Origin of the sequence: Desulfobulbus sp., from assembly GCF_030824455.1 — a bacterium.
GTDB lineage: Bacteria > Desulfobacterota > Desulfobulbia > Desulfobulbales > Desulfobulbaceae > Desulfobulbus.
In genome coordinates this window covers 1-42,391 of record NZ_JAVBXR010000119.1, presented here as the reverse complement: position 1 = coordinate 42,391, position 42,391 = coordinate 1, and the positions used below count along the sequence as shown (strand labels likewise).

Here is a 42,391-nt window from a genome sequence, read left to right as displayed (position 1 = left end):
GAAACGGAATTCAGTTTTGTTTCCCTGGCGCTGGGGCTGGTTGCCGGCGGACTGATCGGACTGCTTCCCATTCCGGTCCCGGGCATCGGCAGCGTCAAGCTGGGATCCGCCGGAGGGCCGCTGGTCATGTCCCTGGCGCTCGGCTATATCGGTTGTCTTGGCCCGTTCAATTGGCGAATGCCGGTGGTGGCCAACATCGTGCTGCGCAATCTTGGCCTGACCATCTTTCTCGCCGGAGTCGGCATGTCTTCCGGGGCGCCGTTCGTCCAGAACATCGGCGGCGCCGGCCTCAACATGCTGTTCGCCGGCATGGTCGTCCTGCTGACTGTTATCCTGATGGTGCTGCTGCTCGGTTATTACGTGCTGGGGATGAACTTTGACGACGTGCTTGGCGTGGCCAGCGGCGCCACCGGCAACCCGGCGATTCTCGCCTATGCCAATCAACTGGCGCCAACCGGCAAACCCGACATCGGCTACGCGATGATCTTTCCCGGCGTGGGAACCGTGCTGAAAATCATCATCGTCCAGGTGATGCTGGCCATGTCCAGCGGCGCCGTCCCCACACCTTAACCCCATCAATGCGGAGACCGTCGGCTGCAGTGATGGACAAAAGGCAGGGAAAAAGGGGTCCGACCCCTTTTCTCCACCGATTGCCATCACACCCAACCACGCTCCGCGTGATTCAACATTCAAGATCTGACCCTGGTAATCCTGTCGCCGAGTTTGTCAAAGCTATTGAAGAGAAAGGAAGCAGGGTCAGTGGGATAGGCTCGTGGTCTGGTGGGACAATGTTATTGTTGAACGATTATGGAAATCCATGAAGGATGCGCTGGTGTATTGGTTACCTGTGACCCGATTGCGGTGGCAAGAACCTCGATTATGGAGTATCTGGACTGGCAAACAAATCTCGGCCCCATTCACAATTAGAAAAAAACACTGGACGAAGCACATACCATGATGCTTCCGGCGGTTGAACAGGCCGCCTAACAGCAGGCAGAGTTTTCATTAAAAATAAAAAAATACCGAAATATCGAAGCTAACTCCAAACATAGTGCATGGAACCATCAATTTCAACACCACAAACAGAGGTACAAATATGTATAGTAGACAAATATCATTAAAAAAAATAATTATTTTTTTAACAATTGCCACGACAGTATCCTTTTCAGCATGTGCGAAAGAAAAGAAATCAAAAGATGTTACCGCACAAGCAGCAGAACAAAATACTGCGATTGAAACGCAGCAGAGAAATCCAATTGTACAAATTCAAAATCCATCAAAAATTACAGTTGCCGCAGTAAAGTCTGGCGTTCAATCCTGTGCACCGAGAATTGATCAAGTATCGAAATTCTTAACATCTCAATCGGAATCCACAAATGCTCTTGTCTTTCTTCCACCAAATAATCCAAACCAAAGTCTAGTATCAGTATCCATGGAAGTGCCTCTGCCCGGTATGGCCACCTCCGCATATGCAAGCGAAAGTTTTGCACCAAATCAGGCAAATGGATGCGGAGGTATGTATGAAACAGTGACTTACTGGAAAAATAGGTGTGCCGATGTGGCTTCTAAATCTTTCGGTAACCTGAAGCGGATCAATGCGTTTTCGAAAACGATCATTGCGCTTGATGGTGGCATTTCTACAAAAATTTTTTTGATGCCGGCTGATAATAATGGCTGTATTTCGATTAAAAAAGAGGTCGTTCAATAAACAATGGCCTCGTAAAGGGTATTTTTGACAACCGGTTAATTTTCAGATTTCTCCCGCCACCTGCCTTACATTTTATTAAAAAATTGCGCAATATTAATTAAATGCGAGACAAAATAAGGTTTCACGCGAAAAACCACAACCAGTTCAACATGCTTGATCAATGCACCCATTTGGGACCCAAGTGACGCACCCTTCCGGTCAACTCTTGGGCAGGTCTTTTCCAGCAGTATATCTTACCCAAACTCCCATTGGAGTCCCTACGCCAATATTACCATAACTGCAATGGTCGGCCCACCAAGGAACTATACGCCCCATGATGGGCTTGATCATCCTTCAGCAAATAATGATTGTACCGACCAGGAGGCGGTTGAGCAAATGGCAGCTTTATAAACCAACTGCCATTTGCTTTTCCTTAGGCGTAACAGATAGATACGTTACTGAACCTCTCTGATTCGTTACCAAGAATAGCCAAAACCAGCGTTAACCGAGGCATCTCCATTACTAATCGCGACACCCGTTTTAATCACTGCGTTGTCAGACACCCTGACACTTCCACCAACCGCGAGGGCGCTTTGGCTGTTGTAATATCCATAACCGGTACCAAGAGAAAACTTTTTATTTGTATCAACCTGTGGAATTCCAGAGAACGCACTGCTCATTGCAATACCTCCTGAAAGTTTATCCTCTGTACTCCGTAGCTGTCCAAGATTTACTGCATCGTATGTTGATGTACCATCAGCAACGCCATGTACCTGCGATGGTCCACCAGATGTTGTGCTAAAAGTTGCTCCAGAATCATCAAGCGTCATTGACGTAGAATGGGTTCCACCGCTAAGCGTTGTGGCACTTTCAGTGACGACTAACCCATGCGTATTTCCAAGTCCGTTTGTCAACGTTACAGACGTTGATGACTCAGTCGCTACCCCGGATGACATTGTGATAACACCGTTAGAATCAACAACTGCATGAGTTGTAGATTCTCCATTATTGACAGCAATGATACTCTCAGATGTCGTTCCATTGGTTACAAGAACACTAGTTCCGTCAGATACGCTAGTTGTTGCAGATGAATTTGACGAATACGTCAAAGTTCCATTGACGTACAAGTTGCCATTAACGAGCGTATTTCCATCAATACGGTTCAGGTAAGTTGCACCTGCGATAACTGATTGGCTCGATGCCGTGCCAACACCGTTGAGCTCAGTGCTTAATGTTGAAGCATCCGTTGAAAGTGTCTGGGTTGTCCCATATACACTAATACTACCTCCTCCCGTGACGTTTAAATTAGCCAGACCAGACGATAGATTCATATTTGCGTCTGATCCAGTGACAGTTGTTGCCGTAGTACCAGAAATTGTATTCGTTGCTCCATTTATTGTGTTGGTTGAAACAGCAGCAACTCCGATAGTATTTGTTGCCCCATTCGCAGAAAGATTGCCAGTTATTGTTGATGATCCGGAAACAGTCTGATTCCCACCGACAGTGACGTCGCCGGTTGTTGATAGCGTTCCTGTTGAAACGGAACCAGATGAGACCACCCCTGAAGCTGTGATATCTGCAACACCAGAAATATTGTTGTTGTTCATGTTCAGATCGCCACCGGTCACGTTGACCCCAGTCCCATCTATATCCACCGTGCCATCGAAATTAATTGTCAGCGTGCTGGTTCCGCTCTGCAGTTGCGTGGATGTTCCACCGATTGCAGTCATAACAGTCTCGCCACCATCGACAATTTGGAAATATTCACCCGTAGTAGCGTCTGGATTACTGTTGATGATGATGCCGCGATCTGTTTCTATAGCACCACTGTCTGAACTCGTAATGCCAGAGCTCGAAATGACAGTTGCTGGACTACTCTGTCCCCCCGATAAGGTTGCATCAGAACCATCTGTACTGGGTGTACTTGAACCATCATTAATTAAGTCTGCGGCGAACGATCCACAAGGTATCGCAAAACCACTTAGTAAGACTGCAATCATCGTTCTTTTAAATGTTTTCTTCATTGCAACAAAACCTCCTTAAAAAGAATTAGTCATTTACCACCGGCAGAGCCGATGATCTGAGTTCTGAACCGCTCAAAGCGGTTGGAAATCACGCGTCCCTAGTGGTACTGGTTTTTCAAATAACTTGAGTTGGCCTATCAACTGGCCATTGGCGATGATGCCCATAATGGTGTCGACATTGAAAGCTGAGCGCATTTTGGTTTCACTCAACGTTTGCTTTTCCCGGTGGTTGCGATAAAGGATGCTCTTGAGGGTCAGCATGGGTGCTTTAGTTTTCAATTAATTGATATTAAATTAATTATTTTTTATCCTGGGATTTCATGCGATAAATAGGGCAGTCTTGATACCGCCCCATGCAATACATGACTATATTGGGCACAGTTTGACCGGTGATGTTATGGCAATAACATTCGGGAAAGGGTGCCCTGGAATAGACGCAAAGGTAGGGGATATCTTGAGGAAAAGGTTCCCTGTTTGACGTTTTCATGATGTCGTGTAAAGCATAAGGCGTGCCCAACATGAATCATCTTGAATTTGCGTAATTTGTTTTAATTTCGTGCGGTTGTTTTAAGATATTAGGTATGCGGAAAGGCTAGTAGGTATCCAAAAAAGATATCTATTGCAAATAGCGCAGAGCTAGCGGTGTATTGCGAATGGATAAGGAGGTAAAATTCGGGGTCGTTTCGGTTTCGATGCAGACAGGGGGGAGGAGCAGAGTTATGACGAGAGCAGAATTATTCTTCTTCGGTAGCAAGCCCATGTTTCACTAGCCGTCGGCGGAAAGTGTAATAATTCATACCAAGCATGGTGGCTGTTTTCATCCGCTTACCGCCACAGAAACGAAGAGCATGTTCGAGAGACCATTTTTCAAGGGAATTCATACTGCAAGGAAAAGGAGGAGGGGCGTAGGGCGAGATATCGAAGGCTTCCGAAGAGGCCGCCGACCTTGGTAGATCCATATGCTCGACAAGATCGTTGCGCGTAACAACATGACCGGCGTTGAGTGCAACTCGGCGGATAACACTTTTTAACTGACGGATGTTTCCTGTCCAGGATATCTCAGTGAGCGCGCAGCGGGCAGTATCATCAAATACGGGTAAATCGCGCCCCAACTCATCACAGGTTTCTTGCAGAAACTTCAGTGCAAGGGGAACTAGGGCAGCCTCGATGTCGCGGAGCGGCGGTAGCTGGATAGTGACATCAGCCAGTCGGTAGTACAGATCCTCGCGAAAACGACCGCACCTTATTTCTTCTCGCAGGTCGCGGTTCGTGCTGGCGACAATGCGCAGGTCTACCATTTTTTCTGTAGTCCCGCCGACAGGAACGAAACGCTTTAACTCAACAAAACGCAGCAGCTTAGCCTGCATGGCTAGCGAGCATGTATCGATATCATCCAAAAAAAGTGTCCCCCCTTGAGCTGTCTCAACCACTCCAACGCGGTGCCTGTCGGCTCCGGTGAAAGCGCCCTTGAGGTGACCAAACAGTTCACTTTCTGCTAGATGTAGCGGCATTGCCCCCAGTTGTACGGTGATAAAAGGTGCGTCACGGCGTGGGCTAAAGTTGTGGATTATGCCGGCCAGTCGAGATTTCCCGCTGCCGGTCTCCCCCTGCAAAAGGATATTAAATGAGGTGCGGGCTACCCGCAGTGCTTGCTCTGCCACCGCCAACTGGCGTGGCGTGTTGCCGATCTGCGCAGTCAACGATGCAGCCAGTTCGCCTGAAATGTTCTCGATCTCACGACGTTGCAGCAGCGGAACCGCTGCTTTGTCAATGGCAGCCAGAAGCTCATCGGTATCCACCGGTTTACGGACAAAAGCAGCAACTCCAAGCTCGATAGCCTTGAGTAGGTAGGGTGTTTCCGTAAAGGCTGTGCAAAAAATCATCGGAGTAGCTGGGTAATTCTTTTTCAATAGAAGTGCCAGTTCCAAACCATCCATAACCGGCATGCGGATATCGCTGATAACCAAATCAGGGCAGTGTGTTGTAAAAATTTGAAGTGCCTGCTTTCCGTTTATCGCCTGCAATATTTTATCATAATACAACTCAAGAAAGGCGGCTGTTTCACGACGCAGCTCATCTTCATCTTCTACCAACAGGATGGTCAATCGTTTCAATTCATGCATGTTTCTTTATCCAATGGCAGTTCAATTCTAAACACTGCTCCTTCAAAATTTTCCAAGAGGCTAAGTCGGCCTTCAAGGCTATCTTCTATAATCATACGTGACATATACAGACCTATGCCTGTGCCACCATTTTCATTTTTTGTAGTGAAATACGGATCAAAAATTCTTGGCGCAATATCGGCTGGTACGCCACAACCATTATCTCTGATGTCAATCAAAATGTAGCTATCATCGCTGAGCGACATACCAATAGCAATTATTCCTTCTTTGGGACTGTCATGGTTAAGTTGTCTGCTTTCTAAAATGGCATCTCGGGCATTTGCCAATAAGTTGAGAATAACTTGCTTGAATTCGTTTGGGTGCCCATGGGTTTGTTGTTCGGCGCAATTATTGACGGATATTTTAATCTCTATACCACTGCTGGTAAGTTGGTGTTCAAAGAGTCGGATCGAAGCTACAATGCAGTTGTAGGGCGAAAAAAGTATTTTTTGCTTTTCAATTCGGTAAAAACCACGAAACTCTTCTATAGTATCAGACATGTACTTGATTTGACGCATGGCATTTGCCTTGAATTCATCCATGTATGCGGGAGTTAGCGGATTAATGGCAGCCATGGCGTATGTTCGCTGTACAATCATCCCCAATGTGGCTAGTGGCTGACGCCATTGATGTGCTATGGCTCCAATCATTTCGCCCATAGCAGCCAGGCGGGAGTGGTTAGACAGGAGTCGTTCTTGGGCCACGCGTCGTTTGGTTTCTTCTTCTACCTTCATGAGCAGCGAGTTGTTCAATGTTTCCAGTTGCTTTTTTGATTCAAGCACTGTTTTTTCAATACGTTTCAACTCCGTTATATCGTGAAGCAAAACAAGATAGCCTTGCAATTTTTTGGTTGATGTTATCGTCGAAATGGAAACACGCCAGAAACGATTCTCTTCTACGGTGTCCTCAAGATAGGTTTCACAGGGAGCATCGGTTCCTAGTTTCAGTTGACTTTTCATCTGTGGAATTCGGGCGAGAATAGCTTGATACACTTCATCTAACCTAGGGGTTAGCGTGTTGCCCGCTAACTGGCGAGCTGATTGGTTACAATCTACCAGTTCACCGCTAGTATCCATCACGAGCACCGGCTCGCTGATCTGGCCGAATAGCGCTGCTCGGGCCAGCGGTACCACATCTAGCAAATGATGCCTGAATATTGCCAAAGCATAGAGAACGCCTGACACTAAAAGGCAGGAGGTTGTCATGGAAAACCCCTTGACTGGTGATGGCTGCAGTATTTCAACCATAACGGGTAAAATCGTCGCAAAAATGAGCAGGATGCAACGAGGCCATTGCTTGCGTCGCTGAGTCCAGAATATACTGGACAGAATCCCAACAGAAATTAAATTTGACGATATTACATAAAGAGCATGAATTTTGTAATATGGCCCTGGCTTGAACCCCAACACTAATAATTTGCTGATCTGATTAATATAGAAATCAGATCGAAATAATGAGTGCATGTCATTTGTCCATACAAGAAAAAATGATACGCTAGGAATAATGCTAATTATTGCTAGACGTCGATTAGTTAACCAGTTTCCGTGCCCTATCGATTCGAGAGATAGTGCTATAATTGAAGGAGGAATGAGGCATACGAATGTCACTCCTGTTTTAAAAAAATAAATTTTCAATGAAAGGCTAGTTGCCGCAGTATTGAGAGCATAGGAGCACGACCAACCAGCCATCCCCACCATAAGCCAGAAAAGAGGGATTGCCGATGGATAAACCTTGCGTTGATTCCAGGAATAAATCGCTATCCCAGTATTGACCAAGGTTGATAGTAAGGGTGAAATGCAATAAGGCGTATAATAAAAAGGCATTGCAAATTAGCGGGTATTATAATTTGTAGTCATATACTACCGGCAGAGCCGGTGGCTCGCATCCTGAACCGCTCAAAGCGGTTGAAAACCTAGGACCATCTATTCAAATAACTTTAGTTGATCTAATCGCTTGTCTTCTTTTCCCTGATGTTGGAGTATGCCCTTACTGCCTCTTCGTCCTTACCAACTGTAGATACGTAATAACCTCGTGCCCCAAAATTTTGGCCGACGAAATCCTTCTTTCTTCCCTGAAAATTTTTGAGCAATTTGGATGGCGCTTTTTCCTTTGATAAAACCCACGACCTGGGTAACTGAGTATTTGACTGGAATCACATCGCAAGCATAATGTGGATATGATCCGCCATGAGATGCCCTTCGATCACTTGCATTCCTACTGTCGTGCCAATTCTCGGAATATCTCACCCAAATATTTCCGCAAGTCACCGAAGATCCTTTCTTCCAATACTTCGGTATCCATATGACATGGTACTTGCAATCCCATTTAGTGTGGCTTAGGATTTGTTCGTCGTACATGGGAAGTCTCTTCTTCGTGAACTTTGAGCGGTTCAGAAGTGGCAGACTTCCCATTTCTCCCGTAACTGTCAAACATTGGGAGTCCACCGACAGAGCCGGTGGTTTACCCTTTTATTATTACCATCAAGCCCCCGCTGATTTTTTTTCTGGAGGTTGATTCTCCACAAAGACTGCTTTGGAAAAATTTACGAGACAGCAGTGATTGCCCTGCTCCTTTGTTTGGTTCTTTATTGGGCATTACTGGTAGCAGATTTTCCACTTAAAGGCCTGTCAATTTTTTTCATAACAACTTCTAGTGGTGATTTCTTCCGTTCTTCGGACTTATCATTCAGACTGAGTAATTTCACCCACACTTCCCCATTGCATCGATTAGTTTAGTAAACACTCAAACTTTGCGCCTCAATTTCCCCTCCTAACCACAAAGGCCAAGCAATCCATGACCATCACACATCCAATTGTGTATGCAGCCTTCATCAGCCTTTTCCTCACCTCTTCCTCTCTGGCTGCGCCGGTAACCTGCCAGCAGATCACCGAACAGGCCGAGCAGCAGCAGGCCTTGTTCAATCCCCCATCGAGCTATGCGGTCATCGGCAAGGGACGCTTGTATTTCCACACCGCGCCCGACAACAGTTGCCGCTCCCGCGAGGTGTTCGTTATTACCGGCGATGAACTCATCGCCTACACCGAATACCAGGGTTGGTATTCGGTGATGTACATCAATCCCCGATCCGGGCAGGACTTCCATGGTTGGGTGCGGCCCGAACGGTTGACCATGCGCGGCACCATTCGACCCGCATATTGATCGCCAAGGGATGCGGCCACAACCCCACCATCAATCACACCGGGAGAACCGAGATGGATCTTGATACCGCTGAAAGAGTCATCGCTTTTCTGGAGTCGCACAAGATGAGCCTGGACTGGTGGAACTACCTGCTGATTGCCCTGTTTTCCATCGCCGGAGGCTACATTGGCGCCGATCAGATCAAAAAAGGGGAGCTGAAGGCCATCAACGAGGAGTACGAAAACATCTTGGTGGGCAGTTTCGGGGACAGGGTAAACAACACCCCGCTACATTTTCTATTTCGCGCCAAAAAGGAGGCGGATATCGAAGACGAACGGATTTTTCAGACGTTCGGCTTTCGCTCCAAAAAAGCGGCGCGCATGGTCTGCAAGGATCTCGAATCACTGCGCAACAATCTCGCGCCCGCGCAGGACATCGCCTTCCACGCCTTTACCCAGGCGGCAAGAATGCCCCGCGCATTGCATCGGTGCACCGCAATCAAACAGGAGGCGCACGCCTTCCCGGCCTTCGCCAAACGAGGCCCGCAGCGTTGATCTCTTTCGTCACCCTCTTTTCGGGAATGCCCTTTCCGGCATAATGCCGCAACGCTTCCGTCCTTTACAGGAGAACCGTCATGTAACTCACGCAGATGAGCATTGAACAGGCCGCTCAGGGATCACTGGCGGATGTCATGGAATGCGCACTCCGGCATCAGCGCGGAGGATGTCGCCGCCTTCTTTGCCCAAGGCACAAAAGGGTTGGCTGTTTCTATCGATATTACCGCCCGGTCCATTTGACTGAATAGAGGTCGTGACGACGATCTTTCAGGTTTTGCACCGTGCCGTTAGCACGCGCCATTTGCAGGGCATCAATATTCAGATCCGCCAATAAAACGGTTTCGGTGTTCGGGTTGGAATCCGCAGCAATGCCGTCGCGGGAAAAGGGGAAATCACTCGGGGTCAAGATGCAACTCTGCGCATATTGAATATGCATATTCTTAACGTGCGGCAGGTTGCCCACGTTACCCGACAGAACCACGTATATCTGGTTTTCGACAGCACGAGCCTGACAGCAATAGCGAACCCGCAGATAGCCTGCCCGTTCATCTGTGCAGAAGGGAACAAAAAGCATCATCGCTCCCAAGTCAGTTAAACGACGCGCTAATTCTGGAAATTCCGAGTCATAACAAATCAAAACCCCTATGAGGCCGCAATCGGTTTCGATGGGGCGTAAAATATCACCGCCTTCCACATTCCACCAGGTTTCTTCATTGGCGGTTGGATGGATTTTGGGTTGTTCATGCACTTGTCCATCACGCAAAAAGATATATGCAATATTTAAAATGCGTCCGTCTTCTTTGCGCGTTGGATGAGAGCCGCCAATGATATTGATGTTGTACCGTAAGGAGAGTTCACGCATGGCGTGAATAAATTGAGGCGTTTGCCGTGTTATTTCTTCAATGGCGTCAGCAGGACTTAAGGTCTGCTCCTGCATAGAGAGCAACTGCAAGGTGAACATTTCTGGAAACACAACAAAATCAGCTTTATATCCAGCGCAAACATCAACAAAATATTCAACGATCGACATGAATTCATCAAACGAGTTGACACGTCTTTGCAAGTATTGCACAGCAGCGACACGAACGGTTGCCGGCAATCGGCCCCGATCACCCGCCCATTTCGGTTTGGCACTGCCATCAGGCGCCAAAAGCGGATTTCGCCACATCAAATGTGTGCCCCATCCCATGGAGTCCACATCCTCTTTCAGATAACCCGGCATCAGGCCAATGACTTCAAACCCGTTACGTAATTGAAAATTAAGGACATAATCCCGAATTTTTCCGGCTTTGGCCAACTCAATATAATTTTCCGCTGTTTTTACTTCCTTGATCCTCTTACGCAATCCCGGTAATCGGCCACCAAAAACAATGCCTTTGATCTCGAGCTTTTGCACGAACCGTTTCCGCTGATTATAAAACCGCTGCCCTATTCTATAACCTCGATAAGCTGGATCGACACATACATCCATGCCATACATCCAGTCTCCATTCTCATCATGCCTCGACCCATAGCCGTCACCTGTAATGGCTTCCCAGGTATGCGCCTTCAGGGCAAACTTACCGGAAATCCGAAAACTGGCGCTATAACCAACCACGACATCGTCTACTGTCGCCACCCACTGTCCCTCAGGAAACTTGCGTATATGGGTACGAATCATGTCGGGGGTGTAATTCGGCATGTCTTTGTCATATACCCGGTGCGTCAACGCACTTATCTCTTCCGCTTCTTCAATTTTGGCAAGGCGGATAGTTAACCGATGTTTTTCGGGAATATTTTTACGATTTGTCATGATCTCTCTAGGTTATAAAATGATACGATGAATGAATATGTTTATTGAAGAATAGATATGGCTCAGTTCATTTGGACACTTTTTCCTTTTTACCCGATATTCTACTTGTTCATACTGCCGCCTGTTCAATCGTCACAAACATCACTATACACGATTTACTTGATTGAATACCTGGCATATAAAAACGGTTGAAATATCAGATTGATTTTTCCAGGATCAATACCCGCGCACTTATCCTTAATTGCAACCTGACAAGCGCTTATCACGAACTTCTAAATGAAATTAAAAAAAGAGATACCTCGAAGGCAAAGCAGACAAGTTGCCATTACCGATGGGTTCTACTCCCGCAACTGGAAAAATGACCGCAATGAGGGGGCAGACTAAAGAAACTACACTCTGGAGAAACGAGAAATAACTAGAGGATGGGAGTCGACTGACCGTACGCGATGCGTATAGTAGCCGAAACTGTTGAATATTGAAACAATAACTTCCAATTGATCTTCCACATCGGCTGCAGTTAGGCCATTGAGTGAGAGTTAGATCAATAATCATTCGCAAACCTCTCCTTGAGCCGAAAACGTCTCCACGCCTACCTATTTGACAAACGTGCCGTTGCTGTATTCCTCAAAAGCTACACGCAACTCCTCCTGGGTATTCATGACTATCGGACCGTACCAGGCCACCGGTTCCTTGAGCGGTTTTCCTGAAACGAGCAGAAAACGAACAGATTGTTCAGTCGTTGTCACTTGTACGGTGTCGCCACTCCGTTCAAACAGCACCACCGTCTCACGCTCACAGATACATCGGCGCTCCACGTCAGTCCAGCCATGGCCCACCACTTCATACGCGTAGGCATCACGGCAGTCGTCAAAATAGCTTGCGCCTTCGAGCACATACACAAAAAGAGTATGATCGATTGGTGAGGTATGGGAGAAAACCGTCCCTGGCGGCACGGTGATGTCAAGCATTGCCGGTTCGATGACAATATCACGCACCGGCCCCAGCACACCGGCGACCTCACCGGCCACCACCTTGACCTGTACGCCGTTTTCCAAGGCAACTTCCGGTATGTCAGTTGCCTTGACCTCCCGGTACCGGGGCGACATCATCTTTTGGCTGGCCGGAAGATTGGCCCAGAACTGGAACCCCCACATAGTGCCCGTAGGACTTTCTTTGGGCATTTCCTGATGGATAATGCCACTGCCGGCGGTCATCCACTGAACGTCCCCGGCGCCGATGACGCCCGCATTGCCCATACTGTCGCCATGCTCGACCAGCCCCTCCAGCACATAGGTGATTGTCTCAATACCTCTGTGCGGATGCCATGGAAAACCCGCGAGGTATTCGTCGGGATTGCTGGTATGGAAGTCGTCCAGCATTAAAAACGGGTCGAACTGCGGCACCTCGGAATACCCGAAGGCGCGTTTGAGATGCACACCGGCGCCTTCGATGGTGGGGCGGCTTTTGAAAACCTTGGCGATACGGCGAATGGTCATAGGTATTCTCCATGGTCGAAATGGATTAGGGGAAGACAACCGCGGGCGTGATCCGAAGAAACTCTTATTTTTTTCGTGCCACCGCGAACAGCTCCACACTTACTGTATCATGCACCAAATGCATGCCAAGACGCTCGAAATATTTGCACGATCCGTAAAGGACATCCCAGAGGGTACGATCAATATCAAACGCCGCGTGGATCTTGATGCTGCCTTCCGGCTGCCGAGGCCGGGCAAAGATTGGCAAAAATGTAAAATTGACATTGTCGCGAGCTGCTATGCGTTGCGCGCCTGCCGCAGAGAGCGCCCTACCCTATTTTTTGTTCCATTCGCCTGCTTTTCTCCGTAAAAATTGGTCGTTAATTTATCCATCCTCGTTTATAAACCTGATGCAATCTCGCCTGCGGCCGGTTGTATTTTGTGCAGCCGCCGCTGGGCACGATAGAGCGGTCGGAACCTTGCGGTTTCCGCGCCATCGAACCCCTTACAGACTCCTCTCCCGTTATTGCCCATGGCTTCGAATGTGACGACCAGTAATCAGCGCCGGCCCAGTGTGGTCGCCTGTCCCGACTGCGACCTGCTGAACCGCTTTCCGGAGGATTACCGGTCCACGCTGCTTTGCGCGCGCTGCGGGGCGGTTTTGTATAGGCGGCGTCCGAACAGCATCGACCGTTCGCTGGCGCTGGCGCTCGCCGCGCTCTTCCTCTTTCTGCTTTCCAACAGCTTTCCCTTTCTTGCCATGAAAAGCGGCGGCTTCGTCCAGGAAACCACGCTGTTGACCGGCATTCGCGAATTGTGGAAACAAGGATTGCAAGGGCTGTCGTTGCTCGTCTTACTCACCTGCGTGGTGGCGCCGTTGGCGCAAATGCTTGGCTTGCTCTATATTCTGGCTCCGCTGAAGTGGGGCCGCCGGCCGGCCGTCGGCGCCGCCCGCGTTTTCCGCCTGGTGCAGGAAATCGCCCCCTGGGGCATGATGGAGGTCTTTATGATGGGCGTTCTGGTGGCCTTGGTCAAACTGGGCCACATGGCGACCATTGTTCCCGGCGTTTCAGTCTATTCCTTCGGGGCCTTAATCTTTGTCATGGCCGCCGCCTTTTCCTGCCTTGATCCCCACCTGCTGTGGGACCGCCTGGACCTGCGCCGATGAAGGAATGCGCCACCGCCCGTCAACTCGGCCTGGTCAACTGTCACGACTGCCGCCTGCTGGTCGAGACGCCGCAGCATGCCCATGGCCGCTGCCCGCGTTGCGGCGCTCGTCTCCACCAGCGCAAACCCAACAGCCTGGCGCGCACCTGGGCGCTGGTGTGCGCGGCGATTATTTTCATTATCCCGGCCAACCTTCTGCCCATGACCATCACCACCACCCTGGGGGCCAAGCAGGCCGACACCATCCTCAGCGGCGTCGTCTATTTCATGCAGAGCGGGTCCTGGGAGATTGCGATGGTGATTTTTATCGCCAGCGTCTTTGTGCCGTTTGCCAAGCTGAGCATCCTGATTACGCTTCTGCTCAGCGTGCAATTTCGGTCCGCCTGGAGGCCCAAGGACCGGACCACCCTGTACCGTTTGACCGAGCTGGTTGGCCGCTGGTCGATGGTCGACATCTACGTCGTGACCATCCTGGTGGCCCTGGTGAAACTCGGCGCCGTTGCCGCGATTGAGGCCGGGCCGGCCGCCGTCTACTTCGCGGCGGTGGTTGTTGTTACCATGTTTGCTGCTGAAAGTTTCGACCCGCGTCTTATTTGGGATGCCATTGAGGAGGATGTATGACCGACAGCTCACAAGCCGAGCACCATGCCGCAACCGCCAAAATTCAGGCCAGACGAGGCTTTTCCATTGTCTGGATTGTGCCGATTGTGGCGCTGGTGATTGGCGGCTGGCTGGCCTTCAAGGCCATCAGCGAAAAAGGACCGACCATTGCCATCACCTTTTCCAGCGCCGAGGGGCTGGAGGCCGGCAAGACCAAAATCAAATTTAAGGATGTCGAGATTGGCCAGGTTGAAACCATCGTCTTGAGCGGCGACGCCTCCCACGTGGTGGTCTCCGCCAAAATGATCAAGGGCAGCGAACCGTATCTGACCGACCAAACCAAGTTCTGGGTGGTCCGTCCCCGGATCAACGGCGGCTCGGTTTCCGGCCTGGGCACAATGTTTTCGGGCGCCTACATCGGCATCGACGGCAGCAAAAAGGGCAATCCCGCCTTTTCCTTCACCGGACTGGAGACCCCGCCGGTGGTGACCGTCGGCCAACCGGGACGGCATTTCATGCTCCATGCCGAGGCCTTGGGCTCGCTGGATGTCGGGGCGCCGGTGTACTACCGGCAAATCCAGGTGGGCCAGGTGGTGAGTTACGGCTTTGACCAGGACGGCAAGGCGGTGGACGTGAAAATTTTCATCGAGGCCCCGCATCACACCCGGATTACCGAAAACACCCGTTTCTGGAACGCCAGCGGCTTCGACGTCAGCCTCAATGCCCAGGGACTCAAGGTGGACACCCAGTCGATGATCTCCATTGTCAGCGGCGGCATAGCCTTCGACGCCCCCAGAGAAGGCACGCCTGGGGAGGAAGCCAAGGAAAACGCCGTCTTCTTTCTCTACGCCGACCGGAACGCCACCCAAGAGAAAAAATACACGATGCGCAACTACTGGATGCTGCTGTTCGACGAATCGGTGCGCGGGCTGAGCATCGGCGCGCCGGTCGAACTGTACGGCATCAAGCTGGGCGAGGTCGTCGACCTCAGCCTGGAATTTGACGTCGACAAAAAGAAATTTCAGGTGCCGGTGGTTATCGCTGTGGAACCGGAACGGGTGAGCGCCGCCAAGAAAGAAGCCGCCTTGAAGATCGTCGAAACCAACCCCGAGGCCTTTATGAAGTCTCTGGTCGAACAGCAAGGCCTCCGGGCGCAGTTGCAAAGCGCCAACCTGCTGACGGGCCAACTTATGATCAATATGGTCTTCGCCCCGGACGCTCCCAAGGCCACCCTTTCCCGTCATGGAGACTTCCGGGTGATCCCGACCATTCCCGGTTCGTTTGAAAAATTGCAGGAAAGCTTGAGCAGGATCATCACCAACCTCGAAAAGGTCCAGTTCGACCAGATTGGCGCGGAGCTGCAACAGACGCTCAAGGAGACGCGCAACACCGTGAACGGGTTTGGCGGATTGGCGGGGAAACTCGACAAAGAAACGGCTCCGCAGGTGCAGGCGACGCTCGCGGAACTGCAGAAAACCCTGGTTGAATTGCAACAAAGCGTGGGCAAGGATTCGCCGCTGAATTACAACGCCCGCAAAACCCTGGAAGAACTGAACCAGACGCTCCGCTCGTTTCGCGAACTGGCGGACACCCTGGAACTTCGGCCGCAGTCGGTCATCTTCGGCAAGGAGACAAAAAAGAATGAGTAAGTCGATTTCATCCCTGCGTTGCGCCGTGCTGATTGCTTTTTTAGGCGCAGCCTTGACGGCCTGCACCGGCGCCTCGCCCCAAGTCGTCTACTACAGCCTGCTGGAGACGGACGCAGCCGCGACCGCCGCGCCGCGTCACGAGCAATTGGTTCTGAGCGTTGGCCCGATCAACATCCCCGACGTCCTGCAAAAAACCAACATCGCCACCGGCGGGACCGACGGCCGCTACCAGCTCAGCGAGTATCATCGCTGGGCGGGCGAGGTTGACCGGGAACTCGCCCGCGCCCTGGTTGAACGGCTCGCCGGCAGGCTTGGGACCGAACAGGTGTATCTGTATCCCGGTGATCAGCGCATCGAACCAACCTTTCAGGTCGCGCTGGACGTGCTTGCCATGAACGGCGAACTGGGCCAAGAGGTCACCCTGTCGGTCCGCTGGACCCTGATCGATCCCAAGGGAAAACGCGCGCCGCTCTCCCGACTCAGCCGGTTCAGCAGCCTTCCCGCAGACGCAAGCCATGACGCCTGGGTTAAGGTGCAGCGGCAGAACATAGACCGCCTCAGCGAGGAAATCGCCGCCCTGATCAAGGAGCGCACCCGATCGTAGTTGCGCCGACGCTGCAAACGCCGGCCTCATGCCATTGCTCTTTCAACCGTGACGCGCGTCTGTTTGTCGACGCGCACCGCGAGAATTCTCGCAACGACCCGAGATCTCTCCCGTGCGGTCGACAGGCTGCACGCATGGCGCTTGATTGCGGGTTGTTTGGGTTGGCGTGGGGGTGTGGAGGGACCGCGGGAAACGGGACGCTGGAGCGTGGGAACGATCATAACCAGAGACCGAGAGCTGGCCGGCGACCGTAGCCTGGATGCAGCCTGCGGAATCCGGGGTTTGCTTTGAAGTGTTCCCGGATTCCGTTGCACTTCATCCTGGCTACGAGGAAGAGTGCACAGCAGGCCTCGTTTGATTGAGAATTGGAACAAGGCACAGCGCAGCCGACCAACACCAAGGGCTATCGACATTCGATAGCCCTTGGTGTTTTGGGGCAATGGGAAAACCGGGTTTAGAGAAAGAGGTAGGTTGCCGCCAAGCCGGCCAGCGACATGGTGATGGTGTAGGGCAGGGCCAGCAGCACCATGCGGCCGTAGGAAAGGCGAATCACCGGGGCCAGGGCCGAGGTCAGCAGGAAGAGGAAGGCGGCCTGACCGTTGGGGGTGGCGACGCTGGGGATGTTGGTGCCGGTGTTGATGGCCACCGCCAGCTTGTCAAGCTGGCGCATCAAGGCGCCTGCCTGCTCGGCCGCCGCCTGCGGCAGGCCGGCCAGGACCTCCTTGCGGGCGACATGCGGGTCGGTGAGTTTGTCCATCAGCTGCTCGCCGGTCATGCCGATGTCCGGTATGGCGCCCAGCATGGCGACAAAGTGGGTCTTGGTTTCCGAGATGTAGACCGTGGCCACAAAGACGTTGTCGGAGATGGCGGAAAGCAGGCCATTGGCGATGTAGTAGGCGGCCAGCTGGGCATGGCCCTGGAGGCTGAGCACGTAGTTGATCACCGGGGCAAAGAGATGCTGGTCGTGGATGACCGCGACGATGGCGAAAAAGACCACCAGCAGGGCGGTAAAGGGCAGCGCCTCCTCAAAGGCCTTGCCGATCTGGTGTTCTTCAACCAGGCCGTTGAAAGCGGTCAAAAAGACGATCACCGAAAGGCCGATCAGGCCCACCGCCGCCAGGTGAAACGCCAGGGCGCCGATCAGCCAAAGACCGGCTATCGCCTGGATAACCAGCTTCATCTTTCCTTGAAAGCCGCGCTTGGCGTCCCTTTGGGTTTCTGTTTCCAGCAGGTGGGAACGAATGTTGCCGGGTAGTTCAAAACCGTAGGTAAACCACCGCTTTTTTTCCACGTAGTAGCACGTCCCCAACCCCACCGCCAACACCGGCAGGGAAACCGGCGCGACCTTGAGGAAAAAGGTCATGAAGGTCCAGCCCATCTCGCTGCCGATCAGCAGGTTCTGCGGCTCGCCCACCAGGGTGCAGACCCCGCCCAGGGCCGTGCCCACCGCGCCGTGCATCATCAAATTGCGCAAAAAACCCCGAAACTGCTTGAGCTCCTCCTGCTCGGTTTGTTTGAGCGCCAGATCGCTGCTCAGGTCATAGACGTCGGCGCTGCTGTCCTTGCCGGAAATGTAGCGGTGATAGATGTCGTAAAAGCCGTAGGCCACGGCGATGATCACGGCGGTGACGGTGAGGGCGTCAAGAAAGGCGGAGAGAAAGGCCCCGGCAAAGCAAAAGAGCAGGGAAATTTTGTATTTTGACTGCACCTTGACCAGGATGCGGGTGAAGGTGAAGCGGAGAAAATCCTTCATAAAAAAGATGCCGGCCACCATGAAGATCAACAGCAGGATCACCTCGAAATTGTTCAGGGCTTCATGGTAGACGGTCTCCGGCTTGGTCATGCCGATGAACACCGCCTCGATCGCCAGCAGGCCGCCAGCGGGCAGCGGATAGCACTTCAGGGCCATGGCCAGGGTGAAGATGAACTGACCAATCAGCACCCAACCGGCGATGAACGGCCCGTATTTGCTGAGCAAAATGGGGTTGACCGCCAAAAACAGCAGGATGGTCAACTTGTACCAGAGGGGCGCATTGCCGAGAAAATTGCGGGCAAAGGCGTGGGGATAGGATCGGGGCATGGTGTGTTCTCCTGGGTTGAAACAACAGGGACGGACCGTTTGGCTGCGAGGCGCAAACAGCCCGCGTGCGTGGATGCGTCGCTGGCGCCCGGAAGAGAGGCGCGCAAACGACGAATTCAAGACAGGAACGCCGAGGCGGTCAGCCGCCGGCGCGCTTGACCGTGTAGCCGAGCTTTTCCAGGGTCTCCACCAGCTGGTCGCGGTGTTCGCCCTGGATTTCGATCACCCCGTCTTTAACGGCTCCGCCGGCGCCGCACTTCTTTTTCAATTGTCCGGCCAGGTCGCGGAGCTGCTCGGCCCCAAGCAACAGGCCGCTGACCGTGGTCACGCCGCTGCCTTTGCGCCCTTTGGTTTGTCGACCCACCCGAACAATGCCGTCGCCCTGCGGGGCTTTGGCCATTGCCTTGCAGCCGCAGGAGGCAACCGGTCGATTGCAGCCGGGACAGATTCTGCCGTGTTCGCTGGAATAGACCAGGCCGGTCGCTCCTTTTTTGCTCGTCGTCTTCATGGCTTCGCTCCAATCACTCCCGACCCCGGCTGCCTTCGTCCAGGGACCAGCGCAGGGTTTGCCCGGCCAGAAACGGGCGCACCGCGCCGCACAGTTCCGGAACCCGCCAGGGCGTGCGGAGCAGTTCCACGGATTTTTGCGGCGGGGTTATCTGGTAAAACCGGGCTCCGTTGGTCGAAACAAAATCCGCCAGCCGCTCCAACCGCTCCGCCTCCTCAAACAGCTGGGCCAGCATCGGCAGGGTCACCGGCGCGGAGAAGACCCCAGCTGCACAGCCGCAGCATTCCTTTTTATGGCGGGGATGCGGGGCCGAGTCCGATCCGAAGATCAACCGGGGATGCCCCCCGAACACCGCCTGACGCAGGGCGTCGCGGTCGCGGGGCGTCTTGGCGATGGGTTTGCAGAACAGATCCGGCTGGAGCAGGCCGCCGGCAACGTCGTCCAGGGTGATCATCAGATGATGCAGGGTGACGGTGGCGGCGAGGTTGTCATACCTGTCGAGCAAGGTAACCGCCTCGGCGGTGGTGATGTGCTCCATCACAATCCTCAGGCGGGGAAAGGTCTCGGCCAGCCATTGGTAGACGCGCAGAAATTCCCGTTCCCGATCCATCACAAAGCCGTTGGTCTCGCCGTGGACCAGCAGCGGGATGCCCAGCTCTTCGAGCAGGGCCACGGTGGGGCCGATCCGGTCGAAATCGCTGACCCCGGCCTCGCTCTGGGTGGTGATCCCGGCCGGATAGAGCTTGAGCCCGATGATCTCCCCCCTGGCCTCGATCAGTTCCTCCCGACTGTATTCTCGAAAAAACAGGGTCATGTAGGGATGAAAGGACGCGCCACCGCAGGCCCGGAGAATGGCGGCTCGGTAGTCGCGCAATCGCGCCAGGGTGTCCACCGGCTGGATCAGATTGGGCATAACCACCCCGCCGGCAAACTGGGCGGCGCTGAACGGCGCCACCAGGTCGAGCATCTCCTGCTCGCGCAGGTGCAGGTGCATGTCAAGGGGGGCGTCAAGGGTCAGGCGCATGGTCGGATTCCGTTTATTTGGCCCGGCCCGTTTTCTTGGGCGGCAGGACGTCGGTGATCGAGCCTTCGACCATCTCGGCGGCAAAGGCAAAGGTTTCAGCCAGAGTGGGATGGGCGTGCACGGTTTTGCTGATGTCCGCAGCCGTGGCCCCCAACTCCAGGGCCAGGGCCGCCTCGTGGATCAGTTCGCCGGCGTTGAGGCCGCAGATGCCGGCGCCCAGGATGCGGCCGGTGGCGACGTCAAACAGCGCCTTGCTCACCCCATTGCCGGCGCCGACGCTCAGGGCTCGGCCGCTGGCGCCCCAGGGGAACTTGCCTTTGTTATACGCCACCCCCTGCTGTTCCGCCTCTTTTTCGGTCAGCCCCACCCAGGCAATCTCGGGCGAGGTGTAGGCCACGGCGGGAATGGACCGGGGGGCAAAGATCGCGTCACGGCCGGCAATCACCTCGGCGGCAACCTTGCCCTGATGGGTGGCCTTGTGGGCCAGCATCGGCTCGCCCACCACGTCGCCGACGGCGTAGAGGTGGGGAATCGCGGTCTGCTGGCGCTGGTTGACCGGGATAAAGCCGCGCTCGTCCAGCGAGAGGCCGATGGTCTCCAAACCCAAACCCTGGGTGTTGGGGCGTCGCCCGACAGCCACCAGCACTGCGTCAAAGGTTTCGGTAATCGCGGTTTTGCCCTCAAGCACCACCTCAATCCCGGCGGGTTGGGCGGCGACCGCCGCCACCCTGGTTTCGGTGCAGATCCGGAAGCGCTTCTTCAACTTCAAAAACAACGGCTGCACCAGGTCGCGGTCCGCCGGCGGGATGATCTGGCTCTGCAGCTCGACGATGGTGATCGCAGCGCCCAGCGCGCCGTAGATCTGGGCCATCTCCAGGCCGATGACGCCGCCGCCGACGATCAGCAGCCGCTCGGGCACGCGGGTCAGGGCCAGGGCGTCGGTGGAGTCCCAGATGCGGGGATCGTCCGGACACCCAGGCAAAACAAAGGGATGCGAACCGGAGGCAATGACGGCGTTGGCGCAGTGCACCCTGGTTTCGCCGTCCTTGCCGTCAACCAGCAGCATCTGCGGCTCGACAAAGGTTCCACGGCCGATCAGCCGGGTGATCTTGCGGGCCTTGCACAGTCCGTCCAGGCCGTTGGTCAATTGGCTGACAATCCTGGCCTTGTGGCTGCGCAGAGCGTCCAGGTCAATCTGCGGCGAGCCGAAACAGACCCCGAATTCGGCGGCCGCCTGCGCCTCTTCAATCACCGCAGAGGCGTGCAGCAGGGTTTTGGAAGGAATGCAGCCCACATTCAGGCAGGTCCCGCCCAGCCGACCGCCCTGCTCGATCAGGCAGACCGAAAGGCCCAGGTCGGCGGCGCGGAAGGCGGCCGCGTATCCGCCCGGCCCGCCGCCCAGCACGGCCAAATCAAGGTGTAATTCATGCGCCATGGAAAGCTCCTTTGCAAAAAAATGAGGGCCAGTATACCAGCATTGGCCGCGCATGCTCAAGCAATAGCCGCAAAACCGAACCAATCAGCCAGCGGCGCCAGCATCTCGCCGCCCCGGATCGACAAAAACGTCGCACCTTCCACCCTATTGAACAACAATCCACAAGCAGCCGTCTGCAGGCGACGCGGGCCATCTGGATCGCGCGACCACCCGCACGTCAACTCACTGAAAACACAAGACAAGATCAATCATCCCGTTCCTGGCGCGACGCTTGCTTTATCCAGGGTCAAGGGAACTGTCTTTCCCCGTTCTCAACGGAGGGCGCGACAGGAGACACAACAGATGCAAGCAACATGGGAAAAAATTTTGGAATACGCCTCCATGCCGGTGCACGGCACCTTATCGCGCAAACTGCGCAACGGCATGGCGTTACAGATCAATGAAGGCAGACAGTTTGAAAACGCCGTGCTGTTTCTCGGCGAGGGGTTTATCCGCATCACCGAGGAAGCGGACGGCAAGATGATCAACAGCTATTACGACTGGAGCGGCGTTCAGTCGATCCGAACCTACAGTCCCAAAGAGGGATCAGGCAAATAATAATTCACACGCGTCCTCCGCAAACGAGAAAAGGTTCAGACGGCCACGGGCATCGGCGGTTCCCTTGACCTTGCTCTCGTCGCCGCGGCGCGCCAAACAAGGAGAGAACCATGGCACTCCCGTACAGACCGCTGGGCGCGGTCAAGCAACTCTTGGAACAGATCGGCCTTGAAGTGACCTACGCCTACGACGACCTGGTGTTTCTGATGCACAACCCGGTGCTGCTGCAGTTTGGCGAGGTGGGGGAAATGCTCTTTTTCCACGTCAACGTCGAGACCGGCGACGACGAAGCGCAGCATCTCTTTGCCGCCATCCAGGCGGCCGCCGCCGGCCAGGGCATCACCCTGCTGCAGCGGGGCAAGTATCGGCTGTCGGCGGGCGAGGATGAAAACCTGTCGCTCGAATTTCTCGATGACGCCGCCCTGCAATAGCCGCCACCGAGGAGCTTGAAAACCATGGACCTGCTGGCCTGCCCAAAATGCGGCTCGGAACTGTTCGTCTCCACCCGCCAGGGCGAACGGATCGTTTTTCAGATGGATGCGGAGCGCAACCCGGTGATTGCCCAGCCGGACAGGATTGCGGCGGACGCGGCCCCGATCAATCCAGGCCGCCTATACTGCGGGGCCTGCGCCTGGCAGGGGGCGGCGCAGGAATTGGTGGAATCGCGGATGTAACGAACGTTATTTCTATAAGTTGGTGAAAAAATCGTAGGCCAAGGGAAAGGTTGCAAGCCAAAAGGCAAAGCCCAATGCGGTAAGAGCCGTCTCAGAAAACACCCATTTCAAGGCGCCGGCGCCTGAATACCCGTCCCACCGTGGACGATGCCATCCAAATGATGCAACAGTGAGAACAATTTCACCGGTCCAGAAGAAAAACCACCCGAGGACCACGCAGAAGACAAACCTGAGGATTTCCCTAAAAATATCCTCAACAATACTATGCACCTACCATTACCTCCGAAAGCACTCCTTCGGTGCCCGCTCCCCTGCAAGCCGCATCATTCCACCTCAAAACCCTACTGCAGCTTCTTCTCCACGCTCTGCACCTTGTCGGCCATGGTCTGTTCACGGTCGGTGCGGGTGCCGAGCTTGATGGTGGTGGTGATGCGCGGCGCGCCCATCTCATGCACCCGTTCGTGGCAGCGCTTGACCGCCGCCATCACCGCGTCCCAATCACCCTCGATGTTGGTCCCGTAGGCGTGCAGCTGGTGTTTCAACCCGGCCTCCTGCAACACCCGGTGGCACTCGGCCACATATTGGGACACTGACACGCCCACGCCCAGCGGCACAAGACATAAATCAAGAATCACCTGCATACCTTCCTCCACGTTTTCGGGGGTTCCCCGAATGTTCATCCTGCGATCACCGCAACCGGGAAATCCGCCGGTTCCCACCCACCCCGGACATTTCCCTTTGCCTCTTTTGTCGTTTTTCCACTATGCTACAGAGAATCATTGAAAACAACCTGAAATCCGCTCTGGAGCCTGCCATGCGCATTCTCGTTCTTGAAGATTCCAAACCCACCCAACACCTGCTGCGCACCCGTCTGGAAAAGGAAGGGTTTATCGTCGACACCGCCGACAACGGCCACCAGGGGTTCCAGCGGGCCACCTCAAGCGCCTACGACGTCATCCTCAGCGACATCCAAATGCCGCACTGGGACGGGTTCAAGTTCATCGAGGCCATCCAGGTGGTCAGTCCGCACCTGCCCATCCTGATCATCACCTCCACTCCCGACGACCCGAAGATGTTGGAGCGGCTGGGCGAGGCCGCCAACGTGCTGGGGGTGATCGCCAAGCCCTTTGATTTCGACGACCTGTTCAAACGGCTGGCCAGCATTCCCCGGCTGGAACACACCAGCGTCAACAAAAAGGCCAAGATCGTCTGCACCATCGGCCCGGCCAGCAACACCCCGGAGATGCTGGGCAAAATGATCCTGGCCGGCATGGACGTGGCCCGGCTCAACTTCTCGCACGGGACCTACGAGGCCCACGAGGCCACCCTGATGGCGGTGCGCGAGGCGGAAAAGGCCTGGGAAAAGCCGATTGCCGTACTCCAGGACCTGTGCGGCCCCAAAATCCGCACCGGCTTGATGCAGGACGGGGCCATCCGGTTGCTCACCGGCGAGGTGCTGGTGATTCAGGCGGAACCGATTGAAGGCACGGTGGACCGGATCTCGACCATCACCCCGATTATTCTGGCCGATCTGCGCGTGGGCGATCCGGTGCTGCTCGACGACGGGTTGCTGGAGTTGCGGGTGCTCAAGGAGGGAACGGACGAGGTGCACTGCGAGGTGATTGTCGGCGGCATGCTGAAATCGAGCAAGGGCATCAATCTGCCCTCCACCGCGCTCTCGCTGCCCAGCGTCACCGAGAAGGACTGGCAGGACCTCGACTGGGGGCTCAACCATTCCATCGATTACGTGGCGCTCTCGTTTGTGCGCAGCGCCGAGGACGTTTGGCGGATTAAGAACTACATCAAGTCCTCGGGCAAACGCAATCTCAAGGTGGTGGCCAAGATCGAGAAGCCGGAGGCGGTGCAGAACATCCGCGAGATCATCGAGGTGGCCGACGCGATCATGATCGCCCGGGGCGACATGGGGGTTGAACTGCCGGCGGCGCGGGTACCGCGCATCCAGGAGCGGATCATTCAACTCTGCTGGGAGATGAACACCCCGGTTATCACCGCCACCCAGATGCTCGACTCGATGACCGTCAACGCCCGACCAACCCGCGCCGAGGTGACTGACGTCAGCATGGCGATCAAGGAGGGAACCGACGCGGTGATGCTGTCGCAGGAGACCGCCACCGGGGTCGACCCGGTCAACGTGGTGCGGACCATGGCCTCAATCATCTGCGAGGAGGAGCGCTACTCCCGCCCCAGCGCCGAACACGTCGAGGAACTGGAAAAGGATGCGGCGGTCTACCCGGCCCTTTCGGTGGTGGCCAATCTCAGCACCACCAGCGCCACCCTGCTGATCGATCCGGACGGCACGCTCTATCCGATTCTCTCCAAGTGGAACCGCAAGGCCCCGACCCTGCTGGTGACCAAGTCGCTGCATGTGGCGCGGCACGCGGGCCTGTACAACAACATCTTTCCGCTGATCATCCGCGAGGATCTGGGGCGCACCGAAATGGTCTTTCGCTCGCTGGCCATGGCGCGGGAATGGGGATACGTCCATGCCGGCGAGATTATCGCCGTGGTCGAGGGGGCGAGGGTCACCCGCAGCGGCATCCGCCAGATGGCCGCCGTGCAGGTGATTCGGGTGGAAAGGGAGTAAAAAAAGATGCGTGATCTGCCGGGCGCCTTCGGCAGGTTGCGCGAACATCCGCCGCAACAACGAAACGACCGGGCCGGAAAGTGTTTCCGACCCGGTCGTTGGTGTTTAATGCTCTTTCCATTGCAAAAGCGAACCGTGTTTGCTTGTCCTATAAAGGCGAGATCTCTCCCTTCGGTCGAGATGACAGAAAAAGAACGTTGGCCAAGGGATAAAACAATCGTTTTTCAGGCGTTTCTTTGGGGCTGTCATCCCGACGAGCACAGCGAGGAGAAATCTCAAACCTTTGTCGGCAAGGTTTTGCGCTGCGCTTCATTATTCGCTTGATTGAGAAAGAGAACACGATTTCAGCCGCGCCTTACTGGCAGCGCAGCATCACCATCTGCATGACCAGCGGGCTTTCAAAACGGGCCTCGCTCTTGCCCCATTGGCCATAGCCGAGCGACACCCATTCCCCTTGTTTTTCCCAGAATTCGTAACCAAATCTCCAGCCGCCGCACTGATCCGAGCACAGGTATTCGTGGGTCGGGCCGAAGTACAGAAACTGCAGACCTTCGTCGTCCTCGGCTTGCCGGCTTCGGCCGATCAGCACCTGCTCGGCGCCGCGTTTCCCGGCCTCGCCGAGCACGGCGGATTCAATGTCCTTGCCCGTGGCGTTGGCGGGAAACTGCGCCAGGGCTTCGGCAAAGACCCGGCAGGATTTGCCCACCTGCGCCGGTTGAAAAGCAATGGCTATTTTGCTGGTGGCCGGATACATTGGCCCGCTGTACACGGTCCGGTCGTCGCCCTCCAAGCCGACATATTTTTGAACGCCGCATCCGGAAACGGCGGCCAGGATCATCGCAGCCGTCGTCAGCTGAACAAATTTCGACATGTGTACGCTCCGCAAGAGTTTGATTTTTTGTCCGGAAAAGGGAGGCGTGCGTCTTCTTTTCCCCTTCTCCAAACAACAACTTTTCCTCAAGGAAAACAGGACACCGGTAAGAATGCAAGGAGAAAAACACGCTACCGCCCAGGCCGATCTGCTCCTGCTCCTGGTCGCGCTCATCTGGGGCTTTGGTTTTGTCGCCCAGCGGGTCGGTATGGACCACCTCGGCCCCTACGCCTTCAACGGCATCCGTTTTATCCTCGGCGGCCTTTGCCTGTTGCCGCTGGCCCTGGGCCGAAGCTCGGTTCCCCTGGCTCCCAAACAGCAGCAAATCCCCCTGGCCAAGGCCGGGCTGCTGGCCGGGGTGGTGCTGTTCATCGCCGCCACCCTGCAGCAGGTTGGCCTGCAATACACCACCGCCGGCAAGGCTGGATTCATCACCGGGCTGTATGTGGTGCTGGTGCCGATGATCGGTCTCTTTTTCCGGCAGCGGACCAATGCCGGCACCTGGATCGGGGCCGCAGCAGCCGCTGTCGGCTTGTATCTGCTCAGCGTCACTCAGGATTTCCGGCTCGAACCCGGCGACCTGCTGGAGCTGATCGGCGCGATCTTCTGGGCCGGCCACGTGCTGGCGCTGTCCTGGCTCTCGCCCCGAACCGTGCCGGTGCGTCTGGCCATGGTCCAATTCTTCGTGTGCGGTGCGCTCAGCCTGCTGACCGCAGTGTTCCTTGAGACCATCACCCTGCAGGCCATCCGAGACGCGGCTGTGCCCATTTTCTACGGCGGCGTCTGCTCGGTGGGCGCGGGCTACACCCTGCAGGTGGTGGTGCAGCGCAAGGCCCACCCCTCGCACGCCGCCATTCTGCTGAGCCTGGAATCGCCTTTTGCCGCCCTCGGCGGTTGGCTGCTGCTGGGCGAGATGCTCTCCGGCCGGGCCCTGACCGGCTGCGGCCTGATGCTCGCCGGCATGCTGCTGTCCCAGTTGTGGCCGATGCTCACGGCGCGGGGCCAACAGGTTTAGGGCCGCACGTGTCCAGGTCCAGGTTCAGGCTCAAGCCTCGTTGAGAGGAGCGTCGCCATGCGCCAGGAACATTTTTTCACCGATCCCCGTCTGCCCTTTGTCGAATGCCGCGTCTCGCAGGCCAGCGTCCGCACCTTCAAACCCCATATCCACGGCTGCTTCAGCATCGGCGCGGTCACCCAGGGCGAGATCCTCTACCGGGTGGAAGACCGCAGCCACCGATTGCGACCCGGCGCGCTGGCCCTGATCAACCCGGAAACCCTGCACGCCTGCAATCAGGACAACGCCGCCCCGCGTAGCTATTGCATGCTCTACCTGGAAACCGACTGGTGCCTGCGGGTGCAGCAATCGCTCTGGCAGAGCGAACGGTTTGCGCCAACGCGCTCTTCCCTGCTCGACGATCCGGCCCTGTACGACCAGTACCTTGCGGCGGTGGCAATCCTGACCGAAAACAGCCCGCTGCTCGAAAAGGAACAGCATCTGATTGACCTGGCCACGGCAATCTTTCTCCGAACCTGCGAACCCGGTGAACCGATCCGATCCATCGCCCAGCGGGTCGAGCAGCTCAAGGCCCGGCTAGCCGCCGACCTCGCCGATGATCTCACCCTGGAGCATCTGGCCGCCGATCTCGGCGCCAACGCCTGCACCCTGATCCGTCAATTCAAGGAGGCCGCCGGCATCACCCCCCACGCCTACCGGATGAACTGCCGGATCAACCAGGCCCGACGCCTTCTCCAGCAGGGCCGCGACATCGGCGAGACCGCCCTGGAATGCGGTTTTTTTGATCAGAGCCATTTCCACCGCCACTTTAAGGCCATGACCACAGTCACCCCGAGGGAATACCAGGTCAATTTTATCCAATAATTGCCAGCCGCAACCGGCTATGCTCCCCCGAAAAAACGGAGGAGTTCATGGAGTTTCTACTTATTGCCTCGGCCCATTTCCTGGCCCTGCTCAGCCCAGGGCCAGATTTCTTTCTCATCCTGCAGACCGCCCTGCGCCTGCCGCTGCGGTACGCCTTCGCGGTCTGCGCCGGCATTGCCGGGGCCAATGCGGTCTACCTGCTCCTGGCGGTGCTGGGCCTGGAAACAGTGCGGCAATGGACGGAGCTGATGCTCGTCCTGCGCGCGCTCGGCGCGGCTTACCTGATCTACATCGGCGTCCTGCTGCTACGCGCGCCCATGCGGCCCCTGGACAACGGCGGCGTAGGCTCGGCGCTCCATGTTCCCAGCCTGCGGCGCCAGTTTGCCCTGGGATTCATGTCGGGGCTGCTCAACCCCAAAAACGCGGTTTTCTACCTCAGCCTGTTCACGGCCATGGTCTCGCCGCAGACCAGCCTCGGGGCGCGCGCCCTGTACGGCCTGTGGATGGCGGCGCTGGTGCTGTTCTGGGACGCAGGCCTGGCGGCGGCCCTGGGCAACAACCGCGTCAAAACCTGGCTAGGCGCGTGGATCTTCAGAATCGAAAAATGCGCCGGCGCCGTCCTGGCGGCGTTCGGCGTTTTCCTGGCCATCAATTGAATTGAGCAGCGGCCGATCAACCACGGAGCAAAACCATGGCGAGCGACGAGTATTACTTTGAAGAAGGTTGTTTCATCATTGAACTGCACAACACCCCCGAGGACCCGGCGGTGTCCGTGGCCCGCGCCCGCGTGGAAGCCGGCCGCACCACCCACTGGCACAGCCTTGCGGCCATTCGGGAACGGTATCTGATCCTCCAGGGCAACGGCCTAGTTGAGATCGGCGACCAACCGCCCAGGCCGGTCGGCCCCGGCGACGCCGTGCAGATTCCGCCTGGTTGCCGCCAGCGCATCGCCAACACCGGCGCGATTGACCTCATCTTTCTTGCGGTCTGCACCCCGCGCTTTGTCGTCGCCGCGTATCAGGATCTTGAAACCGACCCGGAAACTCTCCCGGAAACCCGACCCTAGCGCCAGAAGCGGCAACCAGCTACCGCCCTGCCGGCGGCTCCATTGCGCCATTATGTGGCCAAGAAGAATTGCCGGACCGGCCTGTTGCGGGTAAGATGGCGAGGCGCACGGCGGCAGAGGCATAAAAGGCGTGAACGCCTTGCCCAAGCCGCCGACGCACAGCGACGCCACGACAACGTCCCCGGCGCCCAACCGAGGCATTTTAACGAAATATCCGCAGAGAGGAAGCAGAGCGCATGGCCAACGAACCGAACAAGATCATCTATTCGATGATCAAAGTCAGCAAGAAATACAACCAGAAGCAGATCCTCAAAGACATCTCCCTGTCCTATTTTTATGGGGCCAAGATCGGGGTGCTGGGCCTGAACGGCTCGGGCAAGAGCACCCTGCTGCGCATCCTGGCCGGCATCGACAAGGAGCACGAGGGCAAAACCATCCTCTCCGAAGGCTTCACCATCGATTACCTGCCCCAGGAGCCGATGCTCGACCCGGAAAAAACGGTGCGCGAGATCGTTGAGGAAGGCGCCCAGGCCACGGTGGATCTGCTGGACGAGTTCAACGCCATCAACGAAAAATTCGCTGAGCCCATGGACGACGACGCCATGCAGGCCCTGTTGGATCGTCAGGCCAAGGTGCAGGACAAGCTCGACGCCACCGACGCCTGGAACCTGGACTCGCGCCTGGAGATGGCCATGGAGGCCCTGCGCTGTCCGCCCCCGGAAATGAAGACAGGGGTGCTCTCCGGCGGCGAAAAGCGGCGGGTGGCGATGTGCCGCATCCTCTTGAAAAATCCCGACATCCTCCTGTTGGACGAGCCCACCAACCATCTTGACGCCGAATCGGTCTCCTGGCTGGAGCAGCACCTCCAGCAATATGCCGGCACGGTTATCGCCGTCACCCATGACCGCTACTTCCTCGACAACGTGGCCGGCTGGATTCTGGAGCTGGATCGCGGCCAGGGCATCCCCTGGAAGGGCAATTATTCGTCCTGGCTGGAGCAGAAGCAGAAGCGACTGGCCCAGGAGGAGAAGAAAGAGAGCGAGCGTCAGCGCACCCTGGGCCGCGAGTTGGAGTGGATCCGCATGAGCCCCAAGGGCCGCCGCTCCAAATCCAAGGCCCGCATCACCGCCTACGAGAATCTGGTCAACCAGCAGAGCGAAAAGGCGTCCGGGGACCTGGAAATCTACATCCCGCCGGGACCGCGCCTGGGCAAACTGGTGATCGAGGCCGAGAACCTGTGCAAGGCCTATGACGGCCGGCTCTTGGTGGACAACCTCAACTTCTCGCTGCCGCCCGGCGGCATCGTCGGCATTGTCGGCCCCAACGGCGCCGGCAAGACCACCCTGTTTCGGATGATCACCGGTCAGGAGCAGCCGGATTCCGGCGCCATCCGCATCGGCGAGACGGTCAAGCTGGCCTATGTCGACCAGAACCGCGATTCGCTCGATCCCAAGCAGACCATCTTCGAGGTCATCTCCGAGGGCCAGGAAACCATCTGGCTGGGAACCCGCGAGGTCAACGCCCGCGCCTACGTGGCCAAGTTCAACTTCACCGGCAGCGATCAGCAGAACAAGGTGGGGGAGATCTCCGGCGGTCAGCGCAACCGGGTGCATCTGGCCCGGATGCTCAAAGAGGGCGGCAACGTGTTGCTGCTTGACGAGCCCACCAACGACCTCGACGTCAACACCATGCGCGCCCTGGAAGAGGCCCTCGAAAGCTTCGCCGGCTGCGCCGTGGTCATCAGCCATGACCGCTGGTTCCTGGACCGCATCGCCACCCACATCATGGCCTTTGAGGGCAACTCCGAGGTGGTCTGGTTTGAGGGCAACTACTCGGATTACGAGCAGGATTATAAAAAACGCAAAGGCGCCGACGCCGACCAGCCGCACCGCATCCGCTATCGGCAGTTGACGAGGGATTAGGGTTCCCCTGGTCTCGCGCGGCACGATTCCGCCGCCCGCCTTCCAGACTGACGCGCCATGCCGTCGTCTGGAGGGTGCGCGGCGCGCCTTTTGCGGTTGCCGCGCGCCCAGTGAGACGTAAGAGTGAGACGTAAGACCCAGCCCATGTTTATCGGCCACCTTCCTGCGGGTTACATCATTTCAGCCCTGCTCCGACCGCGCCTTCAGTGGGCGGGAACCCAGGGAACACGTTTTTTGTTTGCCGGGATGCTGGGGGCCGTTGCACCCGACTTCGACATGCTCTACTTCCATCTGGTCGATCACCGCCAACATCACCATCACACCTATTTCATCCATTTCCCTCTCTTCTGGTTCGGGTTGTCGCTCGCGGCAGGCGTATGGCTGCTGTCGGGACGAAAACAATGCCATGCCGCCTTGGCCTTTATTTTTACACTCAACGGCTTGGCGCATATGGTCCTGGACAGCATTGTCGGCGACATCTGGTGGCTCGCGCCCTTTGTTAACCAACGCTTTTCGTTGTTTACCGTACCGGCCCTCTACAAACCGTGGTGGCTCAATTTTATCCTCCACTGGTCTTTTGCCCTGGAACTGGCGGTTGTTGGCTTCGCCGTTTATCTGTGGCGACGCCCTCTTCAATCCGCAGGTTGCGGACTCGCGGGAGCACAAAAATGAACACAACCGCCTTTGATTTTGACGCCGTCCCGGACCGGAGCGCCAGCAGCAGCCTGAAATGGAACCGTTACCAGGGCCGCGACGTCATCCCCCTGTGGGTGGCGGATATGGATTTCCGCTCGCCGCCGGCGGTGCTTGCGGCCCTGCACGCCCGGATCGACCACGGCGTCTTTGGCTACACCCTGGCCCCGGACTCGTTGACCGCGGCAGTAACCGACCATCTTCGACAACACTACGGCTGGGCCATTGAGCCGGAATGGCTGATCTGGTTGCCCGGTCTGGTCTGCGGGCTCAACGTCGTCTGTCGGGCGGCGGGCGACATCGGCGACGAGGTTCTCACCTGCATCCCGATCTATCCGCCGTTTATGAGTGCGCCGACCCTGATGGGCCGGACCGCCGTCACCGTGCCGCTCCGCCAAAACGGTTTGCACTGGGAGATGGACATCGAGGCCATGGAGCGGGCAATCAGCCCGAGAACCCGGTTGCTGCTTCTGTGCAACCCGCACAATCCGGTGGGTCGGGTGTGGACCGAACCGGAACTGCGCGCCGTGGCCGAACTGGCCCTGCGCCACGATCTGCTCGTGTGCAGCGACGAGATCCACGCCGACCTGATCCTGGACGCCGACAAACGCCATCTGCCCCTGGCGATGCTGGGGCCGGAGATCGCCCGCCGGACCGTCACCCTCCACGCCCCGAGCAAGACCTACAACATCCCCGGCCTGGGCTGCTCCTTTGCCGTGGTTGCCGACCCCGGCCTACGGCAATCGTTGCACCGGGCCATGGACGGCATTGTTCCCCACGTCAACCTGCTGGGCTACGCCGCCGCCGAAGCGGCCTACCGTTTCGGCGAACCGTGGCGGCTGGCCTTGCTTGACTACCTGCGCGGCAACCGGGAGCTGATAATGCGGGCCGTGGCCGACATGAACGGTGTGACCGTGGCCCAAATCGAGGCCACCTACCTAGCCTGGCTTGATCTGCGCCAGACCGGGATCAGTCGCCCGGGCCGCTTGTTCGAGCAGGCCGGCGTCGGCCTTTCCGACGGGGCTGAATTCGGCCTGCCCGGCTTTGTCCGCCTCAACTTTGGCTGTTCGCGCGCCCTCCTTGGCGAGGCCCTGCAACGGATGCAACGCGCCCTGTCCTGAGGGCTGCCCTGTACGACGACCTCGCGGTGGTCCCACAGCCTTTGCCAGCCTGCCAGCCCGACGGGGGATGCGAGCAAATCCCCAAACGGCTCGCATCCGGCCAGCGCGGCGCCCAGGCCAGGCAAACCAAAACCCGAACACAACTCCCCGCTCCAAGCCGCCCCACGCCGCCCCAAGCCCTTGCAATCCAAGGCTCCACACAAAAACAGCAAAGAGTCTTTGACTTTAACCCGTCAATTTCATACAAAAATTCAATCGCTGTGCATCTGTTGCCCGTGAACGCGTCATTTGACCGGCCGGCCTGATGCAACCAGGCGTGCAGGCCTTACTGTATACTCCCGGGCCTTTCGCCGAATGGCTCATGAAGCGGCACGAGCCGCCCTGCGGACTCGCCTGAACTACTTTTGCATGGATGCAAGGAGACGGACTGTTGTGGAGACCTTCAATATTGTATTAACTGGCGCCTTGCTGACGGGAACCGATTTTGCGACGGCCGTCGAGCAACTGGCGGCGTTGACCCGACTGGACAGCGCCAAAGTTGAGCGGCTGCTCGCCGCAGGCAAGCCGACGGTTGTCAAAAAAGGCGTCAGCCCTGAGGTGGCGGAGCAATACCGGGCAGCGCTGACCGCCATCGGCGTGGCGGTGGAGTTGCAGCCTTGTCAGCCAATGCCGGTTGCACCGCCAGAACCACCTAAACCACCTGAATCGCCTACCGCGACCAGACTCGAACTCGAAAAGCCCCCCGAGACCTCGCAGGAGGACGCCGCGCCTCATCCGCCGCCTCCTTCCGAATCCGTGCAATCCCCACATCAGGAGTCGGCCAACCACAGCGTTTCGAGGAGCGCCGCGCCGCGCCGAAACGACCGGTCCCAATCAAACCGCGCCTCCGCCGACTCGGGTCCCCGCAATGCCACGCCGCCCGGCGAGGTCGAACCCGTCAAGACGCCTGCCTCGCACGGCTGGCAGTGGGTGAAGGCAGCCCTTGCCATGTTCCTGGAGGCGCCGTGGCGCTGGATGGGCATGCTGCTGGTGTTTGCGCTCATTATGGTTCCGCTCTCCCTGATCCCGCTCCTGGGCAACCTGCTCTCCTGGCTGGTCAGCCCTGTGCTGACGGGCGGGTTGATGTATGCGGCCGAGCGGCAAAGCCATAACGACGATTTCACCACTGCAACCCTCTTTGAGGGCTTCAGCCGCAACCGCAACCAGTTGCTTCTGGTTGGCGCCTTGTATATCCTGGGAGCGCTCTTGCTCGGCGGCGTCATGGTGCTCATTGTCGGCATCGACTTCTGGGGCCCGATGATGGGAGGCAACAGCCAACAGGCGGCCGCCATGATGGCGCAGCACCCGTCGTCACTCCTGCTGGGCAGCCTGGTGGTCCTTTTGTTGCTGATTCCGGGCATGATGGCCTTCTGGTTTGCCCCCTGCCTGGTGGCCCTGGAAAATCTGCCCGCCTGGGACAGCCTGAAGCTCAGCTTGCGGGCAACGCTGAAAAACTGGGCGGCCTTTCTGGTCTACGGCCTGGTCTTTTTTCTGCTCGGAGCGGCGGCTTCAATGCTGTTTGGGCTGGCGGCAGCGGGCCTCGGTTCGTTGGTGTCCGGGCACAGCGGCGGCATGCTCTTTCTCCTCCTCGTGCTCATCCCCATCGCCGGCCTGCCGGCAATGGCCGTGACCCTGCTTTCCTACTACACCGGATTCCGCGACATCTTCCCCTCGGATCGCTGATCCGCCCGCCGCCGGGACGCAGGCACTCTTTGCGTCCCGGCGTACTTTCTTGTAGCGCATCCCCTGGCCTGTGCTTATAACTCCACCCATGAAACGATCAGGAAAACAGCGCGGCGAGCTCCCACTTTGTGGGACAATTATCTTGACCGCACGAGTCAGCCAAGCAGTGAGGCAACCATGAGCGGCGCGGTGGGGACGGCGGAAAAGCGCCTGTTGGTTGAACGCAAAACGTTCACCTTTGCCGAGCCGCCGAATGAGATGGTGCTGGACTGCGGCGCCCGCCTCGGTCCGATTACGCTCGCCTACGAAACCCTGGGCGAACTCAACGCCGAGCGGACCAACGCCGTGCTCATCCTCCACGCCTTTTCCGGCGATTCCCATGTGGCCGGATATCTGCACCAGGACGACGAACGGCCCGGCTGGTGGGACAACATGGTCGGGCCGGGTAAACCCATCGACACCAATCGCTATTTTGTGATCTGCTCGAACATCCTTGGCAGCTGCTGCGGCTCCACCGGCCCCTCGTCGATCAATCCCGAGACCGGCAAACCTTATGGTCTGGCCTTCCCCATGGTCACGATCAAAGACATGGTGACCGCCCAAAGACGCTTGATCGAGTATCTGGGCGTCAGCAAACTGATGTCGTTGATCGGCGGTTCGGTGGGCGGCATGCAGGTGCTGCGCTGGTGCGCCGATCATCCCGAGATGGTGGCCTCGGCCATTCCGCTGGCCACCACCTCCCGCCATTCGGCCCAGGCCATCGCCTTCAACGAGGTGGCTCGGCAGGCGATCATGGCCGATCCGGACTGGAACAACGGCGACTATTACGACGGCCCCGGCCCGACCCACGGTCTGGCGGTGGCGCGGATGATCGGGCATGTCACCTATCTTTCCGACGAATCGATGCGCGAGAAGTTCGGCCGCCGGCTGCACCGCAGCGCCCTGTCCTTCGACTTCACCGGCGATTTCCAGGTGGAGAGCTATCTCCATCACCAGGGGCAGAAATTCGTCAACCGTTTCGACGCCAACTCGCTGCTCTACATCACCAAGGCCGCCGATTATTTTGATCTTGAACGCGGCGGCGGCAACCTGCTGGTCAATGAGGCCCTGGCCGGGGTCTCCTTTCTGGTGATCTCGTTCAGCTCGGACTGGCTCTACCCCACCTACCAGTCACGGGCGATTGTCTCGGCCCTGAAAAAGAACGGCAGCGACGTCAGTTTTTGTGAAATCGAGGCCCAGTGGGGGCACGACGCCTTTCTTCTGCCCAACTCTCGATTGGACGGTTTAATCAGCGGTTTTCTTGATCGGGTCTATAATGAACACTGCCTATAACCAGGAATTGGAGGCCATGCGCTTTGATCTCCAGGTCATCGCCTCCTGGATCGAACCGGGCTCACGGGTGCTCGACCTGGGCTGCGGCCACGGCGACCTGCTCGAATATCTTAAAAAACACAAGCAGATCAAAGGCACAGGGATCGAGTTTTCCGAGGAAAAGGTGGCCAAATGCATTGAGCGCGGCCTGACCGTACTCCAGGGCGATTTCCGTAAAGAGGTCTGCGATTACCCCGAGGGCCGTTTCGACGTGGTGGTGCTCAGCCAGACCCTGCAGCAAATCCGCGATCCCAAGGAGTTGCTGAGCGACCTGCTGTGGATCGGCAAGCGGGTGATCGTCAGTTTTCCCAATTTCGCCCACTGGTCGGCCCGGCTGCAGATCCTGTTCACCGGCATGGCTCCGATCACCGACCAACTGCCCTACGAGTGGTACAACACCCCGAACATCCGGGTGATTTCCATCCGGGACTTCAAACGTTTTCTGCGCATCTCCGGGGTGCGCACGGTGCGCGAGGTGGCGATCAACACCCACCACCACGATTTTAAAGGCAATATTGTCCGCTCCTTCAAAAACCTGCGGGCAACCTACGGCATCATGATGGTGGAGCGGGTGGCGTGAACCGATTTTTTCAGGAAGAGCTGATTATGGGACAAAAAGAAGTGTTGGCCGGCTCCTGCGGCAGCGAGTCGATTGCCGCCAATGCGGTGCGCAATCCGATACCGGCGGTGGTGGCGCGACTCAGCGAGGGGTTTAAAAGCGGCAGTTGGGCCAGCCATATCGAACCGGTGCCGATTCCCTCGAAAAACGAGGTCATCGACCTGATTGAGCTGTTGCAGCGCATCCTTTTTCCCGGTTTTTTCTCGACGGTGATCCTCCGCCCGGAGAACCTGGAATATCATCTGGGGCAGCAGGTCAGCCTGTTGTATGAGAATCTGGCCGGGCAGATCAGCTCGGCCATCCGTCACGACTGTTTTCGTCACAACCAGCTGTGCAGCCGTTGCGGCGAGCGCAGTTACGAGACCGCCGCCGACTTGATCGACAGCCTGCCCGAAATCCGCAGCCTGCTCGAATCGGACATCGACGCCACTCTCACCGGCGACCCGGCCGCCGCCAACTCGGACGAGGTCATCTTCAGTTATCCCGGCCTGTTCGCCACCATGATCTACCGTCTGGCGCACCGCCTCCATGAGCTGGGAGTGCCGCTCATTCCCCGCATCATGAGCGAGCACGCCTACCACCGCACCGCCATCGACATCAATCCCGAGGCGACCATCGGGTCTGATTTTTTCATCGATCACGGTTCCGGGGTGGTGATCGGCTCGACCACCACCATTGGCAACCGGGTGCGGCTCTACCAGGGCGTCACCCTGGGGGCCTTGTCGTTGCCCAAGGATGCGGGCGCGCGGTTGCGCAACGTCAAGCGCCATCCCACCATTGAGGACGACGTCATCATCTACGCCAACGCCACCATCCTCGGCGGCCAGACCGTGGTCGGGGCGCGCTCGATCATCGGCGGCAACGTCTGGCTGACCGAATCAATCGGCCCGGACACCCGGGTGATGCTGGAGCAACCCAAGCTGGTCTACATCGGCGCACAGGAGGGCGATTGACATGACGGAGCGCGCGGCCTTGTCCCATCCTGTTTCCGCCCTGGTCCGGTGCGGGGCCGATCCGGCCTGACATCGCGCCATGCGCGTTGCCGCCAACAGAGTCGCCCTGGCCGCTATGGACCGCCGCTTCCCCCTCCATATCCATATTCTGACCCTTTTTCTGATTGTGGTCCTGCTTGTGGGGGGCGTCACCGCCTGGGTCGGCTACAAGCTGTCGTGCGACGCGCTGGAAGCGTCGGCTACGGCGCTAACCGAAAAAATCAGCCAGAATATCGTCAATGAAATCCGGGGCGTTATCGCTCCGGCGGGCCTGGCCGCCGGGTTGCTTGGCCATGACGTTGTCGGCGACGCCACGAACCTGCCAAGCCGTTGGCGCAGGCTGGGCGCGATCCGGCACGCATTGACCAGTTCCGACAACTTCTCCTCCGTATTCGTTGGCTACGAATCGGGGGATTTCCTGTTTGTGCGGCAAATACAAAACGATGAGCAACGACAAAGCCTAGGCGCGCCGCCTGGCACGCGTTTCATGGTGCAGAGCGTTGAACAGGGCCAGGGGCGCGCGAGAGGCGCCTACGTGTATCTCAACGCCGCCTTTGCCGTGTTGCACGCGGATGAGCATCCCGAGTATCCTACCAGTTTTGACCCGCGCACCCGACCGTGGTACACCAGCGGCATGGCTTCCGAGGGCCTGGTCACGACCGCGCCCTATCTGTTTTTTTTAGACCGGAAGGTGGGCGTTACGGTTGCCCAGCGTATGGCCAACGGCAAGGGCGTCGTGGGCGTCGACATTCTCCTGGGCGCCATCGAAGCCAATTTGGCCCGGCAAAAAGTGACGCCAAGCAGCCATCTCGCCCTGGTCAACACCAGCGGATTGGTGTTGGCGCACGAAGACGCCGCCCGAGAGACAACCGTTGACGCCGCCCCCGACGGTCCGCCCCACCTGAAGCAACTCGACGACCTGGGCGTTCCCGCCCTGCACGGCCTGCGGCCCGTTCTCGGGCAACTTGACGGGAGCAAGGCGCACAACAGCCGAATCAGCATTGCAGGCGAGAACTGGCGGCTCAGCATCCATCCAATTTTCATCGACGGCGGCCAACCCATTTTTCTGGCCATGGCCATCCCGGATCGCGAACTGTTCGCCACCGCCCTGCGGCTTCGCTCCACCTCGATCACCCTCACCCTCTTGATTCTCCTGGTTGCCGTCCCGATCACCTGGGGCATTTCCAGAGCCATTTCCGGCTCCTTGCGGCGACTGGCCGAAGAGGCTGAATCGATCCGCCGCTTCGAATTCTCGACCCCGATCCAGCTCCGTTCGGTGGTCAAGGAGGTGGACGAACTCTCGATCACCATGGGCGGCATGAAAGGGGCCATCCGCCGCTTTCTTGACCTCACCCAGGCGGTGGCCGCCGAAGAGGATTTCGAACACTTGCTGCCCCTGCTGTTGCGAGAAACCCTGTCGGCAAGCGATGGCCAGGCGGGCGTTCTCTATCTGGCGGACAAGGACGAACTCGTGCCGACCGTGGCCTTGAGCGGAGACGGCGCCGACCTCTCCGAGGGACTGGGGCCGATCCCGATCAAGGGCAACGCGTCGTTGATCCAGCAGGCCATCCGGCAACAGATCACCCTGACCGGGGCGTTGTTCCCGGAGCAGGCGGAAAAGGCAGTAGAGGCGGGAGAAACGGAAGAAACGACCGGCATTGGCGACCTGATCCGGCAGACCGAGGCCCCGTTCAGCGTGGTCGTGCCGCTGATCAATCGTCAGCGGCAGGTGCTTGGCGTGCTGCTCCTGCAAAGGAAGACCCCCATCGGCGCCACCCGCTTGGCGTTTGTGAACGCCTTGTCCAACTCTTCCAGCATTTCCCTCGAAACCCGTGAGCTTATCGGCGCCCAGAAGGAGCTGTTCGCGGCCTTCATCCAGATGCTTGCGGGTTCAATCGACGCCAAAAGTCACTCGACCGGCGGGCATTGCACGCGCGTGCCGGAGTTGACCAAAATGCTGGCCCACGCCGCCTGCCAAGAAACAACCGGCCCGTTTAAGGCATTTCAACTGGACGCCGCAGGCTGGGAGAGCGTCCATGTGGCCGCCTGGCTGCACGACTGCGGCAAAGTGACAACCCCCGAATATGTCATCGAAAAGGCGACCAAGCTGGAAACCCTGTACGACCGGATTCATGAAGTGCGGATGCGTTTTGAGGTGCTCAAGCGCGACGCCGAAATTGCCTGCCTCAAAGCCATCGCCGCCGTCGAGGATGAACATACGGCGCAGACGCGGCTGCAAGAAGCGTTCAGGCAGCTCGACGATGATTTTGCCTTTGTCGCCAGCTGCAACGAAGGCGGCGAATCCATGACGGTTGCGGCGGTCGAGCGTTTGCAGGCCATTGCTGCGCAAACCTGGATCCGCACCCTGGATGATCGGCTGGGTGTTTCCCATGAAGAATTGGAACGCAAGGCCCGCATGCCGGCATCCCCCTTGCCGGTGGTCGAGCCCCTGCTCGCGGACAAACCGGAGCACCTGTTTGCGCGCCGGCCGCAGGATCGCATCCCGCCGGACAACCCGTGGCGTTTTCGGGTCGAAATTCCTGAATGGCTGTACAACCGGGGCGAACTCCACAACCTTGCGGTCGGCCAAGGCACGCTGTCCCCTGAGGAACGCTATAAAATCAACGAACACATCATCCAGACCATCATCATGCTGTCGCAACTGCCTTTTCCCAAACACTTGCGTCAAGTGCCCGAAATTGCAGGCAGCCACCACGAAAAGATGAACGGAACGGGCTTTCCGAGAAGGCTCAAGGCCGCAGACATGAGCGTGGCGGCCCGGATGGTGGCGGTGGCCGACATCTTTGAGGCGCTCACCGCCGCCGACCGGCCCTACAAAAAGGGCAAAACCTTGTCGGAAGCTATCGACATCATGGCCCGGATGAAGAACAACCAGCATATTGATCCGGACCTGTTTGCGCTGTTCCTGCGCGCCGGCGTCTATCGCGACTATGCCGCGCAGTACATGCGGCCGGAACAGATTGATGCGGTGGACATCGAACCCTATCTCCACCCAGAGGTTGCGTGAGGCCGCAGTTTATGGCGGCCCGCCCACAATTGCCGATCTTGGCAGCTCCTGGCCGCTCCCTGTCGAAACCTGAGAGGACAACAACATGAAAAACCTATGCACTGATTTCACCCAGGCCGTCGGCGACACCCCGCTGGTCCGCCTGCAACGCCTGAGCGCCGAGACCGGGGTCGAACTGCTGGCCAAGGTCGAATCCTTCAATCCGCTGGGCAGCATCAAGGATCGGGTGGCCCTGGCCATGATCGACGACGCCGAACACCGGGGGATACTGCAACCGGGCGGGACCATTGTCGAGCCGACCAGCGGCAACACCGGCATTGGCCTAGCCTTTGTCAGCGCCAGCCGGGGGTACCGACTGATCCTCACCATGCCGGAGAGCATGAGCATCGAGCGGCGCAAACTGCTGATCCATCTGGGGGCTGAGCTGGTGCTTACCCCGGCGGCCGAGGGCATGAAAGGCGCCATCGCCAGGGCCAGCGAAATTCAGCGGCAGACGCCGGGGGCCTGGATGCCGGACCAATTTTCCAACCCCGCCAACCCGGCCATGCACCGGCGGACCACCGGGCCGGAGATCTGGCGGCAATGCGAGGGGCGAATCGACGCCCTGGTCGCCGGAGTCGGCACCGGCGGCACCGTCAGCGGCGCGGGCGGTATTCTGAAGGAGCAGCATCCGGCAATACGCATCGTGGCGGTGGAACCGGCCGCCTCGCCGGTGCTTGCCGGCGGCAAACCCGGACCGCACAAAATTCAGGGCATTGGCGCCGGATTTGTGCCCGGCAACTTTGAGCGGTCGGTGGTCGACGAGATCGTTGCCGTTGAAAACGACGAGGCCATCCGTCAGGCGCAAACCCTGGCCAGACGGGAAGGCATCCTCTGCGGCATCTCCGGCGGCGCGGCCCTGGCCGGGGCCTTGCAGCTCGCCGCCCGACCCGAGTTTCAGGGCAAACGGATCGTGTTCATCCTGCCCGACACCGGCGAGCGGTATCTGAGCACGGATTTGATGGGATGAGAGGTTGTTTGTCCACATTCCACACCAAACAGCACAATAAGCGGAAATCCGATAAGCACTAATTCCATTTTTCGGCCCTCAGATATGAATAAGTGCAAAAAATGTCCACCCACACGGGATGATATGGCGGAAAAAAGTCTGCTTATTGAACTGTTATGTTTTCCTCTTTCCAGTCGGAGACATCGTAAATCTCTTTAGAGCATACCTGGTTCAGTGAAAAAACATCTATAAAATCAACGTAAAATTAAAATCAACATATTGAAATTTCAGTAAAAATATTGCAATATCCGCCTGTCCTGAAAACTCACTTGGCAGGTGAA

General features: G+C 57.2%; 38 protein-coding genes and 1 pseudogene. 26 read left to right on the top strand and 13 right to left on the bottom strand.

The features are described 5' to 3' along the window. Together RCH93_RS16200 and RCH93_RS16195 are read left to right on the top strand one after the other, a co-directional pair. Positions 1-570, top strand: a pseudogene (locus RCH93_RS16200) (YidE/YbjL duplication); the annotation flags it as partial. A 526-nt stretch (positions 571-1,096) separates the two neighbouring features. After that, positions 1,097-1,708, top strand: coding sequence for a hypothetical protein (locus RCH93_RS16195; RefSeq protein WP_306549464.1), 612 nt, complete (start codon positions 1,097-1,099; stop codon positions 1,706-1,708). A gap of 455 nt (positions 1,709-2,163) precedes the next feature. Here the strand turns inward: RCH93_RS16195 and RCH93_RS16190 are convergent, their stop codons facing one another. The 5 genes from RCH93_RS16190 to RCH93_RS16170 form a co-directional block, all read right to left on the bottom strand. Further along, positions 2,164-3,711, bottom strand: a complete 1,548-nt coding sequence (locus RCH93_RS16190; RefSeq protein WP_306549463.1) for a YadA C-terminal domain-containing protein — start codon at positions 3,709-3,711, stop codon at positions 2,164-2,166. A gap of 72 nt (positions 3,712-3,783) precedes the next feature. After that, positions 3,784-3,972 (bottom strand): hypothetical protein, encoded by a 189-nt coding sequence (locus tag RCH93_RS16185; protein WP_306549462.1) that lies wholly within the window; start codon positions 3,970-3,972, stop codon positions 3,784-3,786. 473 nt (positions 3,973-4,445) lie between these two features. Beyond that, on the bottom strand, positions 4,446-5,834 hold the full coding sequence (locus tag RCH93_RS16180; protein WP_306549461.1) for a sigma-54 dependent transcriptional regulator: 1,389 nt from the start codon (positions 5,832-5,834) through the stop codon (positions 4,446-4,448). Next, positions 5,822-7,696 carry a histidine kinase N-terminal 7TM domain-containing protein gene (locus tag RCH93_RS16175; protein WP_306549460.1) on the bottom strand — a complete coding sequence of 625 codons (1,875 nt, stop codon included), beginning with the start codon at positions 7,694-7,696 and terminating at the stop codon, positions 5,822-5,824. The genes RCH93_RS16180 and RCH93_RS16175 overlap by 13 nt, the downstream gene beginning before the upstream one ends. A 180-nt stretch (positions 7,697-7,876) precedes the next feature. After that, the gene (locus RCH93_RS16170) at positions 7,877-8,230 is read right to left on the bottom strand and encodes a transposase (RefSeq protein WP_373693310.1); all 354 of its coding nucleotides are present in this window, start codon (positions 8,228-8,230) and stop codon (positions 7,877-7,879) included. Positions 8,231-8,666: 436 nt separating this feature from the next. Here RCH93_RS16170 and RCH93_RS16165 point away from each other — a divergent pair, with 436 nt between their 5' ends. After that, positions 8,667-9,032: a hypothetical protein gene (locus tag RCH93_RS16165; protein WP_306549459.1), complete on the top strand. Its 366-nt coding sequence runs from the start codon at positions 8,667-8,669 to the stop codon at positions 9,030-9,032. A 53-nt stretch (positions 9,033-9,085) separates the two neighbouring features. Next, positions 9,086-9,565: a hypothetical protein gene (locus RCH93_RS16160; protein ID WP_306549458.1), complete on the top strand. Its 480-nt coding sequence runs from the start codon at positions 9,086-9,088 to the stop codon at positions 9,563-9,565. A 223-nt stretch (positions 9,566-9,788) separates the two neighbouring features. On the opposite strand, the gene RCH93_RS16155 is transcribed toward RCH93_RS16160, so the two are convergent. Together RCH93_RS16155 and RCH93_RS16150 are read right to left on the bottom strand one after the other, a co-directional pair. Then, positions 9,789-11,360: a bifunctional GNAT family N-acetyltransferase/carbon-nitrogen hydrolase family protein gene (locus RCH93_RS16155; RefSeq protein WP_306549457.1), complete on the bottom strand. Its 1,572-nt coding sequence runs from the start codon at positions 11,358-11,360 to the stop codon at positions 9,789-9,791. A gap of 593 nt (positions 11,361-11,953) precedes the next feature. Next, entirely contained in the window at positions 11,954-12,856 is a 903-nt protein-coding gene (locus RCH93_RS16150; protein WP_306549456.1) for a pirin family protein, read from the bottom strand. 523 nt (positions 12,857-13,379) lie between these two features. Here RCH93_RS16150 and RCH93_RS16145 point away from each other — a divergent pair. The 4 genes from RCH93_RS16145 to RCH93_RS16130 are packed head-to-tail and all read left to right on the top strand — an operon-like array spanning position 13,380 to position 16,855. Further along, positions 13,380-14,003 (top strand): paraquat-inducible protein A, encoded by a 624-nt coding sequence (locus tag RCH93_RS16145; RefSeq protein WP_306549455.1) that lies wholly within the window; start codon positions 13,380-13,382, stop codon positions 14,001-14,003. Beyond that, positions 14,000-14,623, top strand: a complete 624-nt coding sequence (locus RCH93_RS16140) for a paraquat-inducible protein A (RefSeq protein WP_306549454.1) — start codon at positions 14,000-14,002, stop codon at positions 14,621-14,623. The genes RCH93_RS16145 and RCH93_RS16140 overlap by 4 nt, the downstream gene beginning before the upstream one ends. Then, positions 14,620-16,251, top strand: a complete 1,632-nt coding sequence (locus RCH93_RS16135; RefSeq protein WP_306549453.1) for an intermembrane transport protein PqiB — start codon at positions 14,620-14,622, stop codon at positions 16,249-16,251. Before RCH93_RS16140 ends, RCH93_RS16135 begins: the two co-directional genes overlap by 4 nt. Next, complete coding sequence (locus RCH93_RS16130) at positions 16,244-16,855, top strand: membrane integrity-associated transporter subunit PqiC (RefSeq protein ID WP_306549452.1); 612 nt, start codon at positions 16,244-16,246, stop codon at positions 16,853-16,855. The genes RCH93_RS16135 and RCH93_RS16130 overlap by 8 nt, the downstream gene beginning before the upstream one ends. A gap of 454 nt (positions 16,856-17,309) precedes the next feature. Here RCH93_RS16130 and nhaB read toward each other — a convergent pair whose 3' ends face one another. The 4 genes from nhaB to lpdA all read right to left on the bottom strand — a co-directional run bounded on the left by nhaB (position 17,310) and on the right by lpdA (position 21,902). Continuing rightward, entirely contained in the window at positions 17,310-18,935 is a 1,626-nt protein-coding gene (gene nhaB, locus RCH93_RS16125) for a sodium/proton antiporter NhaB (protein ID WP_306549451.1), read from the bottom strand. 139 nt (positions 18,936-19,074) lie between these two features. Beyond that, the gene (locus RCH93_RS16120; RefSeq protein ID WP_306549450.1) at positions 19,075-19,443 is read right to left on the bottom strand and encodes a translation initiation factor Sui1; all 369 of its coding nucleotides are present in this window, start codon (positions 19,441-19,443) and stop codon (positions 19,075-19,077) included. 13 nt (positions 19,444-19,456) lie between these two features. Beyond that, complete coding sequence (pyrC, locus tag RCH93_RS16115) at positions 19,457-20,467, bottom strand: dihydroorotase (protein ID WP_306549449.1); 1,011 nt, start codon at positions 20,465-20,467, stop codon at positions 19,457-19,459. A 13-nt stretch (positions 20,468-20,480) separates the two neighbouring features. After that, a complete protein-coding gene (lpdA, locus tag RCH93_RS16110; RefSeq protein WP_306549448.1) occupies positions 20,481-21,902 on the bottom strand; it encodes a dihydrolipoyl dehydrogenase in 1,422 nt (473 codons plus the stop codon). A 342-nt stretch (positions 21,903-22,244) separates the two neighbouring features. Here lpdA and RCH93_RS16105 point away from each other — a divergent pair, with 342 nt between their 5' ends. The 3 genes from RCH93_RS16105 to RCH93_RS16095 all read left to right on the top strand — a co-directional run bounded on the left by RCH93_RS16105 (position 22,245) and on the right by RCH93_RS16095 (position 23,173). Then, on the top strand, positions 22,245-22,499 hold the full coding sequence (locus tag RCH93_RS16105; RefSeq protein WP_306549447.1) for a hypothetical protein: 255 nt from the start codon (positions 22,245-22,247) through the stop codon (positions 22,497-22,499). A gap of 110 nt (positions 22,500-22,609) precedes the next feature. Next, positions 22,610-22,930 (top strand): hypothetical protein, encoded by a 321-nt coding sequence (locus RCH93_RS16100; protein WP_306549446.1) that lies wholly within the window; start codon positions 22,610-22,612, stop codon positions 22,928-22,930. A gap of 15 nt (positions 22,931-22,945) precedes the next feature. Continuing rightward, entirely contained in the window at positions 22,946-23,173 is a 228-nt protein-coding gene (locus tag RCH93_RS16095; protein ID WP_306549445.1) for a hypothetical protein, read from the top strand. Positions 23,174-23,514: 341 nt separating this feature from the next. Here the strand turns inward: RCH93_RS16095 and RCH93_RS16090 are convergent, their stop codons facing one another. Further along, the gene (locus RCH93_RS16090; protein ID WP_373693311.1) at positions 23,515-23,814 is read right to left on the bottom strand and encodes an MTH1187 family thiamine-binding protein; all 300 of its coding nucleotides are present in this window, start codon (positions 23,812-23,814) and stop codon (positions 23,515-23,517) included. A gap of 173 nt (positions 23,815-23,987) precedes the next feature. Between RCH93_RS16090 and pyk the strand changes: the two genes are divergently transcribed. Further along, complete coding sequence (gene pyk / locus RCH93_RS16085; protein ID WP_306549443.1) at positions 23,988-25,778, top strand: pyruvate kinase; 1,791 nt, start codon at positions 23,988-23,990, stop codon at positions 25,776-25,778. Between the two features lie 6 nt (positions 25,779-25,784). Then, the gene (locus RCH93_RS16080; protein WP_306549442.1) at positions 25,785-26,102 is read left to right on the top strand and encodes a hypothetical protein; all 318 of its coding nucleotides are present in this window, start codon (positions 25,785-25,787) and stop codon (positions 26,100-26,102) included. A gap of 31 nt (positions 26,103-26,133) precedes the next feature. On the opposite strand, the gene RCH93_RS16075 is transcribed toward RCH93_RS16080, so the two are convergent. Further along, complete coding sequence (locus RCH93_RS16075; protein WP_306549441.1) at positions 26,134-26,649, bottom strand: hypothetical protein; 516 nt, start codon at positions 26,647-26,649, stop codon at positions 26,134-26,136. 112 nt (positions 26,650-26,761) lie between these two features. Here RCH93_RS16075 and RCH93_RS16070 point away from each other — a divergent pair, with 112 nt between their 5' ends. The 13 genes from RCH93_RS16070 (at position 26,762) to cysK (ending at position 42,071) form a co-directional block, all read left to right on the top strand. Continuing rightward, complete coding sequence (locus RCH93_RS16070; RefSeq protein ID WP_306549440.1) at positions 26,762-27,664, top strand: DMT family transporter; 903 nt, start codon at positions 26,762-26,764, stop codon at positions 27,662-27,664. Between the two features lie 57 nt (positions 27,665-27,721). Continuing rightward, complete coding sequence (locus tag RCH93_RS16065; protein WP_306549439.1) at positions 27,722-28,528, top strand: AraC family transcriptional regulator; 807 nt, start codon at positions 27,722-27,724, stop codon at positions 28,526-28,528. A 47-nt stretch (positions 28,529-28,575) separates the two neighbouring features. Further along, positions 28,576-29,184, top strand: coding sequence for a LysE family translocator (locus tag RCH93_RS16060; RefSeq protein WP_306549438.1), 609 nt, complete (start codon positions 28,576-28,578; stop codon positions 29,182-29,184). 35 nt (positions 29,185-29,219) lie between these two features. Next, a complete protein-coding gene (locus tag RCH93_RS16055; RefSeq protein WP_306549437.1) occupies positions 29,220-29,594 on the top strand; it encodes a cupin domain-containing protein in 375 nt (124 codons plus the stop codon). Between the two features lie 236 nt (positions 29,595-29,830). Further along, positions 29,831-31,516: an energy-dependent translational throttle protein EttA gene (gene ettA, locus RCH93_RS16050; RefSeq protein WP_306549436.1), complete on the top strand. Its 1,686-nt coding sequence runs from the start codon at positions 29,831-29,833 to the stop codon at positions 31,514-31,516. Positions 31,517-31,639: 123 nt separating this feature from the next. Continuing rightward, positions 31,640-32,188: a metal-dependent hydrolase gene (locus RCH93_RS16045; RefSeq protein ID WP_306549435.1), complete on the top strand. Its 549-nt coding sequence runs from the start codon at positions 31,640-31,642 to the stop codon at positions 32,186-32,188. After that, on the top strand, positions 32,185-33,330 hold the full coding sequence (locus RCH93_RS16040) for a MalY/PatB family protein (RefSeq protein WP_306549434.1): 1,146 nt from the start codon (positions 32,185-32,187) through the stop codon (positions 33,328-33,330). Before RCH93_RS16045 ends, RCH93_RS16040 begins: the two co-directional genes overlap by 4 nt. Positions 33,331-33,762: 432 nt before the next feature. Further along, a complete protein-coding gene (locus RCH93_RS16035; RefSeq protein WP_306549433.1) occupies positions 33,763-35,052 on the top strand; it encodes a BPSS1780 family membrane protein in 1,290 nt (429 codons plus the stop codon). Between the two features lie 177 nt (positions 35,053-35,229). Beyond that, positions 35,230-36,384: a homoserine O-acetyltransferase gene (locus tag RCH93_RS16030; protein WP_306549432.1), complete on the top strand. Its 1,155-nt coding sequence runs from the start codon at positions 35,230-35,232 to the stop codon at positions 36,382-36,384. Beyond that, the gene (metW, locus tag RCH93_RS16025) at positions 36,368-37,003 is read left to right on the top strand and encodes a methionine biosynthesis protein MetW (RefSeq protein ID WP_306549431.1); all 636 of its coding nucleotides are present in this window, start codon (positions 36,368-36,370) and stop codon (positions 37,001-37,003) included. The genes RCH93_RS16030 and metW overlap by 17 nt, the downstream gene beginning before the upstream one ends. After that, positions 37,000-37,995, top strand: a complete 996-nt coding sequence (locus tag RCH93_RS16020) for a serine O-acetyltransferase (protein WP_306549430.1) — start codon at positions 37,000-37,002, stop codon at positions 37,993-37,995. Before metW ends, RCH93_RS16020 begins: the two co-directional genes overlap by 4 nt. A gap of 79 nt (positions 37,996-38,074) precedes the next feature. After that, positions 38,075-41,062 carry an HD domain-containing phosphohydrolase gene (locus tag RCH93_RS16015; RefSeq protein ID WP_306549429.1) on the top strand — a complete coding sequence of 996 codons (2,988 nt, stop codon included), beginning with the start codon at positions 38,075-38,077 and terminating at the stop codon, positions 41,060-41,062. Between the two features lie 85 nt (positions 41,063-41,147). Beyond that, a complete protein-coding gene (gene cysK / locus RCH93_RS16010; protein WP_306549428.1) occupies positions 41,148-42,071 on the top strand; it encodes a cysteine synthase A in 924 nt (307 codons plus the stop codon). Positions 42,072-42,391: the final 320 nt, after the last annotated feature.

What these genes read in the sequence shown, in the direction of transcription:
- RCH93_RS16040 (WP_306549434.1), top strand. Translation starts at nt 32,185, where the DNA reads ATGAACACAACCGCCTTTGATTTTGACGCCGTCCCGGACCGGAGCGCC.
- cysK (WP_306549428.1), top strand. Translation starts at nt 41,148, where the DNA reads ATGAAAAACCTATGCACTGATTTCACCCAGGCCGTCGGCGACACCCCG.
- RCH93_RS16055 (WP_306549437.1), top strand. Translation starts at nt 29,220, where the DNA reads ATGGCGAGCGACGAGTATTACTTTGAAGAAGGTTGTTTCATCATTGAA.
- RCH93_RS16170 (WP_373693310.1), bottom strand. Translation starts at nt 8,230, where the DNA reads ATGTACGACGAACAAATCCTAAGCCACACTAAATGGGATTGCAAGTAC.
- RCH93_RS16135 (WP_306549453.1), top strand. Translation starts at nt 14,620, where the DNA reads ATGACCGACAGCTCACAAGCCGAGCACCATGCCGCAACCGCCAAAATT.
- nhaB (WP_306549451.1), bottom strand. Translation starts at nt 18,935, where the DNA reads ATGCCCCGATCCTATCCCCACGCCTTTGCCCGCAATTTTCTCGGCAAT.
- RCH93_RS16015 (WP_306549429.1), top strand. Translation starts at nt 38,075, where the DNA reads ATGCGCGTTGCCGCCAACAGAGTCGCCCTGGCCGCTATGGACCGCCGC.
- ettA (WP_306549436.1), top strand. Translation starts at nt 29,831, where the DNA reads ATGGCCAACGAACCGAACAAGATCATCTATTCGATGATCAAAGTCAGC.
- RCH93_RS16100 (WP_306549446.1), top strand. Translation starts at nt 22,610, where the DNA reads ATGGCACTCCCGTACAGACCGCTGGGCGCGGTCAAGCAACTCTTGGAA.
- RCH93_RS16065 (WP_306549439.1), top strand. Translation starts at nt 27,722, where the DNA reads ATGCGCCAGGAACATTTTTTCACCGATCCCCGTCTGCCCTTTGTCGAA.
- RCH93_RS16155 (WP_306549457.1), bottom strand. Translation starts at nt 11,360, where the DNA reads ATGACAAATCGTAAAAATATTCCCGAAAAACATCGGTTAACTATCCGC.
- RCH93_RS16165 (WP_306549459.1), top strand. Translation starts at nt 8,667, where the DNA reads ATGACCATCACACATCCAATTGTGTATGCAGCCTTCATCAGCCTTTTC.
- RCH93_RS16070 (WP_306549440.1), top strand. Translation starts at nt 26,762, where the DNA reads ATGCAAGGAGAAAAACACGCTACCGCCCAGGCCGATCTGCTCCTGCTC.
- RCH93_RS16080 (WP_306549442.1), top strand. Translation starts at nt 25,785, where the DNA reads ATGCGTGATCTGCCGGGCGCCTTCGGCAGGTTGCGCGAACATCCGCCG.
- RCH93_RS16180 (WP_306549461.1), bottom strand. Translation starts at nt 5,834, where the DNA reads ATGCATGAATTGAAACGATTGACCATCCTGTTGGTAGAAGATGAAGAT.
- RCH93_RS16140 (WP_306549454.1), top strand. Translation starts at nt 14,000, where the DNA reads ATGAAGGAATGCGCCACCGCCCGTCAACTCGGCCTGGTCAACTGTCAC.
- RCH93_RS16160 (WP_306549458.1), top strand. Translation starts at nt 9,086, where the DNA reads ATGGATCTTGATACCGCTGAAAGAGTCATCGCTTTTCTGGAGTCGCAC.
- pyk (WP_306549443.1), top strand. Translation starts at nt 23,988, where the DNA reads ATGCGCATTCTCGTTCTTGAAGATTCCAAACCCACCCAACACCTGCTG.
- RCH93_RS16175 (WP_306549460.1), bottom strand. Translation starts at nt 7,696, where the DNA reads ATGCCTTTTTATTATACGCCTTATTGCATTTCACCCTTACTATCAACC.
- RCH93_RS16120 (WP_306549450.1), bottom strand. Translation starts at nt 19,443, where the DNA reads ATGAAGACGACGAGCAAAAAAGGAGCGACCGGCCTGGTCTATTCCAGC.
- RCH93_RS16030 (WP_306549432.1), top strand. Translation starts at nt 35,230, where the DNA reads ATGAGCGGCGCGGTGGGGACGGCGGAAAAGCGCCTGTTGGTTGAACGC.
- metW (WP_306549431.1), top strand. Translation starts at nt 36,368, where the DNA reads ATGAACACTGCCTATAACCAGGAATTGGAGGCCATGCGCTTTGATCTC.
- RCH93_RS16130 (WP_306549452.1), top strand. Translation starts at nt 16,244, where the DNA reads ATGAGTAAGTCGATTTCATCCCTGCGTTGCGCCGTGCTGATTGCTTTT.
- RCH93_RS16185 (WP_306549462.1), bottom strand. Translation starts at nt 3,972, where the DNA reads ATGCTGACCCTCAAGAGCATCCTTTATCGCAACCACCGGGAAAAGCAA.
- RCH93_RS16105 (WP_306549447.1), top strand. Translation starts at nt 22,245, where the DNA reads ATGCAAGCAACATGGGAAAAAATTTTGGAATACGCCTCCATGCCGGTG.
- RCH93_RS16195 (WP_306549464.1), top strand. Translation starts at nt 1,097, where the DNA reads ATGTATAGTAGACAAATATCATTAAAAAAAATAATTATTTTTTTAACA.
- RCH93_RS16060 (WP_306549438.1), top strand. Translation starts at nt 28,576, where the DNA reads ATGGAGTTTCTACTTATTGCCTCGGCCCATTTCCTGGCCCTGCTCAGC.
- RCH93_RS16190 (WP_306549463.1), bottom strand. Translation starts at nt 3,711, where the DNA reads ATGAAGAAAACATTTAAAAGAACGATGATTGCAGTCTTACTAAGTGGT.
- pyrC (WP_306549449.1), bottom strand. Translation starts at nt 20,467, where the DNA reads ATGCGCCTGACCCTTGACGCCCCCCTTGACATGCACCTGCACCTGCGC.
- RCH93_RS16090 (WP_373693311.1), bottom strand. Translation starts at nt 23,814, where the DNA reads ATGCAGGTGATTCTTGATTTATGTCTTGTGCCGCTGGGCGTGGGCGTG.
- lpdA (WP_306549448.1), bottom strand. Translation starts at nt 21,902, where the DNA reads ATGGCGCATGAATTACACCTTGATTTGGCCGTGCTGGGCGGCGGGCCG.
- RCH93_RS16075 (WP_306549441.1), bottom strand. Translation starts at nt 26,649, where the DNA reads ATGTCGAAATTTGTTCAGCTGACGACGGCTGCGATGATCCTGGCCGCC.
- RCH93_RS16150 (WP_306549456.1), bottom strand. Translation starts at nt 12,856, where the DNA reads ATGACCATTCGCCGTATCGCCAAGGTTTTCAAAAGCCGCCCCACCATC.